Origin of the sequence: Mesorhizobium sp. WSM4989 (genome assembly GCF_029625795.1) — a bacterium.
Taxonomy (GTDB): Bacteria; Pseudomonadota; Alphaproteobacteria; order Rhizobiales; family Rhizobiaceae; genus Mesorhizobium.
The window spans coordinates 2,228,989-2,283,929 of sequence record NZ_JARTVN010000002.1 but is presented as its reverse complement, the minus strand read 5'-3'; the positions used below and the strand labels follow the sequence as shown (position 1 = coordinate 2,283,929).

At 63.6% G+C, this 54,941-nt stretch carries 58 protein-coding genes and 1 tRNA gene (2 of these 59 only partly in view); 36 read left to right on the top strand and 23 right to left on the bottom strand.

Annotation, left to right across the window (positions count from 1 at the left end):
- On the bottom strand, positions 1-1,074 hold the 5' portion of the coding sequence (locus tag P9217_RS23955) for a multidrug efflux MFS transporter (RefSeq protein WP_127215870.1). Its footprint begins 171 nt before the window's first position; 1,074 of the gene's 1,245 nt are visible here — the first part of the coding sequence; it begins with the start codon at positions 1,072-1,074; the stop codon falls past the left edge of the window.
- 118 nt (positions 1,075-1,192) lie between these two features.
- On the opposite strand from P9217_RS23955, the gene P9217_RS23950 reads away from it, so the two are divergent.
- On the top strand, positions 1,193-1,858 hold the full coding sequence (locus P9217_RS23950) for a GntR family transcriptional regulator (RefSeq protein ID WP_127215871.1): 666 nt from the start codon (positions 1,193-1,195) through the stop codon (positions 1,856-1,858).
- Positions 1,859-1,972: 114 nt separating this feature from the next.
- Positions 1,973-2,944: a glycosyl transferase family 90 gene (locus tag P9217_RS23945; protein WP_278088068.1), complete on the top strand. Its 972-nt coding sequence runs from the start codon at positions 1,973-1,975 to the stop codon at positions 2,942-2,944.
- Positions 2,945-2,983: 39 nt separating this feature from the next.
- Here P9217_RS23945 and P9217_RS23940 read toward each other — a convergent pair whose 3' ends face one another.
- Positions 2,984-4,027, bottom strand: coding sequence for an aldo/keto reductase (locus tag P9217_RS23940; RefSeq protein ID WP_067330020.1), 1,044 nt, complete (start codon positions 4,025-4,027; stop codon positions 2,984-2,986).
- Positions 4,028-4,292: 265 nt separating this feature from the next.
- Between P9217_RS23940 and ppk2 the strand changes: the two genes are divergently transcribed.
- Positions 4,293-5,213 (top strand): polyphosphate kinase 2, encoded by a 921-nt coding sequence (gene ppk2 / locus P9217_RS23935; RefSeq protein ID WP_067330023.1) that lies wholly within the window; start codon positions 4,293-4,295, stop codon positions 5,211-5,213.
- Positions 5,214-5,255: 42 nt separating this feature from the next.
- Here the strand turns inward: ppk2 and P9217_RS23930 are convergent, their stop codons facing one another.
- The 3 genes from P9217_RS23930 to P9217_RS23920 form a co-directional block, all read right to left on the bottom strand.
- On the bottom strand, positions 5,256-5,903 hold the full coding sequence (locus P9217_RS23930; protein ID WP_067330027.1) for a dihydrofolate reductase family protein: 648 nt from the start codon (positions 5,901-5,903) through the stop codon (positions 5,256-5,258).
- Between the two features lie 146 nt (positions 5,904-6,049).
- Positions 6,050-7,081, bottom strand: coding sequence for a porphobilinogen synthase (gene hemB, locus P9217_RS23925; protein ID WP_067330030.1), 1,032 nt, complete (start codon positions 7,079-7,081; stop codon positions 6,050-6,052).
- 179 nt (positions 7,082-7,260) lie between these two features.
- Entirely contained in the window at positions 7,261-8,076 is an 816-nt protein-coding gene (locus P9217_RS23920; RefSeq protein ID WP_067330032.1) for a DUF2066 domain-containing protein, read from the bottom strand.
- A 167-nt stretch (positions 8,077-8,243) separates the two neighbouring features.
- Here P9217_RS23920 and P9217_RS23915 point away from each other — a divergent pair, with 167 nt between their 5' ends.
- The 15 genes from P9217_RS23915 to P9217_RS23845 all read left to right on the top strand — a co-directional run bounded on the left by P9217_RS23915 (position 8,244) and on the right by P9217_RS23845 (position 24,073).
- The gene (locus P9217_RS23915) at positions 8,244-9,287 is read left to right on the top strand and encodes an enoyl-CoA hydratase/isomerase family protein (protein ID WP_067330035.1); all 1,044 of its coding nucleotides are present in this window, start codon (positions 8,244-8,246) and stop codon (positions 9,285-9,287) included.
- Positions 9,284-9,706, top strand: a complete 423-nt coding sequence (locus P9217_RS23910) for a DUF6163 family protein (protein ID WP_067000719.1) — start codon at positions 9,284-9,286, stop codon at positions 9,704-9,706. The genes P9217_RS23915 and P9217_RS23910 overlap by 4 nt, the downstream gene beginning before the upstream one ends.
- Positions 9,707-9,945: 239 nt before the next feature.
- Entirely contained in the window at positions 9,946-10,461 is a 516-nt protein-coding gene (locus P9217_RS23905) for a winged helix DNA-binding protein (RefSeq protein WP_067001002.1), read from the top strand.
- A 176-nt stretch (positions 10,462-10,637) separates the two neighbouring features.
- Positions 10,638-11,090, top strand: coding sequence for a hypothetical protein (locus tag P9217_RS23900; protein WP_095824862.1), 453 nt, complete (start codon positions 10,638-10,640; stop codon positions 11,088-11,090).
- A gap of 334 nt (positions 11,091-11,424) precedes the next feature.
- A complete protein-coding gene (locus P9217_RS23895) occupies positions 11,425-12,678 on the top strand; it encodes a L,D-transpeptidase family protein (protein WP_067000724.1) in 1,254 nt (417 codons plus the stop codon).
- A gap of 138 nt (positions 12,679-12,816) precedes the next feature.
- Positions 12,817-14,457, top strand: coding sequence for a Na+/H+ antiporter (locus P9217_RS23890; RefSeq protein ID WP_278088067.1), 1,641 nt, complete (start codon positions 12,817-12,819; stop codon positions 14,455-14,457).
- A 126-nt stretch (positions 14,458-14,583) separates the two neighbouring features.
- Positions 14,584-15,897: a serine hydroxymethyltransferase gene (glyA, locus tag P9217_RS23885; protein WP_278088066.1), complete on the top strand. Its 1,314-nt coding sequence runs from the start codon at positions 14,584-14,586 to the stop codon at positions 15,895-15,897.
- 79 nt (positions 15,898-15,976) lie between these two features.
- Complete coding sequence (locus P9217_RS23880; RefSeq protein ID WP_164747361.1) at positions 15,977-16,555, top strand: hypothetical protein; 579 nt, start codon at positions 15,977-15,979, stop codon at positions 16,553-16,555.
- Between the two features lie 217 nt (positions 16,556-16,772).
- Positions 16,773-17,252: a transcriptional regulator NrdR gene (gene nrdR / locus P9217_RS23875; RefSeq protein WP_059184872.1), complete on the top strand. Its 480-nt coding sequence runs from the start codon at positions 16,773-16,775 to the stop codon at positions 17,250-17,252.
- A 2-nt stretch (positions 17,253-17,254) separates the two neighbouring features.
- Positions 17,255-18,382 (top strand): bifunctional diaminohydroxyphosphoribosylaminopyrimidine deaminase/5-amino-6-(5-phosphoribosylamino)uracil reductase RibD, encoded by a 1,128-nt coding sequence (gene ribD / locus P9217_RS23870; RefSeq protein WP_067330044.1) that lies wholly within the window; start codon positions 17,255-17,257, stop codon positions 18,380-18,382.
- Between the two features lie 61 nt (positions 18,383-18,443).
- Positions 18,444-19,061 carry a riboflavin synthase gene (locus P9217_RS23865; protein WP_278088065.1) on the top strand — a complete coding sequence of 206 codons (618 nt, stop codon included), beginning with the start codon at positions 18,444-18,446 and terminating at the stop codon, positions 19,059-19,061.
- Between the two features lie 432 nt (positions 19,062-19,493).
- The gene (ribH, locus tag P9217_RS23860) at positions 19,494-19,988 is read left to right on the top strand and encodes a 6,7-dimethyl-8-ribityllumazine synthase (protein ID WP_067000738.1); all 495 of its coding nucleotides are present in this window, start codon (positions 19,494-19,496) and stop codon (positions 19,986-19,988) included.
- Positions 19,985-20,479, top strand: a complete 495-nt coding sequence (gene nusB, locus P9217_RS23855; protein ID WP_067000741.1) for a transcription antitermination factor NusB — start codon at positions 19,985-19,987, stop codon at positions 20,477-20,479. The genes ribH and nusB overlap by 4 nt, the downstream gene beginning before the upstream one ends.
- Positions 20,476-21,696, top strand: a complete 1,221-nt coding sequence (locus tag P9217_RS23850; RefSeq protein ID WP_127847429.1) for an MFS transporter — start codon at positions 20,476-20,478, stop codon at positions 21,694-21,696. The genes nusB and P9217_RS23850 overlap by 4 nt, the downstream gene beginning before the upstream one ends.
- A gap of 235 nt (positions 21,697-21,931) precedes the next feature.
- The gene (locus P9217_RS23845; protein WP_067330052.1) at positions 21,932-24,073 is read left to right on the top strand and encodes a sodium-translocating pyrophosphatase; all 2,142 of its coding nucleotides are present in this window, start codon (positions 21,932-21,934) and stop codon (positions 24,071-24,073) included.
- Positions 24,074-24,214: 141 nt separating this feature from the next.
- Here P9217_RS23845 and P9217_RS23840 read toward each other — a convergent pair whose 3' ends face one another.
- Complete coding sequence (locus P9217_RS23840) at positions 24,215-24,730, bottom strand: outer membrane protein assembly factor BamE (RefSeq protein ID WP_067000750.1); 516 nt, start codon at positions 24,728-24,730, stop codon at positions 24,215-24,217.
- Positions 24,731-24,847: 117 nt separating this feature from the next.
- On the opposite strand from P9217_RS23840, the gene P9217_RS23835 reads away from it, so the two are divergent.
- The 7 genes from P9217_RS23835 (at position 24,848) to P9217_RS23805 (ending at position 29,631) form a co-directional block, all read left to right on the top strand.
- On the top strand, positions 24,848-25,390 hold the full coding sequence (locus tag P9217_RS23835) for a ubiquinol-cytochrome C chaperone family protein (protein ID WP_095778644.1): 543 nt from the start codon (positions 24,848-24,850) through the stop codon (positions 25,388-25,390).
- An 11-nt stretch (positions 25,391-25,401) separates the two neighbouring features.
- Positions 25,402-25,950, top strand: a complete 549-nt coding sequence (locus P9217_RS23830; RefSeq protein WP_067000755.1) for a DUF177 domain-containing protein — start codon at positions 25,402-25,404, stop codon at positions 25,948-25,950.
- Positions 25,951-26,080: 130 nt separating this feature from the next.
- The gene (gene plsX / locus P9217_RS23825; protein WP_278088064.1) at positions 26,081-27,151 is read left to right on the top strand and encodes a phosphate acyltransferase PlsX; all 1,071 of its coding nucleotides are present in this window, start codon (positions 26,081-26,083) and stop codon (positions 27,149-27,151) included.
- A gap of 9 nt (positions 27,152-27,160) precedes the next feature.
- On the top strand, positions 27,161-28,132 hold the full coding sequence (locus tag P9217_RS23820) for a beta-ketoacyl-ACP synthase III (RefSeq protein WP_278088063.1): 972 nt from the start codon (positions 27,161-27,163) through the stop codon (positions 28,130-28,132).
- A 102-nt stretch (positions 28,133-28,234) separates the two neighbouring features.
- Entirely contained in the window at positions 28,235-28,558 is a 324-nt protein-coding gene (locus P9217_RS23815) for an integration host factor subunit alpha (RefSeq protein WP_067000778.1), read from the top strand.
- Between the two features lie 125 nt (positions 28,559-28,683).
- Positions 28,684-29,223 carry a MerR family transcriptional regulator gene (locus P9217_RS23810; RefSeq protein WP_067000781.1) on the top strand — a complete coding sequence of 180 codons (540 nt, stop codon included), beginning with the start codon at positions 28,684-28,686 and terminating at the stop codon, positions 29,221-29,223.
- A 105-nt stretch (positions 29,224-29,328) separates the two neighbouring features.
- Positions 29,329-29,631 carry a DUF883 family protein gene (locus P9217_RS23805; protein WP_095778647.1) on the top strand — a complete coding sequence of 101 codons (303 nt, stop codon included), beginning with the start codon at positions 29,329-29,331 and terminating at the stop codon, positions 29,629-29,631.
- A gap of 105 nt (positions 29,632-29,736) precedes the next feature.
- Here P9217_RS23805 and P9217_RS23800 read toward each other — a convergent pair whose 3' ends face one another.
- From P9217_RS23800 to P9217_RS23790, 3 genes are all read right to left on the bottom strand, one after another.
- Positions 29,737-29,997 (bottom strand): hypothetical protein, encoded by a 261-nt coding sequence (locus tag P9217_RS23800; RefSeq protein ID WP_067000787.1) that lies wholly within the window; start codon positions 29,995-29,997, stop codon positions 29,737-29,739.
- A gap of 403 nt (positions 29,998-30,400) precedes the next feature.
- The gene (locus tag P9217_RS23795) at positions 30,401-30,592 is read right to left on the bottom strand and encodes a hypothetical protein (protein WP_082954114.1); all 192 of its coding nucleotides are present in this window, start codon (positions 30,590-30,592) and stop codon (positions 30,401-30,403) included.
- Positions 30,593-30,820: 228 nt separating this feature from the next.
- Positions 30,821-31,420 carry a hypothetical protein gene (locus P9217_RS23790; protein ID WP_278088062.1) on the bottom strand — a complete coding sequence of 200 codons (600 nt, stop codon included), beginning with the start codon at positions 31,418-31,420 and terminating at the stop codon, positions 30,821-30,823.
- Between the two features lie 303 nt (positions 31,421-31,723).
- Here P9217_RS23790 and P9217_RS23785 point away from each other — a divergent pair, with 303 nt between their 5' ends.
- The gene (locus P9217_RS23785; RefSeq protein ID WP_067330074.1) at positions 31,724-31,990 is read left to right on the top strand and encodes a helix-turn-helix transcriptional regulator; all 267 of its coding nucleotides are present in this window, start codon (positions 31,724-31,726) and stop codon (positions 31,988-31,990) included.
- A 176-nt stretch (positions 31,991-32,166) separates the two neighbouring features.
- Complete coding sequence (locus P9217_RS23780; RefSeq protein ID WP_067330215.1) at positions 32,167-32,625, top strand: YbaK/EbsC family protein; 459 nt, start codon at positions 32,167-32,169, stop codon at positions 32,623-32,625.
- A gap of 44 nt (positions 32,626-32,669) precedes the next feature.
- Here P9217_RS23780 and P9217_RS23775 read toward each other — a convergent pair.
- The 5 genes from P9217_RS23775 to P9217_RS23755 all read right to left on the bottom strand — a co-directional run bounded on the left by P9217_RS23775 (position 32,670) and on the right by P9217_RS23755 (position 37,488).
- A tRNA-Pro gene (locus tag P9217_RS23775) sits at positions 32,670-32,746 on the bottom strand.
- Between the two features lie 54 nt (positions 32,747-32,800).
- Positions 32,801-34,048: an O-antigen ligase family protein gene (locus tag P9217_RS23770; RefSeq protein WP_127241767.1), complete on the bottom strand. Its 1,248-nt coding sequence runs from the start codon at positions 34,046-34,048 to the stop codon at positions 32,801-32,803.
- A gap of 65 nt (positions 34,049-34,113) precedes the next feature.
- Positions 34,114-35,646: an undecaprenyl-phosphate glucose phosphotransferase gene (locus P9217_RS23765; protein WP_127241765.1), complete on the bottom strand. Its 1,533-nt coding sequence runs from the start codon at positions 35,644-35,646 to the stop codon at positions 34,114-34,116.
- Between the two features lie 139 nt (positions 35,647-35,785).
- Positions 35,786-36,916: a glycosyltransferase family 4 protein gene (locus tag P9217_RS23760; RefSeq protein WP_278088061.1), complete on the bottom strand. Its 1,131-nt coding sequence runs from the start codon at positions 36,914-36,916 to the stop codon at positions 35,786-35,788.
- An 8-nt stretch (positions 36,917-36,924) separates the two neighbouring features.
- Entirely contained in the window at positions 36,925-37,488 is a 564-nt protein-coding gene (locus P9217_RS23755) for a polysaccharide biosynthesis/export family protein (RefSeq protein WP_067000804.1), read from the bottom strand.
- Between the two features lie 263 nt (positions 37,489-37,751).
- On the opposite strand from P9217_RS23755, the gene P9217_RS23750 reads away from it, so the two are divergent.
- Positions 37,752-39,956 carry an exopolysaccharide transport family protein gene (locus P9217_RS23750; protein WP_278088060.1) on the top strand — a complete coding sequence of 735 codons (2,205 nt, stop codon included), beginning with the start codon at positions 37,752-37,754 and terminating at the stop codon, positions 39,954-39,956.
- A 54-nt stretch (positions 39,957-40,010) separates the two neighbouring features.
- Here the strand turns inward: P9217_RS23750 and P9217_RS23745 are convergent, their stop codons facing one another.
- Positions 40,011-41,240, bottom strand: a complete 1,230-nt coding sequence (locus tag P9217_RS23745; protein WP_278088059.1) for a GNAT family N-acetyltransferase — start codon at positions 41,238-41,240, stop codon at positions 40,011-40,013.
- An 81-nt stretch (positions 41,241-41,321) separates the two neighbouring features.
- Here P9217_RS23745 and P9217_RS23740 point away from each other — a divergent pair, with 81 nt between their 5' ends.
- Positions 41,322-42,380, top strand: coding sequence for a polysaccharide deacetylase family protein (locus tag P9217_RS23740; RefSeq protein WP_127246947.1), 1,059 nt, complete (start codon positions 41,322-41,324; stop codon positions 42,378-42,380).
- On the opposite strand, the gene P9217_RS23735 is transcribed toward P9217_RS23740, so the two are convergent.
- Positions 42,370-42,771: a hypothetical protein gene (locus P9217_RS23735; protein ID WP_245466653.1), complete on the bottom strand. Its 402-nt coding sequence runs from the start codon at positions 42,769-42,771 to the stop codon at positions 42,370-42,372. The two genes, P9217_RS23740 and P9217_RS23735, sit on opposite strands and share 11 nt — an antisense overlap.
- Positions 42,772-42,888: 117 nt before the next feature.
- On the bottom strand, positions 42,889-43,104 hold the full coding sequence (locus tag P9217_RS23730; protein WP_095801287.1) for a DUF2842 domain-containing protein: 216 nt from the start codon (positions 43,102-43,104) through the stop codon (positions 42,889-42,891).
- A gap of 152 nt (positions 43,105-43,256) precedes the next feature.
- Between P9217_RS23730 and P9217_RS23725 the strand changes: the two genes are divergently transcribed.
- Entirely contained in the window at positions 43,257-44,348 is a 1,092-nt protein-coding gene (locus tag P9217_RS23725; protein ID WP_095801288.1) for a COX15/CtaA family protein, read from the top strand.
- Positions 44,349-44,370: 22 nt separating this feature from the next.
- Here the strand turns inward: P9217_RS23725 and argC are convergent, their stop codons facing one another.
- Positions 44,371-45,303 carry an N-acetyl-gamma-glutamyl-phosphate reductase gene (argC, locus tag P9217_RS23720; RefSeq protein ID WP_095824727.1) on the bottom strand — a complete coding sequence of 311 codons (933 nt, stop codon included), beginning with the start codon at positions 45,301-45,303 and terminating at the stop codon, positions 44,371-44,373.
- A 29-nt stretch (positions 45,304-45,332) separates the two neighbouring features.
- Positions 45,333-46,334 carry an agmatinase gene (gene speB, locus P9217_RS23715; RefSeq protein ID WP_127215769.1) on the bottom strand — a complete coding sequence of 334 codons (1,002 nt, stop codon included), beginning with the start codon at positions 46,332-46,334 and terminating at the stop codon, positions 45,333-45,335.
- 233 nt (positions 46,335-46,567) lie between these two features.
- On the opposite strand from speB, the gene P9217_RS23710 reads away from it, so the two are divergent.
- Positions 46,568-47,626 (top strand): glycerophosphodiester phosphodiesterase family protein, encoded by a 1,059-nt coding sequence (locus P9217_RS23710; RefSeq protein ID WP_278088058.1) that lies wholly within the window; start codon positions 46,568-46,570, stop codon positions 47,624-47,626.
- A gap of 211 nt (positions 47,627-47,837) precedes the next feature.
- On the opposite strand, the gene P9217_RS23705 is transcribed toward P9217_RS23710, so the two are convergent.
- Positions 47,838-48,710 (bottom strand): aldo/keto reductase family oxidoreductase, encoded by an 873-nt coding sequence (locus P9217_RS23705; RefSeq protein WP_278088057.1) that lies wholly within the window; start codon positions 48,708-48,710, stop codon positions 47,838-47,840.
- 95 nt (positions 48,711-48,805) lie between these two features.
- Between P9217_RS23705 and P9217_RS23700 the strand changes: the two genes are divergently transcribed.
- The gene (locus P9217_RS23700) at positions 48,806-49,714 is read left to right on the top strand and encodes a LysR family transcriptional regulator (RefSeq protein WP_278088056.1); all 909 of its coding nucleotides are present in this window, start codon (positions 48,806-48,808) and stop codon (positions 49,712-49,714) included.
- A gap of 57 nt (positions 49,715-49,771) precedes the next feature.
- Here P9217_RS23700 and rpsI read toward each other — a convergent pair whose 3' ends face one another.
- The 3 genes from rpsI to P9217_RS23685 form a co-directional block, all read right to left on the bottom strand.
- Positions 49,772-50,248, bottom strand: a complete 477-nt coding sequence (gene rpsI, locus P9217_RS23695; RefSeq protein ID WP_066989448.1) for a 30S ribosomal protein S9 — start codon at positions 50,246-50,248, stop codon at positions 49,772-49,774.
- Positions 50,248-50,712, bottom strand: coding sequence for a 50S ribosomal protein L13 (gene rplM, locus P9217_RS23690; RefSeq protein ID WP_278088055.1), 465 nt, complete (start codon positions 50,710-50,712; stop codon positions 50,248-50,250). Before rplM ends, rpsI begins: the two co-directional genes overlap by 1 nt.
- A 225-nt stretch (positions 50,713-50,937) precedes the next feature.
- Positions 50,938-51,399 (bottom strand): PaaI family thioesterase, encoded by a 462-nt coding sequence (locus P9217_RS23685; RefSeq protein ID WP_095801293.1) that lies wholly within the window; start codon positions 51,397-51,399, stop codon positions 50,938-50,940.
- 148 nt (positions 51,400-51,547) lie between these two features.
- Here P9217_RS23685 and P9217_RS23680 point away from each other — a divergent pair, with 148 nt between their 5' ends.
- The 4 genes from P9217_RS23680 to P9217_RS23665 form a co-directional block, all read left to right on the top strand.
- Positions 51,548-52,369 (top strand): enoyl-CoA hydratase, encoded by an 822-nt coding sequence (locus P9217_RS23680; protein ID WP_278088054.1) that lies wholly within the window; start codon positions 51,548-51,550, stop codon positions 52,367-52,369.
- Between the two features lie 45 nt (positions 52,370-52,414).
- The gene (locus P9217_RS23675) at positions 52,415-53,191 is read left to right on the top strand and encodes an AAA family ATPase (RefSeq protein ID WP_067330124.1); all 777 of its coding nucleotides are present in this window, start codon (positions 52,415-52,417) and stop codon (positions 53,189-53,191) included.
- Positions 53,188-53,709, top strand: coding sequence for a CoA-binding protein (locus P9217_RS23670; protein ID WP_095801296.1), 522 nt, complete (start codon positions 53,188-53,190; stop codon positions 53,707-53,709). Before P9217_RS23675 ends, P9217_RS23670 begins: the two co-directional genes overlap by 4 nt.
- A gap of 158 nt (positions 53,710-53,867) precedes the next feature.
- Positions 53,868-54,941, top strand: the 5' portion of a protein-coding gene (locus tag P9217_RS23665; protein WP_066989881.1) for an O-acetylhomoserine aminocarboxypropyltransferase. The gene runs 207 nt beyond the window's last position; 1,074 of the gene's 1,281 nt are visible here — the first part of the coding sequence; its start codon is at positions 53,868-53,870; its stop codon lies off the right edge, out of view.

Below are 54,941 nucleotides of genomic sequence, written 5' to 3'. Positions count from 1 at the left end.
CTGCGCCGAGATCGATAGTCCGAGCACATTGCCGCCGACGCCGTCGGGGATGTTGTGACGGATGACGCTGGTGATGCAGGGCAGGAGGCCGCCCAGCGCCAGCCCCATCAGGAAGCGCAACCCGATCAGCTGCCAGCCGTCGGTGACGAAAGCTTGCGGGACAAGCAGCAGGGCCGAAACGGCGAGCGCGCCGACGACCACGTTCCAGTGGCCGACCCGATCGGCAAGCTTGCCCAGCCACGACGAGGACAGGATGGTTCCAAGCGCGGCCGCCGACATCACCACGCCCGCGACCATCGTCACCTTGCTCTGGTCCACGACGAGCTGCTGCACATAGACCGTGATGATCGGCTCGATCGACATGGTTGCAAAGGCGAGCAGCAAGCCGGTCGTCAGCATCGCGACGACCGGACGCTTGTCGGGGATCTGTGCCCAGCCGCTCTTCGGCTTTGCCGACGAGACAGGTTTGGGAGCCGGCGGGTTTTCCTTGATCAGGAAAGTCGTGGCCAGAAAAGCGAGAAAGATGACAGCGCCCGACAACAGGAAGGTGGCGCGGATGCCGATCAGCGGCGGCAGCATGCCACCAAGCAGCGGTCCGACCAGCGAGCCGGCCGTGATGCCGGCCGACAGCACGCCGAGCGCCCAGCCGGAGCGCTCCTTTGGCGTCTGCATCGCCACCAATATCGTCGAGCCCGAGGAGTAGCCGCCGGCAAAGCCGATCAGGAGCCTCAGCAACACCAATTGCCAGACGCTTTCGACCATACCGGTCAGCGACATGCAGATCGCCATGCCGAACGAGGCGCGCACCAGCATCAGCTTGCGGCCGTAACGGTCGCCGAGCCGCCCCCACAGAGGGGCGACCAGCGCCGCGGCAAAGAAGGTGGCACCGTAAGCAACTCCTGACCATTGCACGATGGCCGCGTGCCCTTCGGCACCCAGCTGTTCGACATAAAGCGGCAGGAACGGCAACAGCAGCGTCATGGCAATCAGCGTGCTGAACGAGCCGGCGAAGCAGACGGCGAGATTGCCTCGCCAATGGATATTGTAGCCGCTCTGGGTGCTATTTTCTGCCATGTCATGCCTGCTTGGTTATCCGGGATTGCTCCGGATACCATTTTGGGATACCAAATCGGTATCCGTCATGAACCTCAACCCCGCCGCTGTCAATGCGGTGCCGTAGAGCGGAACGACAATGTCGCAAATGCAGAATGTCGAAAGGCAGCTTCGCGAAATGATCCTCGGGCTCGAGATCGGCCCGGGCGAGCGGCTGACCGAGCGTTGGATCGAAAGCCGCTTCGGCGCCTCCCGCACCCCGGTCAGGGCGGCGCTGCTGCGCCTCGAGACCGAAGGGCTGATCGCTCGTGACGGCCGCGGCTGGACGGTGGCGCCGATCAATCTCGCCGAGCTCGGCCAGATCGCCGTCTACCGCGAGGCGGTCGAGGTGGCGGCGGTGCGGTTGACGGCGTCGCTGGAAGATCGCAGCGGGATCGAGGTGATCGCGGCGATGCTCGATTCCTGCGACGCCGGTACGCCGCGCGAGGAATGGCACCGCGTTGGTCTGGATTTTCACATCGAGCTGGCCAGGCTTTCCGGCAATGAATTCCTGCTTAGGGGAGTCCGCGATGCAATGACCAGGCTCTCCCGCGCGCGTTGGCTGGAAGTGCGCGACGAGGCGGCGCTTGGCCGCGCCTGGGCCGAGCACCACGCCATCCTGGCTGCCGTGCGAAAGGGTGACGCCGAAAAGGCGGCACGGCTGCTCTCGGCCCACATCGCCGGCAGCCGCGACCGCCTGGTGACTTCGCTGCATGACGAGCGGCGCGGCCTGCGCGCCAGGGGCTTTGCCGTCGTCGCTGCCTGATCCTCGGCCATCGTCGAATATTAGAACTTCAACAAGTTCGTCAGCTTGGGCGGGCTTGCAAGATGTTCGGCACAATGCTGTAGGAGGCGACGGACATCTTTAAACGACGGACGCATGGCCTCGCCCTTACGCACCGCAGCGCGGGTATTTTATTTCATACGCAACATCACCCGCGATGTGGCGCCGCAGGCTCTCTTTCGCCAGCGGCTTGCGCGCCGGCTGGAGCAGGCACGGCTCTCCAGCAAAACGGTCCGTGATCGGGTCAACTACTACAACCGGCTCGACCATAGCTTCGTGCCGAGCGCGGCGGCCGTGCCGGCCAGTCAAATACCCAAGTTCGGGAGCATGTACTATTACGACCTGAAGGAGTTCGCCCGCTACTTCGATCGCCACCTGCTCATCGATCTCGAGTTTGGCGACGTCGTCGACGTTCCGGCGGTGCCGTCAATCGTCAAGGACCGGCCGATCCGTAACGACAACGGCAACGCCGTGATCATGAAGCTCGACAAGTTCCGCCATTTCAACATGCCAAAGGACAATCTGTCCTTCGCCGACAAGCGCCCGATGGCGGTCTGGCGCGGTCATTTCAACAATCCGATCCGCAAACGGTTCGTCGATGCCGTGCGCGACCTGCCGTCTTGCGATGCCGGCTCGCCCAAGCCAAGCGCCCCGGAGAACTATCGCAAGCCGTATCTCACGATCGCGCAGCAGCGGCAGTTCCGCTACATCGTCTCGCTCGAAGGCAATGACGTGGCGACGAACCTCAAGTGGATCATGAGCTCGAATTCGCTCTGCCTGATGCCGCCGCCGACCTACGAAACCTGGTTCGCCGAGGCTGAGCTCGAGGCCGATGTTCACTACGTGCCTCTGGCGTCGGATTTTTCGGACGTCGCCGACAAGATCGCCTATTTCGAAAAACACCCGGCGGAAGCCCAACGCATCATAACGGCGGCCAACGCCTATTGCCGCCGGTTCAGCAACGAAAAGGACGAGCGGGCGGTATCGCTGCTCGTCCTCTACAAATATTTCGTGCTCAGCGGCCAGATCGAACCCGACCCGGAGGTCTGGAGTTTTATCGCCGGCTGACCTCCGCGCGTTTTCGGGCGCGGAGCACGGCGCGGATTCTTAGATATCGCTGCGGTCGAGCACCAGGTCGGCGGGGCCGAACCGGTTCTTGGCGGTGAGCTGCTGGTGCCAGTAGGGATAAAGCACCGGCGGGCGGCTGACGTCGTCGAGGCGCAGGCGCTCGTCCAGGGACAGCGTCAGGCTGGCCGCGGCGAGGTTGTCCTTGAGTTGGGCTTCGTTGCGGGCGCCGATCACCAGCGAAGAAACGGCCGGGCGGCCGAGCAGCCAGGCAAGCGCCACCTGTGCCGCCGAAACGCCGCGCGCCTTGCCGATTTCGACCAGAACGTCGACGATCCGCCACAACCTTCCCTCGTCCCGGATCGGCGGTTCGGACCAGCCGCCAAGCTGGCGGGCCGTCGGGCTGTCGCGACGGTATTTGCCCGACAGCAGGCCGCCGGCCAGCGGGCTCCACACCAGCACGCCAAGACCCTGGTCGACCGAGATCGGCAGCAACTCGTACTCCGCCTCGCGCGCTTCCAGCGTGTAGTGGATCTGCTGCGTGACGAAGCGCGGCTGATGATGGCTGTCGCTGATCGAGAGCGCCTTCATCACCTGCCAGCCCGAATAATTGGAACAGCCGACATAACGGATCTTGCCCTGGCTGACCAAAGTGTCGAGCGCAGCGATCGTTTCCTCCAGCGGCGTGACCCCATCCCACTCATGCAGGAAATAGATGTCGATGACGTCGGTCTTGAGCCGCTTCAGGCTCCGCTCGCATTCCCGGATCAGGTGATGGCGCGACAGGCCTTCGTCGTTGGGGCCGTTTCCGATCCGCATGCGCGCCTTGGAGGCGATGAGCACATCGTTCTTGCGCTTGCCGCCGAGCGCCTCGCCGACGATCTCCTCCGACAGGCCGTTCGAATACACGTTGGCGGTGTCGATGAGATTGATGCCGGCATCGATGCAGGTATCGATGATGCGGCTCGCCTCCGAGAGATCGGATTTGCCGACGGCGGCGAACGGGCCCGTCCCGCCGAAGGTCATCGTGCCAAGGGTCAATGTCGAAACCTTCAGGCCGGAACGGCCAAGCGTGCGGTATTCCATGTCAGGTCCTTGCGATTTGTTTTGAAGAGGCGCGCCGTCGCGGGCGCCGGGAAGAGGCGAAACTATTTGTAGGACAATTCGGGCGGCTTGTCGCCCCGCCATCGATACGGGCCGATCACATATCGGCTGGTCCAGCGTTGCCGGCTCCTGCTCGCAATAAAACCGTCATTGCGCGTCTGTATCTCAGTCGGCTTACGGAGTTGTGTTTCCGGCCGCGGCCGGAGCGCATCCGAGGCGAAAGTGGCTGACAGGCAGGAGCTGCGCAATGAACGAGGTCAAGACGAATTCCGGAGCCAAGGACTGGCTGGAAGCCGAACTCGAGGACACGCTCGACGAGGACTATGAGCTGGAGATTTCCGAGCCCGCGCTCTCGCTCGAGATCGCCAGGATCTACAAGAAGTCGCATCCGCCCTCCATCGAGCGGACGACCTATTTCCGCGAGCTGCTGCGTCTGCAGTCGGAGCTCATCAAGCTGCAGTCCTGGGTTGCCTACCACAAGAAGAAGCTGGTGGTGATCTTCGAGGGACGCGACTCGGCCGGCAAGGGCGGCGTCATCAAGCGCATCACCCAGCGCCTCAATCCGCGCATCTGCCGCGTCGTCGCGCTGCCGGCGCCGACCGAGCGTGAAAGATCGCAATGGTATTTCCAGCGCTACGTGCCGCATCTGCCGGCGGGCGGCGAGATCGTGCTGTTCGACCGCTCCTGGTACAACCGATCGGGCGTCGAGCAGGTGATGGGCTTTGCCAATGCGGATCAGGTCGAAGAGTTTTTCCGCGACGTGCCGGAATTCGAACGCATGCTGGTGCGCTCCGGCATCACGCTGGTGAAATACTGGTTCTCGATTACCGACGAGGAGCAGCAGATGCGCTTTTTGATGCGCATCCACGATCCGATGAAGCAGTGGAAGCTGTCGCCGATGGACCTGCAGTCGCGCGTGCGCTGGGAACAATACACCAAAGCCAAGGAAGAGACCTTCGCCCGTACCAACATCAAGGAAGCGCCGTGGTTCATTGTCGAAGGCAACGACAAGAAGCGGGCCCGACTGAACTGCATCGATCACCTGCTGCAGCAAATGCCTTACGAAGACGTGCCGCATGAGGAGATCACGCTGCCGGAGCGCGTCTTCAACCCGGCCTACGAGCGCCAGGTGCTGCCGCGCGAGCTTTATGTGCCGTCGAAGTATTGAGCACTTCCCCATCTCCCACAGAGGGAGAAGGGGGAGCCTAGCTTACGCGCGCCCGATCATCACATGCGTCGCGTCGGCGGTCGCGACCTGGCTGGTGCAGCGGTAGCCGAGCTTCGGCATGTCCAGCCCGGCGAAAAGATGCTCGCCGGAGCCGAGCAGGATCGGCGAGATCGCGAGATGCATCTCGTCGATCAGGCTTTCCTTCAGATATTGCCGGATCGTGGCGACGCCGCCGCCGACCCGCACATCCTTGTCCTTGGCGGCCGTCTTCGCCTGTTCGAGCGCCGAATGGATGCCGTCGGTGACGAAGTAAAACGTCGTGCCGCCTTCCATTAAGATCGGCGCCCGCTTGTGATGGGTGAGCACGAAGACCGGCACGTGATAGGGCGGGTTGTCGCCCCACCAGCCTTTCCAGCTCTCGTCCGGCCATTCGCCGCGGACCGGCCCGAACATGTTGCGGCCAAGGATCCAGGCGCCGACATTCTCAAAACTGCGCGCGGCGAAGCTGTCGTCGCTGCCGGTGGTGCCGCCGTCTTTGCCGATCACCATCTCACGAAAGGTGCGCGTGCCGATCATCCATTTATGCAGTCCTTCGCCGCCGACGCCGAGCGGGCTTTCGAGAGTCTGATCGGGGCCGGCGCCGTAACCGTCCAGCGACAGGGTGAAAGCGTTGACGCGCAGCTTTGACATGATCGCCTCGTGAACTAGTTGCATTTTGCAAGCAGTCATGGAGTAGCTTAACTGATTGCATTATGCAAGCGGAATTTTCCGGCGAGCGATCAACTCGTCGGGCGGCGCCCAGGTGACGCGGCGAGAATTTAAAATTGCGCCTGGGCCTAGCCCCTCAGCATCTCCGCAACGGTCGGCGCGAAATAGGTGAGGACACCGTCGCAGCCGGCTCGCTTGAGCGCGAGAAGCGATTCCAGCATCGCCTTTTCGCCGTCGATCCAGCCATTGGCGCTGGCCGCCTTGATCATCGAATATTCGCCCGACACCTGGTAGGCGAAGGTCGGCATCTGAAACTCGTCCTTCAGCCGGCGGATGATGTCGAGATAGGGCAGCCCAGGCTTCACCATCAGCATGTCGGCGCCTTCGGCCAGATCCTGCTCGGCCTCGCGCACGGCTTCATCGGAATTCGCGTGGTCGATATAATAGGTCTTCTTGTCGCCCTTGAGCAGGCCGGCGGTGCCGACTGCCTCGCGATAGGGGCCGTAGAAGGCCGAGGCGAATTTCGTCGCATAGGACATGATCGCCACGTCCTGGAAGCCGTTGGCGTCCAGCGCGTCGCGGATCGCGCCGATGCGGCCGTCCATCATGTCGGACGGCGCGATGATGTCCGCGCCGGCGGCTGCCTGGATGACGGCCGCGGCCGTGACCTGCTCGACGGTTTCGTCATTGACGATGATGCCGTCGCGCAGGATGCCGTCATGGCCATGGCTGGTGAATGGATCGAGCGCCGCGTCGGTAATGATGCCGATCTCCGGCACCGCGTCCTTGATGGCGCGGGTGGCCCGGTTGATGACATTGTCGGGATCGAGGATATGCGAGCCCGTCTGGTCGCGCAGCGAAAGCTCGATGTTGGGGAAAGTCGCGATCGCCGGGATGCCGAGCTTGGCGGCGCGCTCCGCTTCCTTCACCGCGAGGTCGACCGACAGGCGGTAGACGTCCGGCATGGCGGCGATCGGCTCGCGCACATTTTTGCCGTCGACGACGAAGATCGGCCAGATCAGATCGTTCACCGAGAGCTGGTTTTCCTGCACCAGCCGGCGCGACCAGTCGGCCTTGCGCATGCGCCGCAGCCTGCGGCTGCCTGTGATCTCGTCGACGCTGCGGGCGCCGGCAGGCTTTGCGGGGGTAAACTTGTTCATCGCCAGAACTCTGTTGTCGTCCCGGCTTTTACCATGCGCCCCTGCCGCTGACCAATGCGACACGATTGTGCCAGTTGCTTCCGCGAAGAACGAGGAGAGGGGATCGCCGGCGCTGGAGCACTTCCCTTCTCCCTTGACGGGGAGAAGGTGCCGGCAGGCGGATGAAGGGCAGCCGACGTTTACGGCTGTCCATTCCCCGACAGAATCTGTGCCGCGCCCTTCACAGCCACGCGAAAAGCCTCGTCGAAGCTGACGCCGCGCACCTGCCATTGATAGGTCTTGCCGTGTTCGGCCAGCCGCCAGTCGGCGATCCAGCCCAATTCCTTGTCGTTCCACACGATGCTGCCGGCGAGCGCCCGGTCGGCACCCGCCTGCCGGGCGAGCTGGTCGAGCTTTGCCATATCGGCAGTGCGCAGCGCCTTGTCGTCGAGGCCGGCGAGCTGGTCAGCCTTTGGAAAGCTGACATACACCGAGAGCGGCGCCGTCGCGTTGGCAAAGGATTCGCGCATTGACTGGCCGCGATCCTCGTCGGCCGTCAGCACGAAATGTTGCGCCCCTTGCTCGGCCGTTATGAAGACGGCAATCAGCGGCCGCTCGCCGTGCCATGGCTTGCTGCCGAGCTGCGCCAGGAGCTTGTCGACGACGGTGGGCTTGTAGAGGCAGGTGAGATCGTGCGGCCGGTCATGCGTGCCTTGCTCGTCATGGATCGGAACGCCTTCCAGCCGGTCGCGGTAGCGGAAGGATTGGACAAAGTCGGCCGCCTTATTGCGCAGCGCCAGCATCTCCGGCTTCTGCGTCAGCCGCTGATCGCCTGAAACCTTGACCAGCACCTTGTCCAGACAATCCTTGAAGCCGATCTCGCGATTAGCCTCGCCGGTGCCGGTGACGATCGTCTGCGCCAGGTAGAGTTCAGAGGCTGCCTCGGCGGCGGCCGGCGCAACTCCCAGAAAGAGGAGACCTGCCAATCCAGCAACGAGACGAGAAACCCCAGCCATGTCGATTAGCTCGAAATCTGTCGCGCCGCCTACGCGCGACACTTTGCCGGTTACCTAACACCGGAAGCGGCTGGCCGCCAGCGCGGCGTTGCCGCCATTGACGCATCCTTATGCCGCCTTTAGCACTTCAATCCCCCTGGAAGGGCGGAGAGGAGGATTCTCTGGCGATGGATTTTGGCGGAGGCGACGAGATTCGCTTCGAGCGTCTAGGCAAGGCGGGCGTCGTCACACTGACGCGGCCGCAGGCGCTCAATGCCGTCACCCATCGCATGGTCAAGGCGCTTGGCAAGGCGCTTGACGCCTGGGAGGGCGATGCCGGCGTCGCCGTCGTCGTCGTCAAGGCTGAGGGCAGGGCGTTTTCCGCCGGTGGCGATATTCTGCACATTTACGAGGCGGGCCGCGCCGGCAAGCCGCCGGTCGACTTCTTCGCCGACGAGTATCGTCTCAATGCCCGCATCGCCCGCTTCAGGAAACCCTATGTCGCGCTGATCGACGGCATCGTCATGGGCGGCGGGGTCGGCATTTCCTTCCACGGCTCGCACCGCGTGCTGACCGAGAACGCGCAATTCGCCATGCCGGAAGTCGGCATCGGCTTCTTCCCCGATGTTGGCGCCAGCCATTTGCTGCCCGATCTCGGCGGCAGCTTCGGCATGTATCTGGGGCTGACGGGAAACCGCATCCGCTATGGTGATGCCCTGTGGTCGGGCCTCGCCACCCACACGATCAAGGCCGAGGACCAGGCGGGGCTTCTTGACGAGCTGGCGACAAGCGGCGACGCGAACGCGGAGTTGCGCGATTTCTTCACACCCGCAAGACGCGAGACCGAGCGGCAGGATCTGGAATCGATCGCCCGCCATTTTTCGCAACCCTCGCTCGCCGCTATCGTCGCCAGCCTGGAACGAGCATCCGCCACCGACGCTTTCGCCGCCAAGACGCTGGCGACGATCAGGACGCGTTCGCCGACCAGCCTCAACGTCGCCTGGCGCGAGATCAGCGCCGGGTCGACGCTGTCGATGGACGAGTGCATGAAGATGGAGTTCCGCATCCTCAACCGCATGCTGGCCGGCCACGACTTTTATGAAGGCATCCGCGCCGCCATCATCGACAAGGGTTCGAAGCCGGAATGGCGGCCCGCCAGCCTCGATGCGGTGAGCGCGGCCGATGTCGACGCGTATTTCGCGCCGCTCGGGGCCGGGGAGCTGGAGCTGTGAGCGAGGTCACCTCCAGGCGCGTGGTGCTGCAGCCCTCGACCACCGAGATCATCTTCGCCTGGTTCCAGCGGGTCATTGCCGGCTACTGCCTGCTGTTCGGTGTCCTCTACTGGGTCCGGCTGATCGGCATCTATCCGGGCGAGCTCTGGCGCTTCGACCTGATGCCGGTGCACTGGCAGGTGGCCGCGGCCACGCTTGCCGTCTTCTTTCCTTTCGCCGCCGCGGGCCTTTGGATGCTTGCCTCTTGGGGGCCGGTGATCTGGTTCATCTGCGCGGCGACCGAGACCGTCATGTATGCCGGCTTTCCCAATCTCTTCGGACATCGGATCCTGATCGTCGTCTCACATGCCTGCGTGGCGCTGCTCTACATCGTCTTCCGCGTGGTCATCTGGCTGCAGAAGCGCCAGCTCAGGCAATAGCTTGCCGGGCGGCGTAAGGAACCTAGATACGGGGTCGGCGACTGCCCCAAAACCCTTGGCTAAATCTTTAGGTTAATTGTTCTTGCTCGTATGACCGTTCGTTAAGCCTCTTTCGAAACCTCTTACCGGTAAGCTCTTGTTAGCCCTGGCGTTTAAGTCGAATTTTATGAGTATTCGATAGTGTCGCGATCAAGGTGAAGAACAAAAAATCACCGGGCGACAAACGAGAGGCAAAGACAATGATCAATTCGCGTCCGGCGGCGAAGACCGCCAACGTTTCCGACGATCGCCGCGAGGCGATCCGTTCGCTGTACATGGAATCGCTGCAGCTGGTGGAGCGTCTGCATCGCCGTCTGCTTGACGTGATCAAGGACGAGTTCGACCGCAACGGCCGCTCCGACATCAACGCCATCCAGGCGCTTTTGCTCTTTAACATCGGCAATTCGGAGCTGACCGCCGGCGAGCTGCGCTCGCGCGGTTATTATCTCGGCTCGAACGTCTCCTACAATCTGAAGAAGCTGGTCGACCTCGGCTTCATCAACCACCAGCGCTCGCGCATCGACCGCCGCTCGGTCCGCGTCTCGCTGACGCCGAAGGGCAACGAGGTGGCCGAGGTCGTCGCCGGCCTCTACGAGCGCCATGTCGGCTCGATCGAGGCCGTGGGCGGCATCAACACCGACGAGTTCAAGCAGATGAACCGCGCGCTCCAGCGTCTGGATCGCTTCTGGAACGACACGATCGCTTACCGGATGTAAGCGGATTCGAAATCTGAGACGATCGAAGTCGCGCCGAAGAAGCGCGGCCGGAGGAAGCAATCAGGACCGGTGCCGACAGGTGCCGGTTCTTTTCTTTTGCGAAAGCGCGCTGCAGCAGGGCGCTTGACCGCCGAGCAGCGCGCGTGGAAGCTCTGCAGGCAAAAGAGGAGGGCCTCATGCGTCATATCCTGCTTGCGATTTGCGCTGTGATCCTTGTTTCACCGGCCGCTGCCCGGACTCTCGGTTATGGCTCCAAGGCCGGAATGGAGGTTACGGTCGTCAAGAAATCCGGCATCAACACCTCGCATGCCAGCATCCTGACCAAACATACGAGGCAGAACGCCATCGGATACTGCCGCGACTATGTCGGTAAGGTGACCGAGGATTGCATCGCTAAGGAAATGAAAACGCCCTTGCATCTGGAGATCACAGCGGACTGCAAGAGCGGAAAATTCACCACCTTTTACGGCGCCAACATGCTGTTCCAGAGGCGCAGCCCCGCCGGAAGCGAGACGGATTATCAGATCACCGACACCGACGAGAACGTGGTGCTCGATGGCTCGGGGGCCTCGGGCTACGACTACACGCTGGAGCAGTTCAAAGCCCTCTGCCCGAACCGGGTGAAATAGGGCAAACCGAGGATGACGGCGGGCATCCTGTGAACCCGCCGCTATCGGCGATGCCAAAATGCCTCGGTCCCATTTTTTGATCATCTTGCCGGATGCAAATCGCGGGCCAAGGTCACGTTGCCGCCATAATCGCAGTGAAAGCGAGAATGCGGGTGATGCTGCGGGCCGAGGCCCTGCGCTTCCTGGAGCAGGTGTCGTGGTCCTACGTTTTCACGCCCTGCTGACGCAAGTCATGGTTGGCTAATTGTTAAGATTGCCGACCCTAGAGTGCGGGCAACCCGCCAGTAGAGCGAACTGAGCGAGATTAGATATAGCTAAAATGTCTGGAACATCCATGAGAACCAGCCGCCGTTTCTTCCTGACCGGAGCCTCTGCGCTCGCCGCCGCCGTCGTCGCCGGCCATGCCAGCGCGCAGGATGTGATCGGCGACATTCTGAAATCCTCGACCCGCGGCAATTGGGACGACCAGTTCGACGCCCGTGCAAGCGAGACCGGCAAGGTTGCCTCGACGCTGCCGATCTTCAGCCTGCAGACCGTAGCCTTCACCGAGCAGGCGGTGGCGCAGTACCAGGGCATTGTCGGCCAGGGCGGCTGGGAGCAGGTTCCGGCAACCAAGAAATTGCAGCTCGGCGTCGACGATCCGGATGTCGTGCCGCTGCGCAAGCGGCTGATGGTCTCGGGCGACCTGTCGCAGAGCGCCGGCATTTCGACGGCGTTCGATTCCTATGTCGACTCGGCGGTCAAGCGCTTCCAGCTCCGTCACGGCCTGCCGGCCGACGGCTCCATGGGCAAATACACTTATTCGGCGATGAACGTGCCGGCGCCGATCCGGCTTGGCCAGCTGCAGACCAATCTGCAGCGGCTGCGCGAAAAGGCGGGCACGCTTGGCGACCGCTATGTGCTGGTCGATATTCCGGCCGCGCAGGTGGAAGCCGTCGAGAACGACCGCGTCGTGCTGCGCCACACCGCGATCGTCGGCAAGATCGACCGCCAGACGCCGATCGTGAATTCCAAGATCAACGAGATCATCGTCAATCCTTACTGGAACGCGCCGGTTTCGATCGTGCGCAAGGACATCATTCCGCTGATGCGGAAGGACCCGAACTACCTCAAGGACAGCCACATCCGGCTGTTCGCGCCTGACGGCAGCGAGGTCGATCCGATGACCGTCGACTGGTCGACGGACGATGCCGCCAAGTACCGCTTCCGCCAGGATCCCGGCGCCGGCAACGCCATGGCCTCGGTCAAGATCAATTTCCCGAGCCCGGACGGCGTCTACATGCACGACACGCCGCAGCAGAGCCTGTTCGGCAAGCTGATGCGCTTCGACTCTTCCGGCTGCGTGCGCGTCCAGAATGTGCGCGACCTCGTCACCTGGATCCTGCGTGATACGCCCGGCTGGGATCGCCAGCATTTCGAGGCGGCGATCAAGACTGGCGAGAATACGCCGGTGCAGGTGGTCAACCCGGTGCCGGTCCACTTCCTGTATCTGTCGGCATGGTCGACCGGACCCGGCGTCGTGCAGTTCCGCGACGACATTTACGGCCTCGACGGCAACAGCGAGCTGCAGATTACTTCTGCTCTGTAACCGATTGATATAAATCAAGAAAAGGCCGCTCTTGGAGCGGCTTTTTTGTTTGCATGTCCCCAAACAGTGCGCAGCGGTTTTGGCAGAGCGACATGCGTCGAATATGAGACTTACAGCGCGAACAGCTGGAATAGCATCATGGACGTGGCCGTCTTCATTCTCGTCGTGCTTGCTTTCCTGGCGCTTTCCGGCGCTCTCGTGCGGCTGGTGCGGGTGCCGCTCCCCGTGCTGCAGATTGCGATCGGCGCCGCGCTTGCCTGGCCGGCCAAGGGACTGCATGTCGAGATCGATCCGGAACTCTTTCTGCTGGTGTTCATTCCGCCGCTTCTGTTCGGTGATGCCTTCGCGGCGCCGAAACGGGAGCTGATCGAGCTGCGCCGGCCGATCCTCGATCTCGCCGTCGGACTTGTCTTCTTCACCATCGTCGGCTTCGGGTATGCTCTGCACTGGCTGGTGCCAAGCATCCCGCTGGCGGTTGCGTTCGCTTTGGCCGCCGTGCTGTCACCGACCGATGCCGTTGCCGTGTCCTCGATTGTCGACCGCAATGTCGTTCCGGCTCGGCTGATGCACATATTGGAAGGCGAATCCCTGCTCAATGATGCCTCCGGCCTGGTCATGTTCCGCTTTGCCGTTGCGGCGGCGCTGACTGGCAGCTTTTCGTTCGCCGCCGCCTCGTTGAGCTTTCTTTACGCCGTGGCGGCCGGCATCCTCGCGGGCATTGCGGCGTTGTTCGTCGCCGCCAAGGCGCTGCAGGTGCTTGGCCGCATCGGCGGCACGCCGGCGGGGGCGCAGGTGCTGGTGATGGTTCTGCTGCCCTTCGTCGCCTATCTCATTGCCGAGCATGTCGGCGCTTCCGGCATTCTGGCCGCGGTCACCGCCGGCCTGGTTACGGGCACCTCCGGCATTTTCCGCCATCTCTCGGTCTCGGCGCGGATTCAGGCGATGTCGCTATGGTCGATGCTGACCTTCGTCTTCAACGGCGCTCTCTTCATCCTGCTCGGCCTGCAGCTTCCTGACATCATTCGCAGGGTCCCGCCGGAGCTCACCAGCCGGCACTGGCTGTTCGAGCCGGTGCTGACCGTGCTCATTTTGACGCTCTGCGTGATCGGCCTGCGCTTCCTCTGGATCTGGATCGGCGACATGGCATCGATGATCGCCGCGCGGCTCGGCAAGCGCAAGGCAGAGCCCTTTGGTTTCCGCGTCAGGCTTGCCGGATCGGTGGCCGGTGTGCGCGGCGCGATCACGCTTGCCGGCATCCTGTCGCTGCCGCTCGCGCTGCAGGATGGCTCGCCCTTTCCAGCGCGAGACGTGGTGATCTTCCTCGCCGCCGGCGTCATCATCTGCTCGCTGGTCATCGCCAGCCTTGCTTTGCCGGGGATCGCCCGCGGGCTGGTCGAGCCAGGCGAGGATCCGGGTGCGGCCGAGGAGCGGCGGGCGCGTGCGGGCGCCGCCAAGGCCGCCATCGCCAAGATCGAGAGCCTCGCCAGCGAGGGCGGCGAAGGCGAGGCGGCCGAGGCCCGGCTCGCGGTCGCCGACAGCATCGTTGCCGGCTACCGGCGCCGCATCGCGGCTTCCGACGAGGCCGAAGAGGCGCGCGCCGAGGCGCGCGAATCCGGGCGGCTGGAGCTTGAGCTCAGGCACGCCGGCATAGAGGCGGAGCGCGCCGCCGTGCGCGCCATGTTCCGCACCCGCCAGATCAACGACCACACGATGCGGGCGCTGCTTTCCGAGATCACTTTGACAGAAGCGCTGCTCAAAAGCCGGCGCGACCGGAAATAGTGTTCAGCCGATTTGCTTGGCGCAATCCGGCCAGCAAATTTCGCGCCGCAAACGTGGCGGGCTCCAAACAACTGTGTTAATGGCGCGGCGACCTCGCAGACCTCCGGCCCCAAGGGAAAGCAAGCCATGTCAAATGCCGCGGCAGCCGCCAACAAATTCGAATCCTCCTTCGAGACCAGGCTTGCCGACGCCGATCCGGAAATTTTCGGCGCCATCGGCAACGAGCTTGGCCGCCAGCGCCATGAGATCGAACTGATCGCCTCGGAAAACATCGTGTCCCGCGCCGTGCTCGAGGCGCAGGGGTCGATCATGACCAACAAATATGCCGAGGGTTATCCGGGCAAGCGCTATTACGGCGGCTGCCAGTTCGTCGACGTGGCCGAGGAACTGGCCATCGAGCGCGCCAAGAAGCTTTTCGGCTGCAACTTCGCCAATGTCCAGCCGAACTCGGGCAGCCAGATGAACCAGGCCGTCTTCCTGGCGCTTCTGCAGCCCGGCGACACGTTCATGGGCCTCGATTTGAACTCCGGCGGCCATCTCACGCATGGCTCGCCGGTCAACATGAGCGGCAAATGGTTCAAGGTCGTTTCCTACGGGGTGCGCAAGGACGACCACCTGCTCGACATGGACGCGATCGAGAAGACCGCGCATGAGACGAAGCCGAAGCTGATCCTGGCCGGCGGCACGGCCTATTCGCGCATCTGGGACTGGAAGCGTTTCCGCGAGATTGCCGATTCGATCGGCGCCTATCTGATGGTCGACATGGCGCATATCGCCGGGCTAGTCGCCGGCGGTATGCACCCGTCGCCGCTGCCTTATGCGCATGTCGTGACCACGACGACGCACAAGTCGCTGCGCGGGCCCCGCGGCGGCATGATCCTGTGCAACGACGAGGAGATCGCCAAGAAGATGAACTCGGCGGTTTTCCCAGGCCTCCAGGGCGGCCCGCTGATGCATGTCGTCGCGGCCAAGGCGGTGGCGCTCGGCGAGGCGCTGAAGCCGAGCTTCAAAGCCTATGCCGAGAGCATCGTCGCCAACGCCAAGGCGCTGGCTTCGAGCCTGCAGGAAACCGGCCTCGACATCGTGTCGGGCGGCACCGACAACCATCTGATGCTGGTCGACCTGCGCCCGAAAAACGCCACCGGCAAGCGCGCCGAGGCGGCTCTCGGCCGCGCCAACATCACCTGCAACAAGAACGGCATCCCCTTCGACCCCGAAAAGCCGTTCGTCACCTCCGGCGTTCGCCTCGGCACACCGGCCGGCACCACGCGCGGCTTCGGCCAGGCCGAGTTCCGCGAGATCGGCAAGCTGATCGCCGAGGTGCTGGACGGGCTGAAGGCGGCGAATTCCGACGAGGGCAATGCGGTAGTCGAGGCTGCGGTCAAGGCCAAAGTCACGGCGTTGACGGATCGCTTCCCGCTCTATCCTTATCTCGGTTGACCGGAAGCCGCGCGTCATCTTTTATCCGCCGGCAGTGCGCCGTCCTGATTGGGCGGCGTCGCGAACTGGAGACTTGATGATGCGCATTTTCCATCTTGCCGCCTTGGCCCTGGTCGGCTCGCTGGCCGGTTTCGCCGTGTCCGGCGCGGCCGGGCAGGAGCAGGCGCAGCCAGAACCGGCCACAAACACCTTCGGCAGATGGACCACGATCATCGACACGCTCGACATCGGGCAGGATGCACACAAGACCTGCGCGGCCTCCGCAGCTTTCGTCGACGGCATCGGCAATGCTGGCACGCTAACGCTGTCGATCTCGACCGGCGACGCGCTGCCGCCGGATGCCTATCCCGCCATCATGATCGCCGTCGACAACAAGGACCTGCCGACCGGCAAGGACATCGCGGCGACCTTCGGCGACCCCGGCATCAAGGTTTCCGCGAAAGTCTATTCGAATGCCGTCGGCGGTCGTCCCAGCTGGACGGTCGACAACCAGGCGAAGACAAGTCTCGCTCTGCTGCGCGCCATGCGCAAAGTCACCTCGCTCGATGTTGTTTTTGGCAAGCAGACCGTCGCCAGCATTCCGATGGACGGCTTCACCAAGGCCTACCGCAACCTCGGCACGTCCTGCGGATTCCCGACCAAGGACGTCGCGCCCTGAACCGACCGGGCACGACAGGGGCAGGGCGCTGGCAATCTTTCTCGCGCCTCGCTATCTCTGAGAAATGAAAGGCTCCAAGCCTTCCGCTCACCAGAGCGAGATGACGCTTCCTTGAATCGCCATCTCGCTCTAAGATTTTGTTTTTGAAGCATGATCTTCTCCGAAGAGTCTGCAACTTTTCGGGATCATGCTCTGAATCGCAAACCCAAGGCTCTCCATGCGCTGCCCCTATTGCCAGTCCGAAGATACGCAGGTGAAGGATTCGCGTCCCGCCGAGGATGGCGCGGCGATCCGCAGGCGCCGCGTCTGTCCGGACTGCGGCGGCCGCTTCACCACCTTCGAGCGCGTGCAACTGCGCGATCTCGTCGTCATCAAGAAATCCGGCCGCAAGGTGCCGTTCGACCGCGACAAGCTGCTGCGCTCGGTCGAGATCGCGGTGCGCAAGCGCAATGTCGACCCCGAGCGGATCGATCGCGCCGTGACCGGCATCGTGCGCCAGCTCGAAAGCTCCGGCGAGACGGAAGTGGCCTCCGGCGAGGTCGGTCGGCTCGTCATGGAGGCGCTGAAATCGCTCGACGACGTCGCCTATGTCCGCTTCGCTTCGGTCTATCGCAATTTCCGTGAAGCCAAGGATTTCCACGAGTTGCTAGGCGAACTGAAGGGCGACGAAGAAAAGACCGAAGAGGACGCCGGCTGATCATGGCGAAAGCTCAATTGGGCGGGGCCGAGCAAGCAGCCCTTGATCGCCGTTTCATGGCGGCGGCCATCCGGCTGTCGCGCCGCAATGCCGGCCGCACCGCGACCAATCCTTCCGTCGGCACCATCATCGTGCGCGACGACGGCGCCGGCCCGATGATCGTCGGCACCGGCGTCACTGCTGTCGGCGGCCGGCCGCACGCCGAGACCGAGGCGCTGGCCGAGGCCGGCGAACTGGCCCGCGGCGCCACCGCCTATGTGACGCTTGAGCCCTGCGCCCATCACGGCCGCACGCCGCCTTGCGCCACCGCGCTGGTCAATGCCGGCATTGCGCGCGTCGTCGGCGCCGCGAGCGATCCCGATCCGCGCGTTTCCGGCAAGGGTTACGCCATGCTGCGCGCCGCCGGCATCGAGGTCGTGGAGAAGGTGCTCGCCACAGAGGCCGCCGAGCAGATGGCCGGCTATCTGATTCGATCTTTGAAGAAACGTCCCGAAGTGACGCTGAAGCTTGCGCTTTCGAGCGACGGCAAGATCGGCCGGAAAGGCGCCGGCCAGGTCGCCATCACGGGTGAGATCGCCAGGCGCGAAGTCTATCTTATGCGCGCGGAGGCCGACGCTATCCTCGTCGGCATCGGCACTGCGCTGGAGGACGACCCGGCGCTGACCGTGCGCCTGCCGGGGTTGGAGAACCGCTCCCCGGCTCGCATCATCCTCGATCGCCAGATCCGGCTGCCGGAGTCGTCGAAGCTCGTTTCCGGGGTGGATCGTGTCCCGCTCTATGTCGCGGCATGCGCCGAGGCCGACCCGCAGCGGCGGGCTGCGCTCGAACGCGCGGGCGTGCACTTCATCGGCACTGAAACTTACGAGAGCGAAGTAGCCCTGCCGGAACTGCTCGAGGATATTGCAGCCCTCGGCATGGCGAGCGTGGTGGTCGAAGGCGGCGCCAAGGTAGCCGAGGCCTTCCTGGCGGAAGACCTCGTTGACCGCATCGTCTTGTTCCAGGGACCGGAGGCGATCGGCGAGGATGGTATCGCCTCGCCGATCGACGCTGCGCATATCCCGCCGGGTTTCCGCAAATTGCGTGAGATGCGCTTCGGCGAGGACAGCTATGCCGAGTGGGTAAGACCATGATCCCAAAAAGTGGGAAATGGTTTTCGGATAAGAGCATGGTCAAACTGGAAGACACGATCTGATGTTTACGGGAATCGTTACGGATGTCGGCAGTATCGCTTCGGTGAAGCCGCTCAGCGAAGGCGTCGGCCTGCGCATCGACACGGCCTATGACCCGGAAACGATCGCGATCGGCGCTTCGATTTCCTGCGGCGGCGTCTGCCTGACCGTGACGGCGCTGCCCGAGAACGGCTCGAACGCGCGCTGGTTTGAGGTCGAAGCCTGGGAAGAGGCGCTCAGGCTGACGACTGCATCCGGTTGGAAATCGGGCACCAGGATCAATCTCGAACGGGCGCTGAAGATCGGCGACGAGCTCGGTGGCCATATCGTCTCCGGCCATGTCGACGGCACGGCGGAAATCGTGGAGCGCAGGGAAGAGGGCGATGCCGTGCGCTTCACGCTGGAGGCGCCGCGTCACCTAGCGAAGTTCATCGCGCCGAAAGGCTCCGTCGCGCTCGACGGCACCTCGCTTACCGTCAACAAGGTCGAAGCTACGCGCTTCGATGTGCTTCTGATCCAGCACTCGCTGAGCGTCACTACCTGGGGCGAGCGCCAGGCTGGCGACCGCGTCAACATCGAGATCGATACCATGGCCCGGTATGCCGCGCGCCTCGCCGAGGCGGCGAAACAGGGGCTTTGAGCGAAACCGACCGGTTCCGGGGAGGCGGCGCGGATCGCTGAGGCGCCACGTCGCGCCGGCGCCTCAGCTTCCCTTCTGCTCACGCGATCTGCGGCGCCCCGGCTGGCAACGTCTAAGTGATCAAAGAACAACGAGCCCGATCAGATCAAATTCATCGATGTGGTCAGGCTGGCGGTTACAGGCGGCCTCGAGCGGACGCGGGCACAATATGCCCGCCTGTTCGAAGGCGTCGGACTGAAGCTTGAGCGGGTGATCGGCCCTCGAGCATCGATCTCGAACATCGAGGCTTTGCCCGCTAGCTGAAGAAAGCCCCGGAAGATCGCGCGGCTTGGGATCCGGACCTTGTCGGGAGATGCTGTGTCGGGCGGCAATCTTGTGCTTGCGATCGATCCGGCTTCGGCCTAAGTCACCGGCAACCCCCCGGAGACGTTTATGGCAGGCATATCCCAACACGGCAAAGCGTTCATTCGTCCGCAGGCGAAGGCGCATCTGCTTATCGTCGAGGCGCGTTTCCACGACGACCTCGCCGACGCGCTGCTCGAAGGCGCGACCAGCGCGCTGGACGAGGCCGGCGCCACTTATGACGTCGTGACTGTTCCTGGCTCGCTCGAAATTCCGGCCGTCATCACCTTCGCGCTGGACGGTGCCGGCGAGGGCGGCGTACACTATGACGGCTTCGTCGCGCTCGGCACCATCATCCGTGGCGACACCTATCATTTCGACATCGTCGCCAATGAATCGAGCCGTGCGCTGATGGATCTTTCCGTGCAGGAAGCGGTCGCGATCGGCAACGGCATCCTGACCACCGAAAACGATGCGCAGGCCTGGACGCGGGCTAAGCGCACCGAAGGCGACAAGGGCGGCTTTGCCGCCCGCGCGGCGCTGACCATGATCGCGCTCAAAGAGAAATTCGGAGCCCAATCGTGAGCGATCCTGCCCAGACCGGTGCGGCGCGCCACGCCAACAAGCGCGGTGCCGCCCGTCTTGCCGCCGTCCAGGCGCTCTATCAGATGGACGTGGCCGGCAGCGGTGTTTTCGAGATCACCGCCGAATACGAGGCCTTCCGCCTCGGCAAGGAAGTCGACGGCGCGCTCTATCGCGAGGCCGACGCGCAATGGTTCCGCGCCATCCTGACCGGCGTCGTCGAGAACCAGAAGACCATCGATCCGATCATCCGCCAGGCGCTGACCGACGACTGGCCGCTGTCGCGGCTGGACTCGACGCTGCGCGCCATCCTGCGCGCCGGCGTCTATGAGCTGATGAAGCGCGAGGACGTGCCGGTGGCCGTGATCGTGTCGGAATATGTCGACATCGCCAAGGCCTTCTACGAGGAAGACGAGCCGAAGCTGGTCAATGCCCTGCTCGACCGTGTCTCGCGCCGGGTACGTGGCGAGGGTCGCGGCAAGGACGCATCGTGACCGCCACGGCAGTCGTCGCTGACGCCGGCAGGGAAGCGCGCCGCACGGCAGTGCTCCTCGCGGCCGCGCAGGCGATCGTCGGTTCCGCCGCGCCGATCGCCATTTCGATCGGCGCGCTTGCCGGCCAATACCTGCTCGGCCAAGACAAATCTCTGGCGACGGCGCCGGTCACCGGCTTCAACCTCGGCGTTGCGCTCGGCGCCCTGCCGGCGGCCGCCATCATCCGCCGGCTCGGCCATCGCGGCGGCTTCATGATCGGCACCATCGTCACTGCCCTCGGCGGGCTGATCGCGACGCTCGCGCTCTTTCAGGCGAGCTTCTGGCTGTTCGCCTTTGGCCTGGGCGTGATCGGTGTCGGCGGCGCCTTCGTGCAGCAGTTCCGCTTCGCCGCCGCCGACAACGCGCCGCCGCAATTCAAGGCGCGCGCCATCTCCTTCGTGCTGGCTGGCGGCATCGTCACCGCCATCCTCGGGCCTCAGATCGTCATCTACACCGGCGACCTTCTGGCGCCGGTGATGTTTGCCGGATCCTTCGCCTCCATCCTGGTGCTGGCCGCCATAGGCGCGATTATCCTTTCCTTCCTGCATACGTCCAGGCGGACGAGCAGCGCCGCCGAAGCCGCCGCAAGCGACGCACGTCCGCTGGTCGAGATCGCCACCCAACCGCGTTTCGTCGCGGCGCTGTTCTGTGCCGTAGGCAGCTATGCGCTGATGAGCTTCGTCATGACCGGCGCGCCGCTCGCCATGGTCGGCTGCGGTCTTTCGACCGACGATGCCACGCTTGGCATCTCCTGGCACGTTATGGCGATGTTCGGGCCGAGCTTCTTCACCGGTTCGCTGATCCACCGCTTCGGCGCCGAGCGCATCGTCGCCATTGGGTTGGTGCTGCTCATCGCCTGCGCAGTGGTGGCGCTCTCAGGCCTTGCGCTATGGCAGTTCTGGACCGCGCTGATCCTGCTCGGCCTCGGCTGGAATTTCGGTTTCATCGGCGCGACCGCCATGGTCGCCGCGAGCTACCATCCATCCGAAAAAGGCAAGGTGCAGGGCTTCCACGACTTCGTCCTGTTCGGCTCCGTCGCCTTCGCTTCGCTGATGTCGGGCGCGGTCTACAATGCCTGGGGCTGGACCATGCTGAACTGGATCGTGTTCCCGGTCGTTGTGCTCTGCTTCCTGGCGCTCGGCACCCTGAAGCTGCCGGGCTTACGCCGCGCCAACTGACATTGCGCCGTTTGCCGGCGCGCAATCGATCTAAATGCACGGCGGCCCCTGCCGGTGAGTCGCGGCGTTCGTCTTTCCGGCGAAAGCCGGGCAAAAACCGAACAATATCTTGACGTTCCCAGCCCTGTTTCGCATACACCTTAGCCAAGGGGTGGATTCCGCGTGCGGCGTTCATCTCCGTCCCAACGGCCCAGGGAGGGGTTCTTCTGGGCCATCAATCGAGGAAAATTCGGCAATGACCATCATTACCGCCGTCATCGCCTGCGGCTTGCTGTCAGTCCTGTACGCCATCTGGGCGACACGATCGGTCCTGGCGTCCGATCAAGGCAACCAGCGCATGCAGGAAATCTCCGCCGCCATTCGCGAAGGTGCTCAAGCCTATCTGGCGCGCCAGTACACCACCATCGCCGTCGTCGGCATCGTCGTGCTTCTTCTCGCCTGGTGGCTGCTCTCCATCACGTCCGCGATCGGCTTCCTGATCGGCGCGGTGCTTTCGGGCGCTGCCGGCTTCATCGGCATGCATGTCTCGGTGCGCGCCAATGTCCGCACCGCGCAGGCTGCTTCCAACAGCCTCGCCGCCGGCCTCGACATCGCCTTCAAGTCGGGCGCCATCACCGGCCTGCTGGTGGCGGGCCTGGCGCTGCTCGGCGTCTCCATCTACTACCTCATCCTGACCGGCCCGATGGGCCTGCAGCCAAACGACCGCATCGTCATCGACGCGCTGGTCTCGCTCGGCTTCGGGGCCTCGCTGATCTCGATCTTCGCCCGTCTCGGCGGCGGCATCTTCACCAAGGGCGCCGACGTCGGCGGCGACCTCGTCGGCAAGGTGGAAGCCGGCATTCCGGAGGACGATCCGCGCAACCCGGCCACCATCGCCGACAATGTCGGCGACAATGTCGGCGACTGCGCCGGCATGGCCGCCGACCTGTTCGAGACCTATGCGGTGACGGTCGTCGCCACCATGGTTCTGGCCGCAATCTTCTTCGGCGGCACTGCAGTGTTGGGCGCCGCCATGCTCTATCCGCTCGCCATTTGCGGCGCCTGCATCCTGACCTCGATCGTCGGCACCTTCTTCGTCAAGCTCGGCTCCAACGGCTCGATCATGGGCGCCCTCTACAAGGGGCTGATCGTCACCGGCCTGCTGTCGATCGTCGGCCTGGCCGTCGCTACTTCGGCCACTCTCGGTTGGGGAGAGGTCGGCACCGTCGCCGGCATCGTCATCACCGGCAAGAACCTGTTCATCTGCGGCCTGATCGGTCTTCTGGTGACCGGCCTCATCGTGGTGATCACCGAATACTACACTGGCACCAACAAACGCCCGGTGAATTCGATCGCCCAGGCCTCGGTGACCGGCCACGGCACCAACGTCATCCAGGGCCTCGCGGTCTCCTTGGAATCGACGGCGCTGCCGGCCATCGTCATCGTCGGCGGCATCATCGCCACCTACCAGCTTGGCGGCCTGTTCGGAACTGCGATCGCCGTCACCACCATGCTCGGTCTCGCCGGCATGATCGTGGCGCTCGACGCCTTCGGCCCGGTCACCGACAATGCCGGCGGCATCGCCGAAATGTCGGGCCTGCCCAAGGAAGTGCGCCACTCCACCGACGCGCTCGACGCGGTCGGCAACACCACCAAGGCCGTGACCAAGGGTTATGCCATCGGCTCCGCCGGCCTCGGCGCGCTGGTGTTGTTCGCGGCCTATTCGAACGACCTCAGGTTCTTTGCCGCCAATGGCGACAAGTACCCGTACTTCCAGGGCATGGGCGAGATCTCCTTCGACCTCTCCAACCCGTATGTCGTTGCCGGCCTGATCTTCGGCGGCCTCATTCCGTATCTGTTCGGCGGCATCGCCATGACCGCCGTCGGCCGCGCGGCGGGCTCGATCGTCGAGGAAGTGCGCAAGCAGTTCCGCGAGGACAAGGGCATCATGGCCGGGACCTCGAAACCGAACTACGCGCGCGCCGTCGACCTGCTGACCCGGGCAGCGATCCGGGAAATGATCATCCCGTCGCTGCTGCCGGTGCTGGCGCCGCTCGTCGTCTATTTCGGCGTGCTCCTGATCTCGGGCTCGAAGGCCTCGGCCTTCGCGGCCCTTGGCGCCTCGCTGCTCGGCGTCATCGTCAACGGCCTCTTCGTCGCCGTCTCGATGACCTCCGGCGGCGGCGCCTGGGACAACGCCAAGAAGTCGTTCGAGGACGGCTTTACCGACAAGAATGGCGTCAAGCACCTGAAGGGCTCCGAGGCGCATAAGGCCTCGGTCACCGGCGATACCGTCGGCGATCCCTACAAGGACACCGCCGGCCCGGCGGTCAATCCGGCGATCAAGATCACCAATATCGTCGCGCTGCTGCTCCTGGCCGTGCTCGCGCACGGCTGAGCTAAGCGTTCTTTCTGGACCAAGTGAGCCCGCGGGAGCGATCCCGCGGGTTTTGTTTAGGCCAGGCCGTTTCGGCGAAACAAAAAACCCGCCGAAGCGGATTCGGCGGGTCTTGGTCCGTGGACGTCGCTGACAGCGAACTCAGGGCGTGCCGCCGCCCGGGATGCCGGGCGCCAGCTTGCTGGCGCCGTTGATGATCTGGCTGAGGAAGTTCTGGTCCTTGCCGCCCGTCGGCGTCGTCCTCGAGATGAAGTCGAAGACCTTGCCGTCCTTCAGGCCGTAATTGGCGATCTGGGTGACGCGGCCGTCGGCGCCGAAATAGACCGCCAGCACATGCTGGTCGACGATGCGCGGGTTGTCGAAGGCGACGTAGCGCTTGCGCGTCTGCGAGATATAATAGAACGCCTCGTTGTCGAAGGTCGCCGTCGTCGACGGCGTGCCCAGCGCAAGAAGAACCTGCTCGCGACTCGATCCGACCGGCACCGAGTCGATCGCCGCCTGGTCGATGACGTAGCCTTTCGTCAGCGTCTCGCTCGGACGCAGATCACCGAACATCTTGGACGAATTGCAGGCGGAAAGCGCGGATACCGCCACCAGCAGAGTGGCCACGCCCGCCCGCACGGGCATGAAAAATGACTTGAATTTCAGCGCACCCAACAACAATTCTCCATCACATCCCCGCAGCTTGCGCTGGGCCGCAAAACCGGTAAACCAGCTTGCATGCCGATGCAACAAGGCCAAATCAAACAAAAGGTCCCCGGGAGACCACCCTCAATGTTCCAGCGCCTTTTTGGTCGCGAACGTCACGCCAACCGCGCCATCACCGAGGCGCTCTACGCACAAATCGTGGCGGCGGCGCGGCAAACGGTGTTTTATTCCGACTGGAATGTGCCGGATACGCCGCTCGGCCGCTTCGAGATGCTGTCGCTCCATATGTACCTGATCCAGCACCGGCTGCGCGGCGAGGGCGGAGCCGCGGCCGAGATCGCTCAGGTGCTGATCGACGAGTTCTTCCTCGATGTCGACCATTCGCTGAGGGAACTCGGCATCAGCGATGTCGGCGTGCCGAAGCGCATGAAGAAGCTGGCAAAGATGTTCTATGGCCGCACTGCGGCCTACGACGAAGCCTTGCGGGACGACGACGGCGCGGCGCTTGCCGTGGCGCTCGCCCGCAATGTCAGGCCCGATGCCGGCGAATGGCCTGAGGCGTCGCTGCTGGCGAATTATGTTAGCGCGGCGACCGGGCAGCTTGCCGCTCAGCCGACCGAATCGATCATGGCTGGCGCCGTCGCGTTCCCGGTCGCCGGAGCCACCTGAAGGAGGCGAGAATGAAGCACGCCGAACCGCAGAGCCCCGTATCCTTTGTCGCCAATGTCGCCCGCCTGCCGCAAAAGGGTTTGCCGGTTGCAATCGAGGCCGACGAAAGGCAGCGCACTGCGCTTGCCGCCGAACATGACCTGCTTTCCGTCGAGAGCTATCGCGCCGAGCTCTTGGTGGCGTCCTGGAAACGCAACGGCGTCAAGGTCAGCGGCCGCGTCGAAGCCGACATCACCCAGGCCTGCATCGTCACACTCGATCCGGTCGCGGCTCACATCGACGAGCCCGTCGAGGCGCTGTTCTTGCCGGAGCAGTCGAAACTCGGACGCGAAGGCTTCGACGGCGGCGGCGAGATCGTCCTCGACGCCGACGGGCCCGACAGCCCGGAAACTTTTTCCGGCGACACCATCGATGTCGGGGCGCTCGCCGAGCAGTTTTTCGGCCTGGCGATCGACCCTTATCCGCGCAAGCCCGGCGCCTCGCTCGAGGGCGCGGGTGACGATCAGCCCGAGGAAAGCGAATTCCAGAAAAAGCTGCGCTCGCTGCTCGGAAAATCCTGAAGGCGGCCTGGATTTTGGAAAAGTTGGTTGTGCGGCAGCCCAAAACCGCTATTTTCGCCGAACCTTCGCGAGCCCCCTTACCTCGGCAGGCGCCCGCCGCTAGCCAGGCAAACCGTGAGAAAAACACCGCGTGATCAGGATTTCCATCGATGCCATGGGCGGGGATCACGGACCAGGCGTCGTCATCCCCGCGCTGATGACGGTCGCCGTCCGCCGCCCTGACATCCGTTTCGTCATCTATGGCCGCGAGGACGCTGTGCGTCCCGAACTGGCCAAGTTTCCCAAGCTCGCCGAGGTGAGCGAGTTCGTCCATTGCGAGATCGCTGTCAGGATGGACGACAAGCCGAGCCAGGCGCTGCGCCACGGCCGCTGGAAATCGTCGATGTGGAAAGCGGTCGAGGCGGTGAAGAACGGCGCCGCGCAGGCCTGCATCTCGGCCGGCAACACCGGCGCGTTGATGGCGATGTCGAAATTCTGCCTGCGCACCATGGCCACCATCGACCGCCCGGCGATCGCGGCGCTTTGGCCGACGACGCGCGGCGAGAGCGTGGTGCTCGATGTCGGCGCCACCATCGGTGCGGATGCGCATCAGCTCGTCGATTTCGCCATCTTGGGGACCGGAATGGCGCGCTCGGTGTTCGGTATCGAGCGGCCGAGCGTCGGCCTGCTCAATGTCGGCGTCGAGGAGATCAAGGGCCAGGAGGAGGTCAAGGAGGCCGGGCGCATGCTGCGCGAGGCCAACATGGCCTCGATGAACTATCGCGGCTTCGTCGAGGGCGACGACATCGGCAAGGGCACGGTCGACGTGGTCGTCACCGAGGGCTTTGCCGGCAACATCGCACTTAAGACCGCCGAGGGCACGGCAAGGCAGATCGCGGGCTATTTGCGGGCCGCCATGAGCCGCACGCTGATGGCCAGGATCGGCTACGTCTTTGCCAAAGGTGCCTTCGACCGGCTGCGCGAAAAGATGGATGTCGGCCGCTCCAATGGCGGCGTCTTTCTAGGCCTGAACGGCATTGTGGTGAAGAGCCATGGCGGTGCCGATTCGGATGGCTTTGCCGCGGCGATCGAGCTCGGCTACGACATGGTGCGCAACAATCTGCTTGACCGGATCGAGGCCGATCTCGATCTGTTCCATGCGCGCAATCCGACTGCCCAGGCAAACAGGAAATCCGGCGTCGCCGTCGAGGCCGAGGAATAGGAACGAACCTTGATCAGATCAGTTGTGCGCGGCAACGGTGCCGCGCTGCCCCGCCGCATCATGAAGAATGCCGATTTCGAAGGCATGGTCGAGACCTCCGACGAGTGGATCGTCCAGCGCACCGGCATTCGCCAGCGCCACGTCGCAGCCGATGACGAGACGACGGCCTCGCTGGGCGAGACGGCGGCGCGCGCCGCGCTCGACAGCGCCGGCCTGACGCCAGCGGATATCGACCTGATCGTGCTGGCGACCTCGACGCCTAATAACACGTTCCCGGCGACGGCTGTCGAAATCCAGAACCGCCTCGGCATGCATCACGGCTTTGCCTTCGACATGCAGGCCGTGTGTTCCGGCTTCGTCTATGCGGTCGCCACCGCCGATCTCTATATCCGCGGCGGGCTGGCAAAACGCGTCCTGGTGATCGGCTCCGAAACCTTCTCGCGCATCCTAGACTGGAGCGACCGCTCGACCTGCGTGCTGTTTGGCGATGGCGCCGGCGCCGTGGTGCTCGAAGCGGCGAAAGGGGCTGGCAACATCGCCGATCGCGGCGTGCTGGCCGCCAGCCTGCGCTCGGATGGCGTCCACAAGGAAAAACTCTTCGTCGACGGCGGCCCGTCCACCACGGGAACGGTCGGCCATCTCAGGATGGAAGGCCGCGAGGTGTTCAAGCACGCGGTCGGCATGATCACCGACGTGATCGAGGCCACTTTCGCCGAGGCCGGCATCACGGCGGAAGACCTCGACTGGTTCGTGCCGCATCAGGCCAATAAACGGATCATTGACGCTTCCGCCAAGAAGCTCGGGATAGCCGAAGAGAAAGTCGTGGTCACCGTCGATTTGCACGGTAATACCTCGGCTGCCTCCGTGCCGCTCGCTTTGTCGGTGGCCGTCGCCGACGGCCGCATCAAGAAGGGCGACCTTGTTCTGCTCGAGGCGATGGGCGGGGGTTTTACCTGGGGCGCGGTGTTGCTGCGCTGGTAAGTGCCGAGCGCGTGGGTTCGGTCCTTGACCTTGCCGGATCAATTACTTACGCTCTGCCGCTGCCTGTATCGATTTATGTTTTTGAGCTGATGGGACGGTCGCATGGGGGGAAAGACACTGACGCGTGCCGACCTAGCCGAAGCCGTTTACCGCAAGGTTGGTTTGTCGCGAACTGAATCGGCCGAGCTGGTCGAGGCCGTCCTGGATGAGATTTGCGAAGCCATCGTTCGCGGCGAGACGGTGAAGCTGTCTTCCTTCGCGACTTTCCATGTCCGCTCCAAGAATGAGCGCATCGGCCGCAATCCCAAAACCGGCGAAGAAGTGCCGATCCTGCCGCGCCGCGTGATGACCTTCAAATCCTCGAACGTGCTGAAGAACCGCATCTTGCGTTCGCACCAGAACAGCAAGGCCAAGGGCGTCAAGTAACCCTCGAATGCCGGTTGAAAACCGCGGCCCCTTTGACGCCGGGCTTGAATATCGCTTCATAAACCGCTGAAATAAGGTGCGATTCGGATCAACTCCGGATTGCGGTCCAGCGTGAGGATTCGCCCATGGACAAGAGCCCCGATGCTTTCCGTACCATCAGCGAGGTTGCGGAAGATCTCGACCTGCCGCAGCACGTGCTGCGTTTCTGGGAAACCCGTTTCAACCAGATCAAGCCGATGAAGCGTGGTGGCGGCCGCCGTTACTACCGGCCGCAGGATGTCGAACTGATCAAGGGCATCCGGCACATGCTTTATGATCAGGGCTATACGATCAAAGGCGTGCAGAAGCTGTTGCGCGAGAACGGCAACCATTTCCTGGTCGCGATCGGCAATGGCGACATGGCAGCCGTCGAGGCGATCGCGCAGCGCCGCCAGGCCGAGCAGGTGCCGCTGACCGCGGCTGCCCAGCCGCGCGGCGACGAGGATGCGCTGGTCGGTCAGCCCAAGGTGAAGCCCAGCCGCCGTTTCTTCGGCCTTGGCAAGGGAGACGACGAAGGTCCCGTGCAGCCGGACTCCTCGAAATTGTCGCGCGACAACCGGGCCTTGCTGCAGGAGGCGCTCTTCGACCTTCTGGAGTGCAAGCGCCTGCTCGACCAGGTGCGTTGAGCTTCGGGTGCCGCTCCCGCGGCTTGGACGGCCGGCGTCCCTGACAGCCGGAACTGCTGTCGCATCCATGCGTTAGCCCTTCTCTGCAAGAGAAGGACATCAGGCATGGCGTGGTTTTCGACCCTTTCCGATCTCGATCTGGACAGGCAGGTCGCGGCGCTCTCGCGTCAACTTGACGATGTCAGGAAAGCCTTGGCCAAACGCGGCGACACCTATTACGAGGACGGCCGCGAGGCGGCGTCCGATTATTATTCGCAGCTCGCCGACCGCTTTCACGAGGCGCTGCCGGCAATCAGGCGCCGGGGCAGGGCGCTCGAGCACACCGCGCGCGAGCATCCGGCCACCGTGGCCGCCGTCGGACTGGTCGTGGTCGGCCTGCTTGCCGGCCTTCTGATCAGCCGGCGCTGACTCCGGGCTGCAAAACAGAAATGGCGACCGTTCGCGCCGGCCGCCATTCCGTCAGCACGAGAGCCCAACCGGATGAAATCGGGATGGAGTGGGCTCCGGCTTCGATCAGTTCGCGAGCTTGATCCGGCTCTTAGGATCGACCTTCATGACCTGGCTGCATTTGCCGTAGACGGTGCCGTTCTTATCGGTGGCGTCGGTGTAGGTGCCCTTACAGTCGAGCTGCAGCACCAGACAGGAGCCCGAGCCTTTGCAGACCGCGCCGCCGTCGCCTGTCGGATGCGTGCCGGCAAAGGCCGGCGCGGAAACCGAGCCGAAAGCCGAGACGACGAAGGCGGCGGCGAGCGAGATACGCTTGAAGTTGGTCATTTGAGCATTTCCTTCCATTGGTTGCTGGGAGCGCTTTCTGGCGTCCCGGTCGGGTTGAGGAACGCCTTCGTGGCGTCCATGACCGCTTGGTGCGGCCTCCAATGGAAAGGTTCATGGCCCGCGCGATTTTTGTCGCCTGGCGAGCATTGCTGTGAAGGTGTCAGGGTTCAGGGATTACCGTAGGTGCCGGATCTGCCAGCAGCGCTAAGCGCTCGTTGGGCAGTGGCGGCTTGATGCGGCAAGAGGTCGGGACCGCTTGACAAGCGATCGAACCCGGCTGCGCTCATCAGGGGACAGCGGGTGCTCGAAGGAGAGGCTTGTCCCACGAAGCGAAAAATTCCGATGGGAAGACTTGCGCGACCATACAATGAAGGCCTGTCTTCCCATCGGCATGTGGGAAGGATCAGGCCTTCTTCTCAACCACCTTCTTATGGTGGTGATGATGGTGGTGGTGGTGATGGTGGTGCCGGCGATGATGCTTGTGGTGGTGGTGCTTTACCACCGGGGCCGCATCGGCGCTGGTCGTGCCGAGGATCGGCATGGTGAATGCCAGGGCCAGAGCCAGCCCGAGCGCGGAGAGGAGGGACTTCTTCATGATTTCGTTTCCTTTTACGCGGGCGTTCCGGAGTTCACCGGACCAAATCGGTGACCCAAGCCCCGCGATCGGCACTATCCTCCTGGATTTTTTCGACACTTTTTCCGGACTGTAGATTTTTGTTTCTGGATTGTTTCTGGCGAACCACCATCGCGCCGCGCGCCCTTGCGGGCGCGCATGGACGGCTCGACATCATGCTTTTCGAGCCTGATGCGTCAGCTGCGCGCCTCACATCGGCGGCGCCACGCCATGATTGCCGACCACCACCCGGCGCGAAACGAGCTTGCCGCCGCTGCCGCGCTCGGCGCTGACGAACACGGTCATGCCTGGCTTGAGATCCGCAGGCGCAGCGGGCGCGAATTTCACGATCGGCGTCGATTGCGGGATGGCGATCTCTTTCTTCTGGCCATTGCTGTAGGTCAGCGTCACGGTCCTGCCGTTGACCTCGGTCACGTCGGCGACAGTGCCGTTGGTCATTCGGCTGTTGGGCTGCAAATCCCAATCGCGGTCGCCTTCTCCGGTTCCCTTTAACGCCGCCGGGAAGATCACGACTTCCAGCGCGCCGCTGCCGCCGTCGGCCTTGGACACCGATGCGATGCCGAGGAAATCGCCCTGTTTGATATCGGCGGCCGACGCCTTGGCGACACCGGAGATCATCCAGTCGGGGGAAAGGGTGATCGTATCGGTCTTGCCGTCGCGGGCTTTCACCTTCAGCGTCGTACCGGCGAGGTCGACCACCGCGCCGCGCAAGCGCACGGTGTCCGCCTGAGCGGCGCCCGCAAAGCCTGAGATCATGCCGAGTACGATAGCGAATAGCTTCAGTTTCATGGAATCCGATCCTCTTCAAAGGGGCTGGCGTCGCCCGCCTTCCGGCAAGCGACGAGAGCTAACGAATCGGAGTGGGCAAAATGCCGGCGGGTGCGGCCTTCGGCGCTTCAAAAGATCTTGATTGGGCTTCGCGCCACCTTACATGTCGGTGGCCTGCGGCCTCGGCTCCCAGCCGATGACCACGGTCACGATGGCGTGACGGCCAAAACGGCCTCTTGGCAAATCATCCGTTAACGGCCATTCTCCCGCCCGTCTCAGGCAACGCCACATTTCATCTGTGTTGTTTCATCCCAAGGAGTTGCCATGCCCAACACCGCAAGAAACGCTGTTTCCAACAACATCATTGCCGCGTCCGGCCTCAATCCGCTGAAAGCCGTCCGCGAAACGAGGGGATATACGATTGAGGAGCTTTCCTTGACCTGCGGCCTGGCCGTGGGCGAGATCGTCGACATCGAGGACGGCAAGGATGCCGACCCCGCCAAGCTCAGGCGTATCGCTTCCGCGCTGCAAGTGCCGGAAGAGGAATTGATCATGATGCCGACCGAAGAGAATCGGCCCACACAGCAATAGAGACGCCGAAGCGTCCGCGAAAAAAGCCCGCCATGGCCCGCCCTGGCGGGCTTTTTGCGCCTTCCACAGATGGTCCCCTGGCCCTTGCCAACTGCCAGCGCGCCATGCGGCAATCCCGGCCGCTGCCACGATTCGGCGGCATCGAGTGGCCAACATGCCTGATTGAGGTTTCGCTCATGAGCTTGGAATCGGTCCGCGCCTTCTTTGCCGAACACGCTCCCGACATCGAGGTGCTGGTCACCGAAGCGAGCTCGGCGACCGTGGCACTGGCGGCCGACGCCCATGGCGTGCTGCCGGCGCAGATCGCCAAGACCATCTGCCTGCGCGTCGGCGAGGAGACCATGCTGGTCGTGACCAGCGGCACTGCCAGGCTCGACAACCGCAAATGCAAGGACACGCTCGGCGGCAAGCCGCGCATGCTCGACGGCGAACAGGTGCTTGCCGCGACCAGCCACCCGCCGGGCGGCGTCTGCCCCTTCGGTCTGCCGACGCCGCTGCCGGTCTTTTGCGATGTGACGCTGCGGGCCTTCGACGAGGTCGTTCCCGCCGCCGGCGCGACGAATGCCGCCGTGCGGATTTCGCCGCAGCGGATGGCCGAACTTGTCGACGCCAAATGGGTCGACGTGTGCCAGTAGGGATTGGAGAGGACTTCTGGGGGACAAGTCTCAGGCTTGAAAAATGGTCGGAGTGGCCGGATTCGAACCGACGACCCCTTGACCCCCAGTCAAGTGCGCTACCGGGCTGCGCTACACTCCGGACCGGGTGGCGATGTATCGTGAGAACCCCGTGCGGGTCAACCGAATTCGGCGGCTATTTCGCCGATGACAGTGCCGCAGCAGGGACGGCGCGCGCCAACCGCAATTCCTTCTGGTGCCGGTATTCCAGCGCGATCGCGCCCCAGATCAGCCCGAGCAGCAGATAGAGATGGCGCCAGTGATCTATGTCGATGAAGGTGCCGAGCCCGATATTGCCGAGATAGGCGACATAGGCGCAAAGCAGATAGGGCTGCCAGGGACGAGCGCGCAGGAGGATGCGGAACCCGGCGCAGATCGTCCACAGGGTCAGCGTCAGGAACGAGACGAAGCCCAGCCAGCCATAGTCCATCAGCGCCTTCAGCCAGATGTCGTGCGTGTCCTCGCCGTAGATCGTGCCGAAGACCAGCGGGCCGATGCCGAACGGGTGTTCCAGTGCCAGCTGGAAGCCGATCGTATAGCGTGCGAAGCGGCCGAGGCGCGCGGTATCGTAGCTTTGCTCGAGATGCGCGCGCTGGGTGAACATGTCCGACACGCCGGGCAGCTGCAGGATGACGAGGATGGCGATGATCAGCAGCGCGAGCGCGGCGATCGTCATCACCACGACCCGCAGGCGGAACATGCCGCTGGCGCTCTGCAGGAAGAGGCAAGCGGTGAGCAGCACCGCCGAAACCGCGAACATGCCCCAGGCGCCGCGCGAGAAGGAGAAGAAGATGCCGGCGGTGATGATCAATAGCGGCACCGCCAGAAGCGGCATGCGCGATACCGGGCCGGTCAAGAGCAGATAAAGCAGGTAGGTGCCGGGCAGCACCAGGAACGGACCGAACACGTTCGGGTCCTGAAAGGCGCCGGCGGCGCGGTCGTATTTGGTGAACATCTCCGCGCCCGGAAAGGCATGGAAATAGCCGGCTATTCCCAGCAGCGAGGTCGCCACAGCCGAGACCACATAGGCGATGAAGATCAGCCGGTAGAGGTCAGGCTGGACCGATGTCACCGAGGCGAAGAAGACCGCGCTGAAGGCGAGAAACAGCGAGACCGCCAGATAGAGCGGCGTGTTGGCGAGGTCCGCCATCTGCGTCATCGCGATCATGCCGCCGATGTTCATCGCCACCAACAGCACCAGCAGCGGCAATATCGCTCGCGATATTCTGAGGCCGAACAGCGCCCAGACGGCGATCAGCCCGGCCATGTAGAGCTCGTAGGGTGCCGGCTCGCTGATGACGAAGCCGGAAAGCAGGATGCCGACGACGATAGCGGCCGACGAGATCAGCGCGATCAGCTTTGCGTTGACCGCCTGTGGCGGCAACTGGTTGACCGCCTGCGGCGGCAACTGGTTGACCGCGACCGCCGGCAACTGATGCGCGAGCGCGCTCAATAGGCGTTTTCCGTGTTGAGCAGGCGGACGGGCGTCAGGAACAGGATGCGCAGGTCGAACAGCATCGACCAGTTCTCGATGTAGTAGAGATCGTATTCGGTGCGCATGCGGATCTTTTCATTGGTGTCCATCTCGCCGCGCCAGCCGTTGATCTGCGCCCAGCCGGTGACACCCGGCTTGACCTTGTGGCGGGCGAAATAGCCGTCGACCACCTCGTTATAGAGCAGGTTGTGCGATTGGGCGGCGATCGCATGCGGGCGCGGCCCGACCAGCGACAGCGAGCCGAACAGCGAGTTGAAGAACTGCGGCAGCTCGTCGATCGAGGTCTTGCGGATGAAGCGGCCGACGCGGGTGACGCGCGGGTCGTTCTTGGTCACCGTCTGCTTGGCGGTCGGGTCCGACCTGTCGATATACATCGACCGGAACTTGTAGACCTCGATGACCTCGTTGTTGAAGCCGTGGCGCTTCTGCTTGAACAGCACCGGCCCCTTGCTGTCGAGCTTGATGGCGATCGCGGTGGCGAGCATCACCGGCGAGAATACGATGATGCCGACAAGCGAGAAGATGATGTCGAAGCTGCGCTTGGCGACCGAGTCCCAGTCGTTGATCGGCTTGTCGAAAATGTCGAGCATCGGCACCGAGCCGATGTAGGAATAGGCGCGCGGGCGGAACTGCAGCGCGTTGGAATGCGCCGAGAGCCGGATGTCGACCGGCAGAACCCAGAGCTTCTTCAAAAGCTGCAGCACGCGCGATTCCGCCGTCAGAGGCAGAGACACGATCAGCATGTCGATGCGGGCGATGCGGGCGAACTCGATCAGCTCGGAAATGGTGCCGAGCTTCGGGTAGCCGGCGACGATCGGCGGCGAGCGCTTGTCGCCGCGATCGTCGAAGATGCCGCAGATGCGAATGTCATTGTACGGCTGCTTCTCGACCGAGCGGATCAGCATTTCGGCCGACTTGCCGCCGCCGACGATGAGCGCGCGGCGCTCCATGCGCCCGTCGCGCGCCCAGCGCCTAATCAGCCTGGACATCACCAGTCTGAGCCCGAAGATCAGCACGAAGCCGACCACGAACCAGCTGCCGAACAGGAGGCGCGAATAGTCCTCCGAGGCCTTCATGGCGAAGGCCGTGAGAGCCATCAGCGCGAAGGTGCCGGCCCAGACGAGGAGCACGCGGCCGAAATTGGCGAGGGGGCGCATCAGCGCCGCGATCTGGTAGCTGTCGCTGACGTCAAGCAGCACCACCGCCAGGAACGAAGCTGCCGCGATCGTCAGCGGATATTGCCAGGCGAGATAGTTGAAGAAGCCGACATAGTAGAAATAGAGGCAGATGCCTGACACGAAGAGCACGGCGAATTCGACCATGCGCAGCACGCCGCTGACCATGATCGGCGACATCGTATCGCGCCGGTACTGCGAGGCGACCTGTCGCGCCACGTCATTGATGCCGGGCACTTGAGCTTCGGCAGGGCCGTCGAATTTGCGCACCGCCTCCATCGAAAAGCGGTGCGCGGGGTCGATCTCGTTCATGGGGATTGTCCGCGAGCTTCGCGCGAGTGAATAGGAAAAGAGAACTAAGAAAGCCTTGAAACAACAGGTGGCTTTGAATGCGTGTTGTTGCTTGCGACGACTGCCGGTTTTTTCACGCCTATAGCTAGATTAGTAAATTCTAAATCTTTAACGCCGCGAAGTAAGCCTTCTCGATCTCGGCCGCCATCACGTCGGCCCCGAATCGCGCCTTCAACTCGGGGTTCTGCGGCATCAGCTTGCGGTAGGCGCCGCGATCGTCGAGAGCCGTTCTGAGCCTGTCGGCAAGTTGGCGGGCATCGGGTCGGATCAGGGCAGGGGAGTCTTCGCCGAAGATCTCGGGAATGCCGCCCACGGCGGTGGCAATCATCGGCATGCCGGCTGCCAGCGCCTCGAGCACGATATAGGGCATTGCTTCCGCGCGGGACGGGACGACGATCAACTCGGCCAGGGCGAAGGCTTCTCTGGCCGGCATCGGCGGCAGGAAGCGGACGTGGCCCTTCAGTCCGAGTCGCTCCACCTGAGCGTGGTAGCGTGGCAGGTCGTCGCCGGCGCCGACCATCACCGCGCTTAGCCGGCGTCCGAGCTCCCTGCCGGCGCGCGCCAGCGCATCGATGAAGATGTCCGGGCCTTTGAGATCGCGCATCATGCCGATGTATATGAGATCGGCGGCATCGGCCGCCGGCGCCACCGGTTCGAACTCGACGGCCCGCAGGCCGTTATAGACCAGCCTGTTGGGGATGGGCGGCTCGCCGACCTTCCGTCGATAAGTTGTCCGCTCATAATCGGAAACGAACAGAAGGCAGTCGCTGAAGCGGGCCATGAAACGCTCCAGCGCGAAGAACAGCTTTCCGGTGGCCGTCGTTTCGTCATAGTGCAGCGAGCCGCCATGCGGCGAATAAAGGCGGGCCACGCGAGACCTTGAAACCCGCAACAGTGAGCCGAACAGACGGGCATAGGCGCCACCCTTGGCGCCATGCCCGTGCAGCACGTCCGGCCGCAATTCCTTGATGATTTGATAGGTGCGCCAGGCCGCGGCGATGTCGCCCGGTCCGATATGGCGCTGCATCGGCGTGCGATGGATGCCGAGCGCCAGGCGCTCCTTCATCGCTCCGAACAGCCGCTCCTCATAGTCCCCGCCCGTGGTCGAATCGCAGACGATGCCCACGGAATGGCCGGCGGCGACCTGCGCCTCGGTCAGGTCGCGCACATGCCGGAAGATTCCCCCGACAGGTGAGCGGAAGCAGTGGACGATCCGAAGGTGAGCCGCCACGTTGATTTTCAGAACAGGCGTTCGCGGACGTAGACGGTGTCGCCGGGCAGGAGCGGATCGGATGTCTGCACCCTGCCGGTCATCACCTTGCCGTTGATATCGCGGGTGATGTCGACGCTTTCCTGGTTGGCGCGCGGCGTGAAGCCGCCGGCGATCGCGATCGCCTTCTGCACCGTCAATCCGGGCACATAGGAATATTGCCCTGCGGCGCCGACTTCCCCCATCACGAAGATCGGCCGGTAGCGGTCGATCTCGACCGAGACGTCGGGATCGCGCAGATATCCCTGGCGCAATTTATCGGCGATTTCCTTTTCGAGCTGCTGGGCGGTGTGGCCGCGCGCCGGCACGGCGCCGACGAGCGGGAAGGAGATGTAGCCGGATTGGTCGACGCTGTAGGTGTTGGTCAGCCCGTCCTGCTCGAACACCGTGACGCGGATGCGGTCGCCGGCGCCGAGTCTGTATGGCTGGTCGAGCACTTCATGAAAGGCGGCGGGCGCCGGCCGGTAGCTGGAACAGCCGGTAAGCAGCGACAAGGCGAGCATGGCGCGAAAGAGATGAGCAGTGCTTTTCATGATCGGACACGAACCTTCGTCGCTCTCGCCACCGGTGAGGCGGCCAACCCCAGGAAGTGCGCCCGTTATCATCCTGTTAGGGTTAATGGTCGGTAAAGGATGGGCCTTAGACTCATCGGCTGCTGGCAAAAAAGCCAATTGTTCTATTGCTTTCGCAGGACGTTCTTTGAGTGCGTTCTAATAAGTACGCATCCTGATCTTAACGGCTGAGTTACCATAGTTGTTTACGGTCCATCCTCGACTCAAAGTTCGGAGCAGGATGCATGTCCGTTCAGTCCGCGGCCGCAGATGTCGATGTCGACCTGAGACAGCTCTTCGCCAGCCTGGCGAGGAATTGGCTGCGCATTGTTCTCATCACGCTTGTCGTGACCGGGCTGGCGTTTGCCTTCGCCTGGCTGGCCACGCCGCAATATAAGGCAGTGGCCAAGCTGGAGATCGGGCCGCGCGAATCGATCTTCACGCGGCCGGCCGGCACAACCAACGACGACAAGCCGGCAACCGACGAGGAGGCGGTGGCCACCGAGGTCCAGATCATATCCTCGCCCGATATCCTCAAGAAGGTTGCCTCGGACCTCAACCTGGAAAAACTGCCGGAATTCGACGAAGCGCTGAAGATGTCGGCGCTCAGTCGCGCGCTTGTGCTTGTCGGCCTGAAGAGCGATCCCTTCGACATCCCGCCGGAAGAGCGCGTGCTCAAGGCAATGCACGATAAGCTCAACGTCTACGGCGTTGAAAAATCCCGCGTAATTGCCGTTGAGTTCTCCTCGAACGATCCAAAGCTCGCCGCCCAGGTCGCGGACGCCATTGCGCAGGCCTACCTTGCCTCAAAAGGCAGTGCGAAGATGGAATCGAACACCGCCGCCACAGGCTTCCTCGGCCCGGAAATCACCGATCTGCAGAACCGGGTGAAGGATGCCGAAGCCAAGGTTGCCGCCTATCGCGCGCAATCCGACCTGTTGATGGGCGGCAACAATTCGGTGCTCGCGACGCAGCAGCTCTCGGAACTGTCGAGCGAGCTTTCCCGGGTGCGCGCCAATCGCGCCGCCGCAGAGGCGACCGCCGACAGCGTGCGCAAGGCGCTGCAGAATGGCGGCACGCTCGACAGCGTGCCGGAAGTTCTGTCTTCCGAGCTGATCCAGCGCCTGCTCGAGCGGCAGGTAGAGCTCAGGACCAATATTGCCGATCTGTCGACGACGCTGCTCGACAACCATCCTCGCATCCGGGCGCTGAAGTCGCAGCTTGCCGATCTCAACGGCCAGATCCGCAACGAGGCGCAGAAGATCCTCAAGGGATTGGCGACTCAGGCACAGACCGCCAAGGCTCGCGAGGACCAGCTGGTCCAGGAGGTCAACACGCTGAAAGCCGCTTCGGCCCGCGCCGGCGAGCAGCAGGTGGAGCTCGATGCGCTGCAGCGCGACGCCAATGCCCAGCGCCAGCAGCTCGAATCCTATATGGCAAGCTACCGCGAGGCGGCCTCGCGCGCGGACCGCAACTATCTGCCGGTCGACGCCCGTCTGCTTTCGAAAGCACAGGTGCCGACCGAACCGTATTTCCCGAAGATCGGCCCGATCACTGGTGCTGCCGCCGCCGCGTCGCTGCTGCTGATGGCGATCAGCACGCTTCTGAGGGAATTGTTCTCCGGCCGTGCCATGCGTCCGGCCGCCGGAGCCCGATTCGAGCCGATCGAACAGGTGGCGATGCCGGTGGCGCGCACCGAACCGGCGCTCGCCGATGCCGAGGATGAAGCTAGCGACGATTCGGTCGCTGACGAGCGGATCGGGCAGGGCACCGTCATGGAGGCAGCGCCTGCCGAGCCGGTAGATCCACCAGACCCGGCACAGCCCGAAGCGCGCCGGTCATGGCAGCCGAGACTTGGCGAGATCGATGTCGAGAAGGCGGCGGAAAAGCTGATTGCCTCGGGTGCCGCGCGCGCCATCTTTGTCTCCCCGGAAGGTGACGAGGCCGCCGCCACCGCCGTGCTGGTGGCGCGCGAAGTGTCGGATGCGGGCCTGCGGGTGCTCCTGCTCGATCTCACCGCCTCGGGCGCCGCCTCGCGCCCGATGCTGGACAGCGGACTGCTTCCCGGCATCACCAATCTGCTGGCCTCCGAGGCGCAGTTCAGCGACGTCATCCATCCCGATCTCTATTCGGACGCGCATGTGATTCCGGTCGGTACCGCCGATCCTATCCGCGCCATGCGCGCCGCCGACCGGCTGCCGATCATCATGCAGTCGCTGACCACGGCTTACGACCTCGTCGTCGTCGAATGCGGCCCTGCCGACGCACAAGGCATCGGCCGCCTGGTTGGCGATGGCACGGAAGTCTTCCTGTCGATGCTCGAAGCCGATGACGAGGTCACGCAGGCGGCGGTCAAGCTGATCGAGAATGGTTATCCGGACGTCACGCTGGTCACGCCGGTTGGCTATGAACCGGGAGATCCGTTGCCCGGACGCCGGTCGGCGGCCTGAGCAGATATCGCCCGCGAAGTGCTCGGATTTGAGTCTCGGGCGGACGGACGACGGTCAGGCGTCGTCCTCGGCAACAATAGGGGTGGCCTGTCCGGCAGCCTTCCGGCGCAAGCTCTTGGTCAGTTTCCACACCGTCGGACTGTTCTTGATGAGGGCCTTCGCCCGCGCGCCTTGCCGCAACCCTGTGGCTAGCACGCGACCTTTCAGCGTCAGCGGCATCAGCACCTCGAAATGCTGGACCTCGATGTCGCACCAGAGCCGCTTGTAGGGCTCGTCGCCGACCGAGAAATCATAGAGGTCGAAGCCTTGCTCGCAGGCTTCCTGGATGTTGTCGAAGAACAGGAAGTCGCCGGGGCTGGTGAAGGCGAGATCATCCTCGGCGATCGCGCCGAACTCGCAGATCAGGCGCTTGCCTGAGCGGCTGGAGCCGGTAACGGCGCGAAGTTTTCCCGCTACCTCCAGCCCGTGCAGCAGGAAGGATGGCTCCTGCTCGGCAAGCGCATCGGCAAACAGCGCCCGGAAGAAGGCGCGCACGCCTTCATCGCCGAACACGTTGGCGATGCCCATCTTGGCGAAGCGCGCCTGCTTCATGTCGAAGAAAGCGTCGAGCAACCTGTCGACCTCCTTGCGGCTTCGCCCCTCGATACGGCGGAAGCTGCCGACGGCCTCGAACTTGCGCGTCTGCGAGCGGTGCTTCTTGCGCTTCCGCTTGCCGCTCGCGCGGCTGAGCAGCGCCTCGAAGCCGCCATCGAGGTCGACGGCCAGCGCAAGGTTAGGGCTCGCAAAATTGGGCAACGCGGCGAGCGGGTTGGCGGTGCCGTCGAGATCGGGCAGCAGCCGCTCCAGCGAAACGAGGTCGATGTCGGGCCGTGCCGTGGCGATCGACGAGAGCAGGGAGCGGATCGCAGGACCGTTTACAGCAGGCAAAAGCCGCGGGTCGGTTGCGGGGAAATTGCCGTTGGCATGACGTCCGCCGGCGAGACGAGCGACGCGGAACGGGCCGTTTCGGACCACTTCCAGCGCCAGCGAAAGAGCCGGTCGACCCTCGATGCTTAGCGTGGCGACCGCCATATCGGCTTTGGTCTTGGCCGCCCAGTTGCTCGCCCAGGACGCGCTCTGCGCCGGAGCAAACAGCGCCGAAGCGCAGAATTCTGCATAGCCCGCAAGACCCGTGCCATCGGTCACCGCCGCCGTCAGTCTGCCTCGGCTCGAGGCAGGCGCACGCGCCGGCGCTTCGTTGGCAGCGACGCGATTGCCGTCAAATGACGCGGCGGCGTCAACCATCCCTCAATCCTTAAGACGTATTGGTTGCAACCTGGGGTTCGCGTAGGTCCTTGGATGAGCCTAGGCGCAAAAGGTGAAGGAATGATCGACGGGGCCGAGGCAATCCGGAAGCTGGCGTTGAACGTTGCCCGCTACACCGGTCTCGCTCCGCTGGCGAGGCCGTTTGTCGGCGGCATCGGTGCCATCTTGATGTTGCATCGCGTGACCGCGGCGCCCGAGAAGCCGAACAGCGTCAATCGACATCTGAACATCGCCCCTGCCTTCCTCGACAAGGTGATCGCCGACATGAAGGAAAGGGGCTATGCCTTTGTTGCCCTTGATGAAGCGATCGAACGCATCGGGGCGGGCGGCAAACACGGCCAGTTCGCCACCATCACCGCCGACGATGCCTATCGCGATAACATGACGGAGGCGCTGCCGGTATTGGAGAAGCACGGTGCGCCGATCACCATCTATGTCGCGCCCGGCCTGATCGACGGTGCCGTCGACCTGTGGTGGGAAGTCATCGAGGATATCGTCGACACCGGCTCGCACCTGACGCTGAAGACTGCGAGAGGATCGACGGTCGTCGATTGCTCGACACCCGGCCGAAAGATCCAGACCATTGCAAGGCTGAACGCATGGTTGACCCTAGAGGTCCCCGAGGAAGAACAGGGCGCCGCGCTGCGTGAACTGGCGCGCTCAAACGGCATCGAGCTCGGCACCGGCCGCCCCGGCACCCTGATGAGCTGGGATGAGATTCGCAGGGTGGCCGCCCATCCGCTGGTGACGATCGGCGCGCACACCATCAACCACCGCAACCTCAAGCGGTTGTCCGAGGCGGAAGCGCGTCACGAGATCGGCGACGTCCGCCGTATTCTCATGGAACGGCTGGGCGCAGAGCCGCGCCACTTCGCTTACCCCTACGGTTATCCCAGCGCGGTTGGCTGCCGCGAGGTCGGCTTCGCTCGTGATGCCGGCTATGTCTCGGCGGTGACAACCCGGCATGCCGTCCTGAGAGCCGAGCATGCCGGCTTCCTGCATGCGCTGCCGCGCATTTCCGTCAACGGCCGCTACCAGAGCGTCGCCCACATCCGCACGATGCTGTCGGGTGTGACCACGCCGCTTGCCAACGCCGGCAAGATGGTCGTCACCATTTAGCCCGAAGAGGCGTCAGCATCTGTGGAAATAGCGGTAGGTGTCCGGCGCGTTCATCCATTTGAGCTGTGACGCAAGCCCGCCATGCGCGTTGATCCAGCCTCTGATGTCGGCAGTAGGCATTCCACAAGACGGCGGTCATGTCGGTGCGGTGCGCCAGATGGAAGCCGAAGCTTGCCCCAGGCATCACGCAGATGCGGCTGCCGGGAATATAGCCGAGCAGCACCGTGCAGGCCGACTGGCATTTGCCGACGATGCGGACATTGACGCCGCGCGCGGCGAGCCCCTTCCAGCGCTGGCTGTACGCGGCGACGCTGCCGCCATGATCGTCCGACACGTTGATGGTTTCGGCGGCTGCCATCGAGGCCGCCATGCAGGCGATGATCAGGATCAATCCCGCGAACGAGGCTTTTGGCATGGCGCAAGCCCTCCCTGCCATGCGGTCAAGCCAGGCAAGTTAGTCCCAATGCGCAATCACGTATGAATCACGTTAGCGTTGGCGCGGCCGCGCTCAGCCCTTCTGAGGCGGCTCCATGATCAGCCATTTGATGATGCCCATCGCCGGCAGCACCCAGAGCAGGCCGCTGAGCAGGAAGAACAGGAAATGCGCCAAGGAGCCGTATTCGGCGAGCCTTGTGACCGCGATGGCCGAGGCGATCAGCGCGTAGATGACGACGAGCGCCACCAGCAGAATGGTTCCGATCAGCTTTTTCAGGCGAATGGGCATGTCGCGGTCCCGTTGACCCGCCTCGCTTAGGCCGATTGGGGAGCGGGCGCAACCGCCGCGGGCCGGCGCGACGGCGTGCCGCGCTGTCCGGTCTTGCCAGCCGGGCGGCCATGGTCCACCAATCCCGCGATTTCAACTGCCGGGAAACTCCCATGGCCGCTATAACCACCACGGCCCCATACGCCGCCCGCGACCGCGATCTGCACAACCGCGCGCTGGTGCGCGGCTGGCTCTATTTCGTGCTGGTCGTGCTGGCCGCGCTGGTGCTGGTCGGCGGCGCCACAAGGCTCACCGGTTCCGGCCTGTCGATCACCGAATGGCAGCCGATCCACGGCGTGATCCCGCCGCTCAACGATGCCGAATGGCAGGAAGAGTTCCAGCGCTACCAGCAGATCCCCCAATATACAGAGCTCAACAAGGGCATGAGCTTAGAAGCTTTCAAGTCGCTCTTCTGGTGGGAATGGGTGCACCGCATCCTCGCCCGCAGCGCCGGCGCGGTTTTCGCATTGCCGCTGCTGTTCTTCTGGGCGACGCGCCGCATCGAACGCGGCCTCGGGCCGAAGCTTCTAGGTATACTTCTGCTCGGCGGCCTGCAGGGGGCCATCGGCTGGTGGATGGTGGCCTCGGGTCTAGTCGACCGTGTCTCGGTCAGCCAGTACCGGCTGGCGACGCATCTGACGCTCGCGGCGCTAATCTTCACCGCCACCATGGTTGTCGCGCGAGGATTGGCGCCGCACTCCGAGCGCGCCGCCGACCGCTCGACCCAGCGGCTTGCCGGCGCGATCGTGCTCTTGGCACTGATCCAGATCTATCTCGGCGGCCTGGTTGCCGGCCTCCACGCCGGCCTCTCCTACAACACCTGGCCGCTGATGGACGGCAAGGTGATCCCGGCCGATCTCCTGCTCTTGAAACCCGCATGGCTGAATTTCTTCGAGAACCCGAAGACGGTGCAGTTCGTGCACCGGCTCGGCGCTTACACGCTCTTTGCGGTGGCGCTCTGGCACATGATCGCCACCTGGCGGCGTCAGCCCGGCACCACGCATGCCCGCCGCGCCACGCTGCTGTTCCTGCTGGTGCTGGCGCAGGCCTCGATCGGCATCGGCACGCTTTTGATGCAGGTGCCGCTGCATATGGCGCTCACCCATCAAGGCGTCGCGCTGATCGTGCTCGGCTTCGCCGCCGCGCACTGGCGCGGCACCAAGGGTGCCTATTCGCTGCCGACCGAGATCGCTGTCGGAGGCTGAGGCGCGCCTTGCGCATCGTCGCTCAATGCTTGATGCCGAGCATCAGGTCGAGATTCTGCACGGCAGCGCCGGAAGCACCCTTGCCGAGATTGTCGTAGACGGCCAAGAGCAGCGCCTGCGCCCGCTCGTCATTGGCAAACACATAGACCTTCATCCGGTTGGTGCCGTTATAGGCCTCCGGATCGATCTCCGGCATGCGCTCCATATGCGTATAGGGCGCAACCTCGACCACGCCGCCGCCGACCGACGCATAGTGATCGGCGATCGCCGCATGAAGCTCGGCGCCGCTCGGTACACGGTCGAGGCCGCCCAACTGCAGCGGCACCACCGTGATCATGCCTTGCGCGAAATTGCCGACGGCGGGCTGCATGATCGGATCGTGCGACAGCTTCGCGTAGGTCCTGAGCTCCGGCACATGCTTGTGCTGCAACGTGAGCCCATAGGGTAGGAATTCAGGCGCGTCCTCGCCCTTGCCGACATAGTCCTCGATCATCGGCCGGCCGCCGCCGGAATAGCCGGAGATGCCGTTGACGGTGACGGGGAAATCGGCAGGCAGCAGGCCGGCCGAGACCAGCGGACGCAGCGTCGCGATAGGGCCCTGCGGCCAGCAGCCGGGATTGGCGATGCGTTTTGCGCTGGCGATCTTGTTGGCCTGATCCTTGTCCATCTCGGCGAAGCCGTATTCCCAGCCTTCGGCCACACGATGCGCGGTCGAAGCGTCGATGACTTTGGTCGTATCGTTCTCGATCAGCGATACGCTTTCCTTGGCCGCGGCATCCGGCAGGCAGAGGATCGCGACATCTGCGGCGTTGAGGAATTCGGCCCTGGCGGCGGCTTCCTTGCGGCGGTCGGCGGGAATGGAGATGATCTCCAGATCGCCGCGGTCGGCCAGCAGCGCCCTGATCTGCAGGCCTGTCGTGCCATGTTCGCCGTCAATGAAGATTTTCGGTTTCATCGGTTGCCAAAATCCCTGCGATTCCAGAGCTATATGCCTTGAGCGTTATGTAGCACGGCATGAGTGCCGTTGTTCAGGTCGTCGAGCCGCGCCTTCCTTTCGGCCACCAGACCGAGATAGTGCATGGCGATGATCGATCCGGCGATCGCCGTAATATCGGCATGATCATAGGCCGGCGCAACCTCGACGACGTCGGCGCCGACGATGTCGATCTGGCCGAGCTGGCGCAGCGTCGAAAGCATCTTGGCCGAAGACGGGCCGCCGGCCACAGGCGTGCCGGTGCCCGGCGCAAACGCCGGATCGAGGCAATCGATGTCGAAGGTAAGATAGGTCTTCCTGCCGCCTGTGCGCTCCACGATCGCATAGGCGATGTCGGAGGCGCGCATCTCCTCGACCTCATGGCCGTAAAGGATCTTGATGCCGAACGTGTCCGGCGCATGGGTGCGGATGCCGATCTGGATCGAGCGGTCTGGATCGATGATGCCTTCTTTGACCGCGCGGGCAACGAAGGAGCCGTGATCGATGCGCCTGCCGTCGTCCGGCCAGGTGTCCTGATGCGCGTCGAACTGCACCAGGGCCAGCGGCCCATGGATCGCTGCATGCGCCTTCAACAGCGGCCAGGTGACGAAATGATCGCCGCCGAGCGTCAAAAGAAATGCGCCTGAGCTCAAGATCTTGGCCGCCTCGCGCTCGATCGTACCGGGCGTCTTTTGGTGGTTGCCGCTGTCGAGCAGGCAATCGCCGTAGTCGACCACGGCGAGCTGTTCGAACAGGTCGCGCGAGAACGGATATTGCGGATCGTTGTCGAGGATCGCCGAGGCGCGGCGAATCGCCTGCGGCCCGAAGCGCGCGCCGGGACGATTGGTGACCGCGGCGTCGAAGGGAATGCCCCACACGACGGCGTCCGCGCCCTTCGCATCCTTGGTATATTTGCGCCGCATGAACGACAGCGCGCCGGCATAGGTCGGCTCCAACGACGCGCCCGTTTTGGAACGGGCGGTGAAGGCGTGGTCGATCTCTTGGTTCGCCATTACGGGTCCTCGGTTGTCATCGGGGAGCCACAACTACAGAACCGGCACGCAACTTGCCAGTCACCGCTTGCCGATATCGAGCGGCGCTCGAGGAGTGCCACGGCAACACAGGATTTGTCTCGCCATGACGCCTCGCCAAACAAATTTGAGCAAACAGCTAGCCGGCTTCGTTCACCTCCCTGTCATGGGCATCGCCTAACCGGGTCCCGACCCGGAACGGAGCGATTCCCCCTATGCGAACACTCTGGCTGAGCCTTCTTCTGTCCGCCGCGCTTGCGACGGCCTCGAGTCAAACCTTAGCCGGTGAGGCGCGCGCCGCCCAAATCCTCGACCGCTTCGAACACGCCAACCAGTGGCGCGACCATGTGATGATCGCGGCGCATCGGGCCGGCAGCATGCAGGCCGGCAAGGCGCTTTATGCCGAGAATTCGCTTGCCGCGGTCGAGGGCTCGATCGCGATCGGCGCCGAGATCGTCGAGGTCGATGTGAGGCGCTCGAAGGACGGCGCGTTCGTCATCATGCATGACAGCTGGCTCGACCGCACCACGAACTGCAAGGGCGAGGTGGTTGAATATACGCTGGCGGAGCTGAAGAAGTGCCGGCTGGTGATCGAGGGCACCGGCGCAGTCACCAGCGAGCCGATGTCGACGCTGCGCGAAATGCTGCTGACGACCAAGGACAGGATCCTGATCAATCTCGACAACAAGCTGGAGGTGACGGACCTGCCAGGCATGATCGCGGTCGCCCGCGATCTCGGCATGGCCGATCAGGTGATCGTCAAGGAGAACCTGTGGAACCAGGCGCGCATTGAAGCCGCGAAGGCCGCGCTCGCCCAGGCGGGCGGCGGCTTCCAGTTCATGCCGATCCTTGCCGATGACGCCATGCACGATGCCGCCTTTGCCGGCGAGGTCGACAAGGCGTTCGCGCCAAGCGCTATCGAGCTGATCAACTGGCGCAACGGCGCCGAGACGCTGACCGCAAACGGCGGCCCGCTGTTCAGCACGCGCATGCGGGCTACAGCCGTCCGCGGTGACTGGCACCTCTGGGCCGATACTTATGCCATCGTCAACAAGCCGGGCGGCTTCCTTGCCGGCGGCCGTGGCGACGAGCTGGCGGTCGCTGCCAGCCTGCCGCGCGAGGCTTGGGGTTTTTGGGTCGATCGCGGCGCCACCATCATCCAGACCGACGAGCCAAAAGCGGCGATCGAATGGCTGGCTGCCAATGGCTATCGCGTGCCTTATATGGACGAGGCGCGCCCGGCTGAGCCGGCGCGCACGCCGAGCATCAATTAGCTGGCGTCGGTGCTCCACCCCACCGAGAGCTCGCGCCGACCTCCCCATCGAGGAGCCATCGCGGGGAGGTCGAAGTTGCGCCAAGCTCGCCGGCGGTCGAGTGCTACAACGGCTGCGGGACGCTGCAAATGGGACGCCGAAAGATAGGCGCGGTACCTCCTCTTGATGGGGAAGTGGCGCCGCTGGCGCGGGTGGGATGACGGCGCTTGACCTAGGCGGCTTTCGCCACGCCCTCCAACTCGGCCAGCACTTCGTCCGACAATTCCAGCTCCGCTGCCGCAAGGTTCTCGCGCAGATGCCCGACCGACGACGTGCCCGGGATCAAAAGGACGTTGGGGGAACGCTGCAACAACCATGCCAGCGCAACCTGCATCGGCGTCGCGCCGAGCCGCTCGGCCACGCCGGACAGCGTCGACGATTGCAACGGGCTGAAGCCGCCAAGCGGAAAGAACGGCACATAGGCGATGCCGTGGCGCGCCAGTTCATCGATCAGCGCGTCGTCCTCGCGATGCGCCAGATTGTACTGGTTCTGCACGCAGACGATGTCGCAAATCTTGCGGCCTTCCTGGATTTGCGCTCGGGTGACGTTGCTCAAGCCGATATTGCGCACCACGCCCTTGCGCTGAAGCTCGGCGAGCTTGGTGACCTGCGCCTCGATGGAGCCCTCGGCTGGACCATGCATCCCGAACATGATGCGCAGATTGACGACGTCCATCACCTCGAGGCCAAGATTGCGAAGATTGTCGTGTACGGCCTGTTCGAGCTCATCGGCTGTGAAGGCCGGCAGCCAGGAGGCGTCTTCGCCACGACGGGCGCCGATCTTTGTGACGATGGTGAGGTCGTCGGGGTAGGGCGATAGCGCCTCGCGGATCAGCTTGTTGGTGACGTGCGGACCATAGTAATCGCTGGTGTCGATATGGTTCACGCCTTGCGCTATGGCTTCGCGCAGCACGGCGATGGCCGCGTCATGGTCTTTCGGTGGACCGAAGACTCCTTTGCCTGCGAGCTGCATGGCGCCGTAGCCGAGGCGGCGGACCGACCGCTCGCCGAGTTTATAGGTGCCGGATTTGTTTACGCTGGACATCGTGGTTCTCCTTCGTTGCCGGCGAGGGAGATAAGGCATAGCCGCTGTCCCGATAACCAGCTATATTTGGCACAGCTTGTACGAAATTTAGGACAATGGCGGCCGAACTCAACGATCTCCAGGCGTTCATGGCCGTGGCCCGCGCCGGCGGCTTTCGCGAAGCAGCTCGCGCCACGGCCGGCAGCGCGTCAGCGCTCAGCGAAGCCATCCGCCGTCTGGAAACCCAACTCGGTGTTAGGCTCTTCAACCGCACCACGCGCAGCGTTGCTTTGACCGAAGCTGGTGCCAGCCTGCTGGCGCGGCTCGGCCCCGCATTGGGCGAGGTAGAAGCTGCGCTCGATGTGGTGAACGGCTTTCGCGACCGGCCCGCCGGAACCTTGCGTCTCAACGTGCCGATAAGCGCCTCGCGGCTGGTGCTGCCCAAAATCGTTCCGCGATTTCTCGCGGCCTATCCCGCCATTCGCCTGGAGGTGATCGCCGAGGAGAACTTTGTCGATGTGCTGGTGGCCGGCTGCGACGCCGGAATCCGCTATGACGAGCGGCTGGAGCAGGACATGATCGCGGTGCCGATCGGACCGCGCGCGCAGCGCTTCACGACCTCCGCCGCGCCGTCCTACCTTGACCGGCACGGTCGGCCGCAGCACCCGCGCGACCTGCTTGGCCATGCCTGCGTGCGCGGCCGCTTCCCGAGCGGGGTCATGACGCCCTGGGAATTCGAGCGGGAGGGCGAGGTGGTGCGGGTCGATCCGACGGGGCCGTTGGTCGTCAGCATCGGTGGAGGCGTCGATCTCGCTGTCGATGCGGCGATCGCCGGCGTCGGCATCCTTTGGCTCTTCGAGGACTGGGTGCGCCCGTATTTCGACAGCGGCGTTCTGGAACCTGTGCTCCAGCCCTGGTGGCAAAGCTTCTCGGGGCCGTTTCTTTATTACCCTGGCCGGCGCTTGGTGCCGGCGCCGCTGCGCGCGTTCATCGACTACATAAAAACGCCGGCCGGGCACTGGTGACGGAAACAAAAAAGCCGCCCGGAGGCGGCCTTTTCGAAAGCTGGGGACCCGTAGCGCTTAGCGCTTCGAGAACTGGAAGCTGCGGCGCGCCTTGGCCTTGCCGTATTTCTTGCGCTCGACCACGCGGCTGTCGCGGGTGAGAAAGCCGCCCTTCTTGAGCACCGAACGCAGGCCCGGCTCGTAATAGGTCAGCGCCTTGGAGATGCCGTGACGCACGGCGCCCGCCTGGCCGGAGAGACCGCCGCCGATGACGGTGGCGACGATGTCGTACTGGCCGGCGCGGTTGGCGGCGACGATCGGCTGGTTGAGGATCATCTGCAGCACGGGACGCGCGAAATAGGTCGCGAATTCCTTGTCGTTGACGATGATCTTGCCGGAGCCCGGCTTCACCCAGACGCGCGCGATGGCGTTCTTGCGCTTGCCGGTGGCATAGGCGCGGCCCGATTTGTCGAGCTTCTGGACATGGACAGGCGCTGCCGGCTGCGCGGCGGTCGTGACAGTCCCGAGTTCTGCGAGCGAGGAAAGCTCAGCCATTACGAGGCCCTCTTGTTCTTGGAGTTCAGCTTGGCCACGTCGAGCGTGACGGGCTGCTGGGCCGCGTGCGGATGCTCAGTGCCTGCATAGACGCGGAGACTCTTCATCTGGCGGCGGCCAAGCGGGCCGCGCGGGATCATGCGTTCGACAGCCTTCTCGACGACGCGCTCGGGGAAGCGGCCCTCGAGCAGCTGGCGCGCGGTGCGCTCCTTGATGCCGCCGGGATGGCCGGTGTGCCAGTAATAGACCTTGTCGGTGTACTTCTTGCCGGTGAACACCACCTTGTCGGCATTGATGACGATGACATTGTCGCCATCATCGACATGCGGGGTGAAAGTGGGCTTGTGCTTGCCGCGCAGATGGTTGGCGATGACAGTGGCAAGGCGGCCGACGACGAGACCCTCGGCGTCGATCAGCACCCACTTCTTCACCACATCCGCAGGCTTCTGCGAAAAGGTAGCCATGGTTTTGCTCTCAGGTTGACCGTCCTGTCCGCGAACGGCAGGAACAGGCGTTTTTTGTTGCTTGAATTGACGGAGAGGCCAAGCCGTCCGGCAATAACAAAACGGCGGCCCTTGCGGCCGCTGTTTCGTGACGGCTTATAGGCGAGGGCGCCGGATGCGTCAAGCCAAGCGGAAACTCTACTGGCGCTGAAAATAGAGCAAAAACAATCAATTGGCGAAACGGTATTATTTTACCTCATCCATTCGCTTCGGCGGGATCGAATAGGTCCCGGTGGCGTGGGCCACCGTGTGCCGGTCGGCCCCGGCGACGATGTCGATGTCGAAGACCATCAGGCTCTTTCCGAGCTTGAGGATACGGCAATGGCCGTCAATCGGTCCGGCCTCGGCCTTGCGCATGAAGTTGATGTTGAGATTGGTCGTCACCGAAAGCGCATCCGGCCCGGCATGGCTGAGCACGCACACATAGCCGCCGATGTCGGCAAGCGTGAACAGCGCCGGACCCGAGACGGTGCCGCCGGGACGCAGATGCCGCTGGTCGGCATTGAGCCGCACCGTGCAGCCGCCCGGAAACACTTCCAGCGCCTCATAAAAGGAGAACTGGTCGTTGAGCTGCGGATAGACGCTTGCCATCAGCCCGTTTACTTCGGCTGCGGTCAGCACCGGCTTGAGATTGCTTTGAGCGGGCATGCGCGATTCCTATATACGGGAAGTTCCAGGCGGCGCGCCTGGACCAAACGGTGCCACGGAGAAAACACGTCTCGCGGCTGTTCTTCAATCGGCAGCATGTTAGTTCTGTTGCTCCATAACCCGGGACCGCTGATCGAGAGGTTCAAAAATGGCCGAAGTCGTTGCTATCAAGCCCGCCGTCGCCGACGGCCCGGTTCTTGTCAGCCAAGACAAGGGCGTGCTGCGCCTCACTCTTGCAAGCCCGCCGGCCAACGCGCTGTCGCTGGCGACGATGGCGGCGCTGCAGGCCGAGTTCGACCGCGTGAAGGACGACAAATCCGTACGCGTCATCATCCTGGCAGCGTCAGGCAAAGTGTTTTGCGCCGGCCACGACCTCAAGGAAATGACGGCGCGCCGCGCCGAACCGGATCGCGGCCGCGCCTTCTTCGAAATGACCTTTGTCGCCTGCGCAAAGCTGATGCAGACCATCGTGCGCCATCCGAGGCCGGTGATCGCCGAGGTCGACGGTCTGGCTACGGCGGCCGGATTGCAGCTTGTCGCGAGCTGCGACCTCGCCATCGCCTCGCACGAAGCGACCTTCTGCACGCCCGGCGTCAATATCGGCCTGTTCTGCTCGACGCCGATGGTTGCGCTGTCGCGCAACGTCTCGCGCAAGCAGGCGATGGAAATGCTTCTCACCGGCGAGACGATCGATGCGGCGACGGCCAAGGAGTTCGGTCTCATCAACCGGATCGTGCCGCGCGAATATCTGAATCAGGTTGTCAACAAATACGCGCAAACGATTGCTTCAAAATCGTCTTTGGTGGTCAAGACCGGCAAGGAGGCGTTCTACGCCCAGGCCGAAATGGGGCTGGCTGACGCCTACGCCTATACCGGCCGCGTGATGGTGGAAAACATGCTGGCGCGCGACGCCGAGGAAGGCATCGGCGCTTTCATTGGCAAGCGCAAGCCGGAATGGGCCGACGAATAATTGACCCGAGAATGCAGCGCGCTTTTTCATGATTGAAGGTCCGACGTGGCTGCCCGCAAGCAACTGACGCGGCTGAAAGCGCCCTATCTCAAGCGCATTCTGCTTGAGCCTTCGCGCGTCACGGATTGGGATGGATATCCATGGAGCCTGCCGATCTTCCGGGATCGCGAATTCGAGTTCGAATTCACGTCGGCCATCACCATCATCGTTGGCGAGAACGGCACCGGCAAATCGACGCTGCTCGAAGCCATCGGCGCGCTGGCCGGCTATGACGAGGCCGGCGGCGGCAAAGGCTATATGCCCGTCGACCACTCAGGCGCCATCGACAAGAGTGGCGGGGCACTTGCCGCTGCGCTGCGCTGCCATTGGCTGCCGAAGGTCACCGCGGGCTGGTTCTTCCGGGCGGAGTCCTTTTACTCCGTGGCTCGTTATCTTGACCAGGCGGCGCTGGAGTCTGGCGGAGCGCCGCCGGACTTCCTGTCATGGTCGCATGGCGAAGGGTTCATCCGCTTCTTCGAGGAACGCTGCCGACGACAGGGCATCTACATCCTCGACGAGCCCGAAAGCGCGCTCTCGCCGACGCGCCAGATCGAGTTGCTGAAGCTGCTTCAGCGCATGGAGCGGTCCGGCACCGCGCAGGTGATCATGGCGACGCACTCGCCGTTGCTGATGGCCTGCCCGAACGCGCGGCTCTTCCGCATCAGCCGCTTCGGCCTCGATCTGATTGATTTTCAGGACACCGATCATTTTCGCATGATGCGTGACTTCTGCAGCGATCCGGCTGCCTTTCTCGCCGATGCGCTGTATGAGGACGAGCCATGAATCACGACGCCTACGACAACAGCTACATTGCCGGCATTCTGAACTCGGTGAAGACCATTGCCATGGTCGGCGCCTCGCCCAACGACGTGCGGCCGAGCTATTTCGTGCTGAAATATCTGCTGGCCAAGGGTTTTTCGGTGTTGCCGATCAATCCCGGTCATGCCGGCAAGCAGATCCTTGGACAGACGGTCTATGCCAGCCTGGCCGACCTGCCGCACCCGGTCGACATGATCGACATTTTTCGCGGCTCGGCCGCTGTCCCTGGCATCGTCGAGCAGGTACTGAAGCTCGATCCGCTGCCGAAGGTCGTTTGGATGCAGCTAGGTGTTCGCCATGACCAGGCCGCCGCGCGCGCCGAGGCAGCCGGCATCAAGGTGGTCATGAACCGCTGTCCCAAGATCGAATATGGCAAGCTGTCGGGCGAGATCGGCTGGACCGGCGTCAACTCTGGCGTGCTGTCGTCGAAGAAGCCATTGATGCGCAAGGGTTTCCAGAGTTTTGGCGTGCGCCAGAAATAGACGGACAACCAGGCGCGCAAAATTATTCCGGGAAGAAATGGATTTTCCTGGGCGTTCGCCGCAGATCGCACGCCGAAAGGTATTTTGTTCTTTGCATTCACGACCGCGCTTGGCCAAGAATGCCCGGCGATTTTCGCAAGTTTGAGAGGGAGGCTTCGATGACCCGTACGCCCGGTTTCAACACGCTCGCCGTCCATGCCGGCGCCAAGCCGGACCCGGCGACCGGCGCGCGCGCCACGCCGATCTATCAGACCACCTCCTATGTCTTCGATGACGCCGACCACGCCGCCTCGCTGTTCGGGCTGAAGGCCTTCGGCAACATCTATACCCGCATCATGAACCCGACGCAGGCGGTTCTCGAGGAGCGTCTCGCCGCGCTCGAAGGTGGCACTGCCGCGCTGGCCGTCGCCTCCGGCCACGCCGCCCAGGTCATCGTCTTCCACAATCTGATGCGGCCGGGTGACAATTTCGTATCTGCCACAAAGCTTTATGGCGGCTCCATCAACCAATTCGGCCACGCCTTCAAGAATTATGGCTGGGAGGTCCGCTGGGCCGATACCAACGATCCATCGACCTTTGAGAGCCAAATCGACGACAACACCAGGGCGATCTTCATCGAAAGCCTCGCCAATCCGGGCGGCATCTTCGTCGACATCGAGAAGATCGGCGACATCGCTCGCAGGCACGGCCTGCCGCTGATCGTCGACAACACGCTGGCCTCGCCCTATCTCGTGCGGCCGATCGAGCATGGCGCCGACATCGTGGTGCATTCGCTGACCAAGTTCATCGGCGGCCACGGCAATTCGATCGGCGGCGCCATCGTCGACGGCGGCACCTTCGATTGGTCGAAGTCGGGCAAATACCCGATGCTGTCGGAGCCTCGCCCTGAATATGGCGGCCTCGTCCTGCACGAGACTTTCGGCAACTTCGCCTTTGCCATTGCCGCGCGCGTGCTCGGCCTGCGCGACCTCGGCCCGGCGATCTCGCCCTTCAACGCCTTCCTGATCCTGACCGGCCTGGAAACCTTGCCGCTCAGGATGCAGCGTCATTGCGACAACGCCGCGAGCGTCGCCGCCTGGCTTTCCAACCATCCAAAAGTCGCCTGGGTGAACTATCCCGGACTGCCGAGCGACAAGAACAATGCGCTGCAGAAGAAATACTCGCCGCAGGGTGCCGGCGCCGTTTTCACCTTTGGCCTCAAGGCCGGCTACGAGGCCGGCGTCAAGTTCGTC

Excerpts from the sequence above, each read along its gene's own strand:
- P9217_RS23705 (WP_278088057.1), bottom strand. The coding sequence starts at position 48,710 with ATGTCCAGCGTAAACAAATCCGGCACCTATAAACTCGGCGAGCGGTCG.
- P9217_RS23900 (WP_095824862.1), top strand. The coding sequence starts at position 10,638 with ATGCGTCATATCCTGCTTGCGATTTGCGCTGTGATCCTTGTTTCACCG.
- rplM (WP_278088055.1), bottom strand. The coding sequence starts at position 50,712 with ATGGCTACCTTTTCGCAGAAGCCTGCGGATGTGGTGAAGAAGTGGGTG.
- P9217_RS23805 (WP_095778647.1), top strand. The coding sequence starts at position 29,329 with ATGGCGTGGTTTTCGACCCTTTCCGATCTCGATCTGGACAGGCAGGTC.
- P9217_RS23670 (WP_095801296.1), top strand. The coding sequence starts at position 53,188 with ATGAATCACGACGCCTACGACAACAGCTACATTGCCGGCATTCTGAAC.
- P9217_RS23710 (WP_278088058.1), top strand. The coding sequence starts at position 46,568 with ATGCGAACACTCTGGCTGAGCCTTCTTCTGTCCGCCGCGCTTGCGACG.
- ppk2 (WP_067330023.1), top strand. The coding sequence starts at position 4,293 with ATGAACGAGGTCAAGACGAATTCCGGAGCCAAGGACTGGCTGGAAGCC.
- P9217_RS23795 (WP_082954114.1), bottom strand. The coding sequence starts at position 30,592 with ATGAAGAAGTCCCTCCTCTCCGCGCTCGGGCTGGCTCTGGCCCTGGCA.
- P9217_RS23930 (WP_067330027.1), bottom strand. The coding sequence starts at position 5,903 with ATGTCAAAGCTGCGCGTCAACGCTTTCACCCTGTCGCTGGACGGTTAC.
- P9217_RS23835 (WP_095778644.1), top strand. The coding sequence starts at position 24,848 with ATGTTCCAGCGCCTTTTTGGTCGCGAACGTCACGCCAACCGCGCCATC.
- glyA (WP_278088066.1), top strand. The coding sequence starts at position 14,584 with ATGTCAAATGCCGCGGCAGCCGCCAACAAATTCGAATCCTCCTTCGAG.
- P9217_RS23830 (WP_067000755.1), top strand. The coding sequence starts at position 25,402 with ATGAAGCACGCCGAACCGCAGAGCCCCGTATCCTTTGTCGCCAATGTC.
- P9217_RS23755 (WP_067000804.1), bottom strand. The coding sequence starts at position 37,488 with ATGAAAAGCACTGCTCATCTCTTTCGCGCCATGCTCGCCTTGTCGCTG.
- P9217_RS23905 (WP_067001002.1), top strand. The coding sequence starts at position 9,946 with ATGATCAATTCGCGTCCGGCGGCGAAGACCGCCAACGTTTCCGACGAT.
- P9217_RS23945 (WP_278088068.1), top strand. The coding sequence starts at position 1,973 with ATGGCCTCGCCCTTACGCACCGCAGCGCGGGTATTTTATTTCATACGC.
- P9217_RS23740 (WP_127246947.1), top strand. The coding sequence starts at position 41,322 with ATGATCGACGGGGCCGAGGCAATCCGGAAGCTGGCGTTGAACGTTGCC.
- P9217_RS23950 (WP_127215871.1), top strand. The coding sequence starts at position 1,193 with ATGTCGCAAATGCAGAATGTCGAAAGGCAGCTTCGCGAAATGATCCTC.
- P9217_RS23790 (WP_278088062.1), bottom strand. The coding sequence starts at position 31,420 with ATGAAACTGAAGCTATTCGCTATCGTACTCGGCATGATCTCAGGCTTT.
- speB (WP_127215769.1), bottom strand. The coding sequence starts at position 46,334 with ATGGCGAACCAAGAGATCGACCACGCCTTCACCGCCCGTTCCAAAACG.
- P9217_RS23915 (WP_067330035.1), top strand. The coding sequence starts at position 8,244 with ATGGATTTTGGCGGAGGCGACGAGATTCGCTTCGAGCGTCTAGGCAAG.
- P9217_RS23880 (WP_164747361.1), top strand. The coding sequence starts at position 15,977 with ATGCGCATTTTCCATCTTGCCGCCTTGGCCCTGGTCGGCTCGCTGGCC.
- P9217_RS23785 (WP_067330074.1), top strand. The coding sequence starts at position 31,724 with ATGCCCAACACCGCAAGAAACGCTGTTTCCAACAACATCATTGCCGCG.
- P9217_RS23810 (WP_067000781.1), top strand. The coding sequence starts at position 28,684 with ATGGACAAGAGCCCCGATGCTTTCCGTACCATCAGCGAGGTTGCGGAA.
- P9217_RS23765 (WP_127241765.1), bottom strand. The coding sequence starts at position 35,646 with ATGAACGAGATCGACCCCGCGCACCGCTTTTCGATGGAGGCGGTGCGC.
- argC (WP_095824727.1), bottom strand. The coding sequence starts at position 45,303 with ATGAAACCGAAAATCTTCATTGACGGCGAACATGGCACGACAGGCCTG.
- P9217_RS23685 (WP_095801293.1), bottom strand. The coding sequence starts at position 51,399 with ATGCCCGCTCAAAGCAATCTCAAGCCGGTGCTGACCGCAGCCGAAGTA.
- rpsI (WP_066989448.1), bottom strand. The coding sequence starts at position 50,248 with ATGGCTGAGCTTTCCTCGCTCGCAGAACTCGGGACTGTCACGACCGCC.
- P9217_RS23895 (WP_067000724.1), top strand. The coding sequence starts at position 11,425 with ATGAGAACCAGCCGCCGTTTCTTCCTGACCGGAGCCTCTGCGCTCGCC.
- P9217_RS23730 (WP_095801287.1), bottom strand. The coding sequence starts at position 43,104 with ATGCCCATTCGCCTGAAAAAGCTGATCGGAACCATTCTGCTGGTGGCG.
- P9217_RS23780 (WP_067330215.1), top strand. The coding sequence starts at position 32,167 with ATGAGCTTGGAATCGGTCCGCGCCTTCTTTGCCGAACACGCTCCCGAC.
- P9217_RS23845 (WP_067330052.1), top strand. The coding sequence starts at position 21,932 with ATGACCATCATTACCGCCGTCATCGCCTGCGGCTTGCTGTCAGTCCTG.
- P9217_RS23680 (WP_278088054.1), top strand. The coding sequence starts at position 51,548 with ATGGCCGAAGTCGTTGCTATCAAGCCCGCCGTCGCCGACGGCCCGGTT.
- P9217_RS23865 (WP_278088065.1), top strand. The coding sequence starts at position 18,444 with ATGTTTACGGGAATCGTTACGGATGTCGGCAGTATCGCTTCGGTGAAG.
- P9217_RS23890 (WP_278088067.1), top strand. The coding sequence starts at position 12,817 with ATGGACGTGGCCGTCTTCATTCTCGTCGTGCTTGCTTTCCTGGCGCTT.
- P9217_RS23800 (WP_067000787.1), bottom strand. The coding sequence starts at position 29,997 with ATGACCAACTTCAAGCGTATCTCGCTCGCCGCCGCCTTCGTCGTCTCG.
- P9217_RS23940 (WP_067330020.1), bottom strand. The coding sequence starts at position 4,027 with ATGGAATACCGCACGCTTGGCCGTTCCGGCCTGAAGGTTTCGACATTG.
- P9217_RS23700 (WP_278088056.1), top strand. The coding sequence starts at position 48,806 with ATGGCGGCCGAACTCAACGATCTCCAGGCGTTCATGGCCGTGGCCCGC.
- P9217_RS23745 (WP_278088059.1), bottom strand. The coding sequence starts at position 41,240 with ATGGTTGACGCCGCCGCGTCATTTGACGGCAATCGCGTCGCTGCCAAC.
- P9217_RS23725 (WP_095801288.1), top strand. The coding sequence starts at position 43,257 with ATGGCCGCTATAACCACCACGGCCCCATACGCCGCCCGCGACCGCGAT.
- ribD (WP_067330044.1), top strand. The coding sequence starts at position 17,255 with ATGGCGAAAGCTCAATTGGGCGGGGCCGAGCAAGCAGCCCTTGATCGC.
- hemB (WP_067330030.1), bottom strand. The coding sequence starts at position 7,081 with ATGAACAAGTTTACCCCCGCAAAGCCTGCCGGCGCCCGCAGCGTCGAC.
- P9217_RS23815 (WP_067000778.1), top strand. The coding sequence starts at position 28,235 with ATGGGGGGAAAGACACTGACGCGTGCCGACCTAGCCGAAGCCGTTTAC.
- ribH (WP_067000738.1), top strand. The coding sequence starts at position 19,494 with ATGGCAGGCATATCCCAACACGGCAAAGCGTTCATTCGTCCGCAGGCG.
- P9217_RS23750 (WP_278088060.1), top strand. The coding sequence starts at position 37,752 with ATGTCCGTTCAGTCCGCGGCCGCAGATGTCGATGTCGACCTGAGACAG.
- nrdR (WP_059184872.1), top strand. The coding sequence starts at position 16,773 with ATGCGCTGCCCCTATTGCCAGTCCGAAGATACGCAGGTGAAGGATTCG.
- P9217_RS23920 (WP_067330032.1), bottom strand. The coding sequence starts at position 8,076 with ATGGCTGGGGTTTCTCGTCTCGTTGCTGGATTGGCAGGTCTCCTCTTT.